We start from the raw sequence: 44,772 nt of genomic DNA, 5'->3' as shown, positions 1-44,772 counted from the left end.
CAGCCCATTTAATTTCGCTTGAATATACGTTTTTGCTCATGCAAAAACACCTCCGATTTGTGTACTTATTAAAAGTGTACCATCTCGAAGGTGTTTTATATTGTCCCATTTAATTATGTTAGTCTAGCCGTTCCAGTGTGTTGGAACGGCCTTTTTCTTTTGTCTCAAACTTTTGTTTTAAAATTACTTTTTATTCAGACTTCTTAACCTTTATTTAACCTTTCATCCCTAAGATAGGGGGACGACGGAAAACTTCTGAGCGGTCTATCCACTTCAGAAGGCGGTGCCGCGCTTATTCGGGCCGGCATATTTTAAAAAAACGCATAAAAGGGGAGTCATTATGGGGAAATTGTCGAAGCTAGGGTTTTTGCTGATGTTGGTTTTAGCCATGTTTTTGGCTGCGTGCGGATCGAATGAACCGGAAAGCAATGCAGCCAATGGAGAGTCGGGCGGCAAGGAAAAGAAAACGCTGCGCATTGTAACGGACGGCGCCTATGCACCGATGGAATATATGGACGGCGGCAAAGTGGTCGGTTTCGGCGTAGATTTTGCAAAAGCGATTGTTGCAGAAGCGGGTTATGAGCCGAATATTGAAGTGATTGGCTGGGATCCGATTTTTGCGGAAATCGAAGGGAAAACGGCAGATATGGCGGTTTCTTCGATTACGATCAATGACGAACGCAAAGAGACCTATGATTTTTCTGTGCCTTATTATCTTTCTACCAATAAAATCTTGGTGCCTAAAGACAGCGATGTAGCAAGCGGCGCCGACTTGAAAGGCAAGAAAATTGCCGTGTTGAACGGTTCGACCGGACAGGAAGTGGCAGAGAAGATCGTCGGCGAAAACAGCCGCGATATCTTGAAGTTCGCGGACAACAACTTGGCGATTCAGGAGTTATTGGCAGGCGGTGCGGATGCTGTCATTGCGGACAACACGATTGTTGAATACTATACGAAGATGAATCCGGAACAAAACTTGAAAGCAGTGGAAGATGACAGCTTTGCGGATGAATTTTACGGCGTGCTGTTCCCAAAAGGCAGCGACTTGAAGCCTGAAATCGACGAAGCCATCAACGCTGTATTTGAAAGCGGAAAGTATGCGGAAATTTATGAGCAATGGTTCGGTGCACAACCGGATATCGAGACGTTAAAAGCCCAACAATAAGCAAATGGATGGAAGAGGAATTGCGTAACTCTAGTGACTAGTGTTACGCAATTTTTGTAAGAAAATTCATGGAGAATGGGAAAGAGAGGACAGTTTATGGATTTTCGTTTTGATTTAATCAGGGATTACTTGCCTTTTTTCCTGGAAGGGACTTTGTATACGATCGGGGTTTCCCTTCTTGGCATTTTGTTCGGCACCATTTTGGGTTTGCTGATCGGCGTCGGGAAAATGCTGAAGAATAAGCTATTAGCATTTCCGTTTATTTTGTTCATTACGTTCTTCCGCGGAACGCCGTTGTTTGTGCAGATTTTGCTGATCCATTTCGGGTTAATTCCGCTCGTAATCGGACAGACGAGTGCCATTGTCGCGGGGGTGGTGGCGCTGACGCTAAATGCATCTGCCTATATTGCGGAGATTTTCCGTGCCGGGATCCAGTCAATCGACCGTGGGCAGATGGAGGCTGCGCGTTCGCTTGGCCAGACGCATCTCCAGGCGATGCGCTATGTGATTTTGCCGCAGGCGGTCAAACGGATGATTCCGCCGCTCGGCAACGAATTTATCGTGCTGCTGAAGGACTCCTCGCTGCTCGCCGTCATCACGGTGCCGGAATTGATGTACTGGGGGCGGGCATTCCAGGGGCAATACTATAAGATTTGGGAGCCGTATTTGACGGCGGCACTCATTTACTTGATTTTGACCTTATCCATGAGCTTTATTTTAGACCGTATAGAAAAGAGGTTGGCGACAGAATGATTCGAGTCGAGAACTTAAAGAAAACATTCGGGGAAAACGAAGTTTTGAAAGACATTAGTGTAGAGATTAGACCGCAGGAAGTGGTCGTTGTCATCGGGCCGTCGGGTTCCGGCAAGTCGACGTTCCTGCGCTGCATCAATTTGCTGGAATCGATCACCGACGGCCATGTCTATATCGAAGGCGTCGACATCACCAATAAAAAGACGAACATCAACAAAATCCGCACCGATGTCGGCATGGTGTTCCAGCAATTCAATTTGTTCCCGCACCGCACAGTGCTGGAGAACATCACGATGTCCCCGGTCAAAGTGAAAGGCATGGACGGCAAAGCGGCGAAGGAAAAAGCGTTGGCGTTGCTGAAGAAAGTCGGCTTGGCGGAAAAAGCCAATGTGTATCCGGATTCCCTGTCAGGCGGCCAAAAACAGCGGGTGGCGATCGCCCGAGCTTTGGCAATGGATCCGAAAATCATGCTGTTTGATGAACCGACGTCTGCGCTCGATCCGGAAACGGTCGGTGAAGTGCTGGAAGTCATGAAGCAGCTGGCACTGGAAGGCATGACGATGATTGTCGTGACGCACGAAATGGGCTTTGCCCGGGAAGTCGGCGACCGTGTGCTGTTTATGGACGGCGGCTATATCGTCGAAGAAAACACGCCGCTGGAATTGTTTACACGTCCGCAGCATCCACGGACGCAATTGTTTTTGAGCAAGGTTTTGTAGGAGGTTGACACGTTTTAAAGAAGCATTTGTAGACCGTGGATCGGCTAAAAGAGAATTGATGATTTAGGGGATGAGACCACATGACGTACGAACAATTAGTGAAAGCCCATTTATCAAATTATAAAGTAAAGAAGCTGGCGGTGACCCGCCCAAAGAAATGGAGGGGAGGCGAGATGGATTATCATTATATCTTGCCGGCTAACCGGCGGGAATTGAATTTTCTCAGCCCGTACAGAACGGAAACAGGCAAATTTATTGAAGCGGAAGGCATCCAGCTCCATCCTTCTTTTCATTATTTGAATTCCTCACAGGCTGTTTGCGTCAACTTTTTTTACCCGTTTATTGCGGAAGGGCAATGGCCCTTGTTGCTTAAGGTTCTAGGGATGGAAGGGGAAGAAGTGGAGTCGTTCCAGTTTGAAAAAATGATGGGCGAAGGGGAACAGACCACTTTTGACTTTTACTTGAAATTGAAATCCGGCAGAGACATATTTTTTGAAGTCAAATATACGGAAAACAGTTTTGGCCATGCCCCAGACGAAGACCAGTACGAGAAGCAGTACCAGAAAGTACATCAGAAAATACTGGCCGGTGAAATCCAGCCGAGCGCGGAAGAGTACACGGCTTTGTTGAAGAATCATCAAATGCTGCAGCAGATTGCTTACGGAAAACCGGACGGGAACCGAATTGTCGTGTTTATCTGTCCGGAGAACAATAAAAGCCTGCAGCTGGAATATCGCCAGGTGATGGACCATGTGGTGGTGCCGGAATTACAGGGAAGCATTCGAATGGTGACGTGGGAAAATTTGCTGAAGGATTTAAAGATCCACTTGAAGTCCAATCTGCAAGTGCCTGGTAAACTGGTTCATCATTACCGGGAATTCGAAGATAAGTATTTTCCAATTTGATGTTCAGTGCAAAGGTGGAGTCAAGAGGTAGCGGGTAAATGGGGGACTGGTCCATTTTAATTCGCCGAAGCGAGAGAGTTTATGTTGTGGCCTAAGCAAAGTGAAATGAAAAAGCGCTGCTTCTTCTATGTAATTGAAGAAAGCGGCTTTTCATGTTTCACCTGCTATCCAAATAGGTAATGTATTAAAGGAAGGATTCCTTTGGCGCATGTCGAAGTAGTCCGTGAAGGGAGAGGATCAATTTGAGTATGCAAAACATCAAAGCGAACGACTTGGTAAGAGATGAGTACGGGAATTATTATGAAGTGGTAGGCGTACATATGGATGGCGAAACATTAAAAGCGTTGGAGGTGTCGAATTTGTATTTTGAAACTTCGTTCCGGACGGCGGCGGACAGCAGCAGTCTCGGCGAGGAATACAAAGACAAGCCGATCGGCGTTTATTTGCAGGACCAGATGAATGCGTATATCAGCGAAGTGCAGGCAAACGAGCGGCCGATTTACGGCATCCGCGATTTGATGGTCAACCGCATCAAAGTGTATGCGGTGGATATTACGCAGCCTCATCCGAAGCGGAATCAGACGGTATAAAGTGAAGAGCCCTATCCAGTGAAATCAGCCGATTTCATGGAAAGGGCTCTTTTTTTGTTATGAAGAACATTCTATCTAAACAAAAATCTGATATGTTTAATTCCATTTTGACGGGGAAAAGTAACATATCCTAAAAATAAAAATGGAAAATATAAACTATTAGGAAGAAGGTTTTACTTTGGGCATGAATCCTATCGTATTGGTCATCATTATTTTCCTGATCAGCATCGTCTATGTGACCTTGTCGACGGTCCGGATGATATTGATGATGAAAGGGTACCGCTATCTCGCTGCGGGCTTGTCAATTATTGAAGTCATCATCAATATTTTAGGTCTTGGGCTCGTACTCGAGAACATTTCGGAAATTCAGAACTTGATTTCGTATGCGGTCGGTTTCGGGGCAGGTGTGATTGTCGGTTCGATGATCGAAGACAAAATTTCACTCGGCTATGTCACCGCGACGGTAGTGTCACCGGAAAACTCCGATCACTTGTCAAAGCAATTGCGTGAAAAAGGCTACGGGGTGACGGACTGGGAGACGAACGGCCACGAAGGACCACGCCGTTCGCTGCAGATTTTGACGCCGAAAAAACGCGAACTGAAACTGTACCAGACGATCAAAGAACTGGAGCCGCAAGCCTTTGTGGTTGCCAACGATTCAAAGACAATCCACGGCGGGTTCTGGATCCGTACCGTAAGAGGCAGAACGATGACGCATCGGTAATTGAAGAAGAGGGGAAAGCTGCCGGAACTCGAGAAGAGTTCCGGCAGTTTTTTTGTTTTTAAAGGGTGTGCAAGACTTGGGTGAAGCGGGCAGAAAATTCTTATCCGTGTTTTTGGCGGGTTCTATCGGTGTTTTTTCAGTTTCTATCGAAGTTATTCGGTTTTCTATCAGGGTTTTTAAAGTTCTTATCGGCGTTTCTTGGATTTCTATCTGCATTCCTCAAAATGGCGCATTCAGGTCAAAGGAATAAATGGAAAGCCCTTCGCTGAAGCGAAGGGCCCTAAACCCAAAGCGCATTTTGCCTGGGCAAAATGCAATCAGTCTAAAATCTTTAAGGCAGTTTCTTGTGAGTTCTATCGAAGTTTTTTTAATTTCTACCGAAGTTTTTCGTATTTCTATCAGTGTTTCCTAGCTTTCTATCGAAGTTATTCAATTTTCTATCGAAGTTTCTTTTTCGAAACTCTATAAGAAGTTCAAAGGATAGAATGGAAAGCTCTTCGCGAGCCCGACCGGCAAAAAGCAATCAGGCCGCAAAAGGCGTTTTTAGCATTTGTTGTAGATATTGGATGCTGGCGGCAATAGCGCTTCTGCATTAAAGGGTTCTCGAGTTAGGAGGAATAGCTTAGCTTTTTAAAGAAAAATGAAAATAAATAATCATTTTTAAATTTAATATTGAAAGTTAATTGTCAAAATGATATAGTTCGATTAATAAAATATTCAAAAAAGAAAAGGAGGCCGGTTCGGTATTCGGCTGCTAGCAGCAAGAGCATCGATCATTACAAAGAGATGGGGAGTTTTCGCATGACGGTTTTAGAACAAATCAGCAAGAAATTAATCGTTTCCTGTCAGGCATTGGAGGACGAACCGCTTCATGACCCGTACATCATGGGCAAAATGGCGCTGGCCGCCAGACAAGGCGGAGCTTCCGGCATCCGGGCCAATACGGTGAAGGATATCCAGGCAATCAAGAAAGAGGTCGATTTGCCGATTATCGGAATCATCAAGCAGGATTATCCAGAATGCAACGTCTACATCACGCCGACAATGAAAGAAGTAGAAGCGCTGCACGAAGAAGGCGTCGACATCATCGCATTTGATGCGACGAAACAGCAACGGCCGGACGGCAAGACGTTCGAGCAATTCTTTTCGGAAGTGAAAGCGAAATATCCGGAGCAGCTGTTCATGGCGGATGTTTCAACCTTGGACGAAGCGATTGCCGCTGAACAGGCGGGCGTCGATATCGTAGCCCCGACCTTAGGAGGCTATACGCCGTATTCCGAAGGAACGGTTCCACTCGAACTGCTTGAACAGATGGTTGAAGTCGTATCGGTGCCGGTAATTGCCGAAGGGAATTTCGATACACCGGAAAAAGCCAAAAAAGCGTTGGAACTCGGGGCTCATGCGGTCGTGGTTGGAAGCGCTATCACCCGCCCGCAATTGATCACGGAGAAATTTGTAAATGCCATCCAGGAAAAAATCAGCAACACCCAATAAGAAAGGGACAGGTGACGACATGAAAGGTTTATACACAGCATTGATGTGCTCATTTGATGAGCAAGGAAACATAAACGAGCAGGGCTTGCGGGAAATCGTCCGCTACAATATTGAAGTTTCAGAAGTTGACGGCTTGTACGTCAACGGCAGCACAGGAGAAAACTTCCTCATTTCGACCGAACAGAAAAAACAGATTTTCCAAATCGTGAAAGACGAAGTCGGCGACAAAGTGAAATTGATGGCGCAAGTCGGTTCACTGAATGTCGACGAAGCAGCGGAGTTGGCGAAATTCGTGACGGACCTTGGCTATGATGCCATTTCAGCGGTGACGCCGTTCTACTACAAATTCGATTTCGAGGAAATCAAAGATTACTACAACACGATTCTTGAAGGCGTTGACACAAAGCTGATCATTTATTCGATTCCGGCGCTTACCGGTGTCAGCATGAACCTCGAGCAGTTCGGCGAGCTGTTTGAAAACGAAAAAATCATCGGCGTGAAATTCACGGCACCGGACTTCTATTTGCTCGAGCGCCTGCGCCATGCTTACCCGGACAAATTGATCTACTCGGGCTTTGACGAAATGCTGTTGTCGGCGAGCGTCTTGAATGTGGACGGCGCCATCGGCAGTACGTTCAATGTCAACGGCAAACGCGCGAAGCAGATCTTCACTTTGGCGCAAAGCGGCCGCATTGACGAAGCACGCGAAATCCAGAAAGTGACGAACGATTTGATTTCAGAAATCCTTGAAAACGGCTTGTACCAGACGATCAAGGAAATGCTTGAAACACAAGGCGTCCATGCGGGATACGTGCGCAAACCAATGAAGCAGTTGTCGGAAGAAAAACTACTAAAAGCGAGAAGCATCGCGGAAAAATATCTGTAATCATCCATAGGGGGGATATGTATGGCGGGGAAATTTGCGTTCATTGATTATGTCATATTATTTGCGTACTTGTTGTTCATTTTGTATATCGGGATTGCCGTTGCCAAAAAGGAAATGAAAGGCAAGGAGTTCTTTAAAGGGGATGGCTCGATTCCATGGTGGGTGACGTCGGTCAGTTTGTTTGCCACACTCCTGAGCCCGATTTCGTTCTTGTCGCTTGCCGGGAATTCCTACGCCGGCACATGGGAATTATGGGTGGCACAACTTGGGCTGTTTATCGCAGTTCCGGCGGCCATCTACTTCTTCCTTCCGGTTTACCGGAAATTGAACTTGGATACGGCTTATGAATATTTGGAAAGACGATTCGATAAACGCATGCGGATTTTGGGAAGCTTGCTGTTTATCGTGTACCAGATCGGCCGTATGTCGATCATCATGTACTTGCCGGCGATTGCGCTGGCTGCGGTGACAGGGATTAATACCGTTGTCATCATCTTGTTCATGGGTGTGATCGCGACGATTTATTCATCGTTCGGCGGCTTGAAATCCGTGCTTTGGACCGACTTTATCCAAGGCGTCGTGTTGATCGGCGGCGGAATCTTCGCTTTGATCGTTCTGTTGTTCTCAATCAACGGCGGCCTCGGCGAAGTGCTGAATGTCGGCATGTCCGATCAGAAATTCTTCAGCGATGTAGCCATTTTTGATGCAAACCTGGTCAATAACAGTTTGTTTATCATTTTCCTTGGGGCTGGTTTCTCTACGTTATTCTCGTATATTTCCAGCCAGGACATGGTGCAGCGCTATTTGAGCACCGACGATTTGAAGGAAATGAATAAAATGACGTATTTGAACGGATTCCTTTCACTTGGAACAGCGACCTTGTTCTTCTTGATCGGTACGGCGTTGTATGTATTTTACCTTCAAAAAGGCGGCGTTTTGCCGACCGGGAAATCCGATTTGATCTTTGCGAACTTTATCGTCAGTGAATTGCCTGCAGGGGTATCCGGATTATTGATTGCCGGATTGTTCGCAGCGGGACAGTCGACGCTTTCGACGGGATTGAATAGTGTAGCGACAAGCTGGACTTTGGATATCCAAAAAGTCTTGAGAAAAGATATGAGCGATGAAAAGAGTACGAAAATGGCGCGGACCGTATCGGCTGTGGTCGGAATTTTCTCTATCGCATTCGCAATCGTTCTTGCTTATTCAGATGTCGGCTCTGCGTATTCCTGGTTTAACGGCTTGATGGGCCTTGCGCTCGGCATCATCGGCGGTACGTTTACATTGGGCATCATGACAAAGAAAGCGAATTCAAAAGGTGCGATGCTCGGATTTGTTGCGACTACAGCTGTCGCGATTTATATTTCGTACTTCACCGACATCACGCTTTGGGCGTATTCCATCATTAACTTGGTGGCATCGATTGTCTTTGGCTATGGATTCAGTTTGCTATTTGCGAAAAAAGACGAAGAGGAAGACGGCAAGGAAGGCCTTACGTTCTTCGATTACAATAAATCAACTCTTTGAAAATAGGAGAATCAGCTGTGCGCATTAACCGAAAAATCAAGACGGATGTATTGGTTGTGGGAAGCGGTTTGGCCGGCATCAAAGCGGCGAAAGAACTGGCGGACCAAAATCACGAAGTATTGATGGTGACGAAAATGAAGCTGGCTTCCGGTTCGAGCTTTTATCCGCTAAAAGCGTCGCTTGGCACACAGGTGACAAAAGACCAAAGCGATAAACAGGTGTTTATGGCGGATATCGAAACTTCGAGCCGGGGGATGCACCGGCAGGACCTTGCCGAAGTGTACGTCGAGGAAATTGCGGAGCGTGTCAAAGAATACAGCGACATTGGCGTCATTTCGAAAAAATTGGAAGGCGAGCGGAAAGCCTGCTTTGCCGAATATCCACGGGACATTTATTTGCTCAGCAACTGGGACGGCATCCGGGAAAACGTCATGAAGATCTTTGCCGGCTATGAAAAGCTGAACGTCATGGAACGGACAGTAGTCATTTCGTTGATTCAGCAGGAAAAACGCATTGTAGGTGCGCTCCTCCTCGACCGGGACAATGAAGTGATTGCGGTCGAATGCAAAGCGGTTGTTTTGGCGACCGGCGGCTTCGGCAGTCTGTACAAGCACAACCTGAACCCGAACGATGTGGACGGTTCGGGCCATGTGTTGGCGCTTGAAGCCGGGGCGAGCCTTGTCAATATGGAGTTCATCCAGTTTATCCCGGGCATTACGACCCCGCGCTACAAAACCTTATTCGGCGAACACACGTTGATGTACTGCCGGGATATTGTAAAAGACAGCGGAGAAAGCTTGCTCGATCCGGCACTTCCAGAAGGGCTGTCCCGAAAAGAATGCCTGGAAATCCGCAGCGGACACGGCCCGTTCACCGATTCGCTCGAGTCGAAATGGGTGGACATCGCGATGATGAAAGAAATCATCAAGACCCGCAGCGAACAAGGCTTTAAGCTGTTGTATGATCCGGAGCTCTACGAAAACGGCGAAGAGTTTTATACGGTATACTTGAATTGGCTGAAAGAAAACGGCGTCCATTTAGTGGAGGACGAAGTCCGGATTGCGCCGTTCGCGCATGCCAGCAACGGCGGCGTCTACATCGATCCGTACGGACGCTCCGGCGTCCCCGGGCTTTATGCCATCGGTGAACTCTCCTGCAATATTGAAGGTGCGAACCGCCTCGGAGGCAATTCGACGGGCGCCTGCATGGTGTTTGGGAAACGGGCAGCCGCTGATTGTTCCCGCTATTTGCAAAGAGTGGAACCGTACGAAATTGGGCTAGAGGAAGCTGAAGTCCAGTTGGAGCAGCTGTTTGACTCGCGAGGCAATTGCACGGATGCGGAAGCAGTCAACGCGGCGGTCGACAAAGTCCGCGAAATCATGTGGTATGCCGGCAACGTTGTCCGTTCGGAACAACAGCTGCTTGCGGCTATGGAAGAAATCAACGCTTTGGAAAACGGGCTCGATCTCGCCAGCTTTTTCAAACAGCAAGCCACACGGAAACTGGCAATCAAGGCAAAGAACTTCTTGAAACTGTCGCAGCTTCTGCTGCAGGCGATGCTTGAGCGGAAAGAAAGCCGCGGTGCGCATTACCGGGAAGACCATCCGCAGGAAAATCCGGAATTCGCAAAACGGCTGTTTATCACAGAAACGAAACCAGGAACTCTGTCTTTTGAATTCCTGAACCAATAAAGAGAAGCAATCAAAAAGAGAAAAGCCCATCGACGCGGTTTTTCTCTTTTTATTCATAACGAAAAGGGGAGCATCACATGCAGCTTGGTGTAATTGATATTGGCGGCACTTTCGTCAAATATGCAGCGGTGGATGAAGAGGGTGCGTTTTTATTTCATGGGTCGGTTCCGACAGAAGCGGCTAAAGGCGGAGAAGCGCTCGTCGCAAAAGTGCAGCGCCTTTGTGATGAGTTGATGGGAAAAGTTCAGCTGGACGGCATCTCCATCAGCTCCGCCGGCCAGATCGACAACGTCAATGGCCGGGTCGTTTTTGCAACCGACACTTTGCCGGGCTATACTGGTACTGAACTTGCTCAACGGATTTCCGCGCATACCGGCCTGCCGGTCCAAGCGGAAAACGACGTCAACTGCACTGCCCTCGGGGAATACTGGAAAGGGGCGGCCAGAGGAACGAAAGACTTTCTGTGTGTGACCATCGGGACCGGCATCGGCGGCGCTTTGTTTTTAAACGGTGAACTTTATACAGGCGCCCGTTTTTCCGCCGGAGAAATCGGGCATATCAATTTGTACCCGAACGGCCAACCATGCACATGCGGACAAAGAGGCTGCTACGAGCAATATGCCTCGAGCTCGGCGCTACAGAGGCTGGTAAACGCACGATTCGGGGAAGGGCAAGACCTAAAGGAATTTTTTGAAAGAGTGAAAAGCGGGGACCAGGACGCCGTCCAGCTTTTTGAACATTGGCTGGATGACCTCACAACCGGCCTACAGACACTCGTTCATCTGTTTAACCCGGAACTTATCGTCATCGGCGGCGGCATCTCCGCTCAAGGCGATTTCCTGCAGCAAGCCATCCTGTCTTCTTTGGAAAAGAAAATCATGCCGAATCACCGGCAATCCCTCCAGATCAAAATGGCCGAACACGACAACAATTCGAATCTGCTCGGTGCCGCTAAGAAGTTTTTGGATGAGTATGAGCTTGAGTAAGTAGTTGAATTGAAATTTTAATTCAAAGCGTATATAAAATATGAAATGTTAAATCTGGAGTTGAACAGCAGAGAAAACCGCAGAAAAGTGGAGCTGTTTAACCGTTTATCTACTTCACAGATTGGGGGCCATAAAATGGATTCGAAAACGATTGCTGGACCGAAACCTTCCCTATTAATGGAACAGCACAAGCATAACTTCACGAAATCCGAACACAAAATTTATGAATACATCCTGTCGAACCCGAACCAGGTCCTCTACCATTCATTGACGGAATTGTCGGAGCTGAGCGGCGTTGCAGAAGCGACTGTTTTGCGCTTTTTCCGCAAACTCGGTTTTAAAGGGTTCCAGGACTTTAAGTTCCTATTCGCCCAGGAAGTACCGGCAGCGGATCACTCCGAAAACGACGAGTCCTTTATTTACCGCATCCGCAACAATATCATCCAGGCGGTCGATGATACATCGGACGTCGTCGACGCTGAAACTTTGGAAAAGTGCATCCAAGCCATCAACGATTCACCGGACGTCGTTATTTTCGGCATTGGTTCATCCGGCATTGCCGGGCTCGACATGCAAAACCGCTTGATGCGCATCGGCAAACACGTCAGCGTAATCACCGACTCGCATTTTCAGATCATGCGGGCATCGTCACTCAATGAAAATTCGGTGGTGGTTGCCATCAGTTTGACGGGAAGCACGAAAGACATCGTCGATGCGGTGAAAATCGCCAAAGAAAAGAAAGCGACCGTCATCGCGCTGACGACTTATGTGAAATCGCCGTTGACGAAATACGCCGACCATATCCTGTTGTCATCAGCAAAAGAAAGCCCTTTGGACAGCGGATCGCTTGTATCGAAAATTGCCCAATTGTATTTGATTGATTTGATTTGCACGGGTCTTACGATGAACAATTTTGAAAGCGCCGATAGCGTAAAGCGGGAAATCACGGAGCATATTGCAAGCAAATTATATTAATCGATCGAGGTGGAAAAATTGCAACTTGTCAAAGTGGATAACTACGAGGAAATGAGCAAAAAAGCGTGTTCCATGCTTGTGGACCATATTCGGGAGAACCAGAATCCGGTCATCGGACTGGCGACCGGATCAACACCGGAAAAATTGTATAGCTGTTTAATAGAGGAATACGAACAAGGCAAGGTGTCTTTTCAGGACGTGACGACGTTCAATCTGGATGAGTACGTCGGGCTGAAAAAAGACGACGTGAACAGCTATCATCAATATATGAAGGAAAAGCTGTTTGACCATGTCGACCTTAGAGCGGACCAGGTTCATCTTCCGGACGGTCATTCTGAGGATTTGGAGCAGGATTGCCTGGCATACGAAAAGCAGATTGAGGAAGCGGGCGGCATCGACATCCAGGTGCTCGGCCTTGGTTTGAATGGCCATATCGGCTTTAACGAACCGGGAACACCGTTCTCAAGCCGGACGCATATAGTGGAGCTTTCGCAGTCGACGCGCCGCGCCAATGCCCGGTTTTTCTCAGGGATTGAAGAAGTGCCGACGCAAGCGATCAGCATGGGGATTGCCTCGATTATGGCGAGCAAAAAAATCCTCTTGCTGGTATCCGGCAAACAAAAAGCGGAAGCACTGCACCGCTTGTTAAATAGTAAGGTAACGGAAGATTTTCCGGCATCGATCCTGCAGACGCATCCGGATGTAACCATCATTGCGGATGAACTGGCGCTTGAGCCTTCCTTGTCTAAATCATAAAAGAACCGTGTACTGGCTCATCGAGGAGCCGGCACACGGTTCTTTCTTAATATGGATTCAATAAATAAGGGTCGCAACTCGGAGCCGTGCCGCTGTTATAGCCGAGGAGAAACGCTTCGGTCCGTTCCTGCGGCGTACCGTGTGTCGGATTCGGATCATTCGGGTCCTGTCCGAGGTCGGTTAAGGTCCGTTTCGCTTCGTTGAGATCACTCGCATCGAGAAGGCCGCGGTCATTGACGGAACGCGCCCAGACACCGGCCAGGCAGTCAGCATTCAACTCAAGGCTCCGGGATGTGGCCAGCGGTTCTTCTTCTTCGTAAACTGGCAGCCAGCCAAGTTCAGTTTGCAGGTTATGGGCATATTCATGCGCCATCACGAAAGCGACGGAAAAGTCGCCGGCCTTGTATGTGACAGGGGCCTCGTAATTGGTCCGGTAGGTGCCGTCCCATAATTGCCGCGCCATTTCCTGGGTCATGACAATCTGGTCGTCGAAGCCGCAGTAAAAGGCTTGTGCTGGGAAATCTGCCGGCTCTTCAATCGCACAATTGGTGGCAACCGGCACGCCGGGAGCGGGGAAGGAATACGTAACGGCAGGGTCGGCATAACCGTCCCCGACCATAATTGGCGACCAGAATGCATCGATGTCTTCTGCCAAATAAAAGAGGTAGTCTTGCATCGAATGATCTGGCGGCAAGTCTTTTACAAAATTGGGATGAGGGGCAGCTGTTGCTGAGTTTTCCAAATGCGCCCACCCGGCTAGGAAGAAAGAGAACGAAAGGACAAATAGAAATTTGGCTATTTTTTTCATGTGTATGCATCTCCTGATGAATAGAATGTCTGGTAAGGTATAAAAATATGTTATCAGAATATTTTGAATTAATCTATAAAAATATTAAATTTGTGTTAAAATAATAGTAATTTGATTTACTGGTTCGTACATAGATGTGCAGCGAAATTCTTCATTCGGAATTCTAAAAGGAAGGAGGCCATTCATTTATTTAATAAGTAAAGGTGCCCTGTCGAAAGATTGAGTGGAAGTAGCCAGGAATTCCGAGAAGCATGGCCATCATCGGCAGTGTTTTTGCCGGTACTCAAGGAGTGGCTTTTGATGAAGACGCAAGCCCGCAGAATCGTCATTCTCTTAATTCCCATTGTTGTTCTATACTGGCACTCACCCGTCTATTCAGTTGTTGCACCGGAAGCAGAAGCTTCTGTCGGAGATGAAAACGGCAGCCTCATATTAAAAATCTACATTACACGTGCAGAGGCTGCGAAACAGTTTGCGGCAGCACTCGAATTGCCGGTTCCTGAAGCAGATCCTCCTTATCAGGACGTGCGTTCATCTCATTGGGCCAAGAATTACATCGCTGCTGTAACGAAATCGGGGCTGTTCCATGGTTACGGGAATGGTTCTTTTAAGCCTGAACAACAGCTTACCCGCGAAGAGATGGCAAAAGTTTTAGTAGTTGCTTATAAACCGGGTGGGAATGACAATGGACATTTCTCAGATGTTTCTTCGTCTTGGGCAAAAGACTATATTTCGGCTCTAGCGAAGAACAGGATGATTGATGGCTATCCGGACAGCACATTCAAACCTGATGAGCCGATTACACAAGCCGATTTTTCCAGATTTTTAATCCGGGCATCGGACATCGATATACGTTGAGAAGACAAAGGAGCCGCTCTCATCTTTTTTTGGGAACGGCTTTTTGGTGCTGTAAGTTACCAAAGCGGATTTTCAAGTGAAGAGCTTCGCAATAACTTGAATTGCGAGAATTTTTAAACTAGTATAAAGAGATACTGGTAAACAAAGGGGAGAGAAAAACAGATGGCTCAATATGAACTGACATGGGATTTGGACTCCATCTTCAAAGGCGGCAGCACTTCGCCGGAATTGCAAACGTACATAGGAAAATTCGAAGCAAATCTTACCGAATTAAAAGAATTGGTGGATGCTTTTGCTCCGCCGGATTCACCGGAAAAAGTGCAGGACTTGTCGCTGTCTTTGGAACTGCTGGATAGCGCCACCAAACAGCTTCGTGAAATCGGGGCGTTTGCAAGCTGCCTGACAGCTCAAGACATCACCGACCATGATGCGAAAATTGTTTCAGGGAAACGGAGTGAACTGGGCGCTGCATTTGCGTCGGTCATGGCAAAGCTTGACCAGAAGTTTTTGCAAGTGGAAGACGCGGTATGGGAAGGCATGCTCGAACAGCCAAGCTTAGAGCCGCTTGCTTTTGTACTGAATGAACGCCGTGCGCAAGCGAAAGAAAAACTGCCGCTTGAACAGGAAATCCTGATCAATGATTTGTCTGTAAACGGCTACGCGGCCTGGAACCAGATGTATGCAAGCCTGGTAGGCAAAATGAGCATTGAACACATAGAAGACGGCAAAGTGAAAAAACTGTCGATGGGACAGGCCGCAAACCGATTAAGTACGCCTGACCGCAAAGCGCGCAAAGAAGTATCCGGCAAAATCAGCGCAGCCTGGCAGGAGGATGCGGATCTCTTCGCTGAAACCTTGAATAACCTCGCCGGCTTCCGCCTACAGACTTATAAGCACCGCGGCTGGGACAATGTCTTGAAAGAACCGCTCGAATTGAACCGCATGAGCGAGAAAACTTTGGACACCATGTGGGAAGCCATCGCCGGGCAAAAAGCGCCCTTCATTCAGTATTTGAGGCGGAAAGCGGAACTTCTGGGCCTTGAGAAATTGGAATGGCACGATGTGAATGCGCCGCTGACGAAGTCAACCCAACAAGTGACGTACGATGAAGCGGCGGCGTTTATCCTGGAGCAGTTCGGCAAGTTCAGCCCAAAAATGGCCGAGTTTTCAAAGATGGCGTTTGAAAAGCGATGGATTGAAGCGGAAGACCGGGCCGGCAAACGTCCTGGCGGTTTCTGCACCAGTTTCCCGGACAGCGAGCAGACCCGCATCTTTATGACGTTCTCGGGATCGGCTACAAATATTTCCACGCTGGCGCACGAATTGGGGCACGCCTATCACCAGCACGTCATGAACGATACGGAAGCGCTCAACCAGCGCTACGCTATGAACGTGGCTGAAACCGCTTCGACATTTGCTGAAATGGTCGTATCGGATGCGGCGGTTAAAAATGCCTCTTCCGATGAAGAAAAAATTGCACTTTTGGAAGATAAGATCAAGCGAAGCATCGCGTTCTTTATGAACATCCATTCCCGTTTCCTGTTCGAAAAGCGTTTTTACGAAGAGCGGAAAAGCGGGGCTGTGTCAGTGGAGCGCTTGAATGAGCTGGCAGTGGAAGCACAAAAAGAAGCATATGCCGAAGAACTTGCCGGCTACAGTCCGACGTTTTGGGCCTCGACGCTGCATTTCCATATCACAGGTGTGCCGTTTTACAACTTCCCGTATACATTCGGCTATCTTTTCAGCCAAGGCATCTACGCAAAGGCGCAGGAGGCCGAAGGCGTTTTTGAGGAATCCTATAATGCGCTGCTGCGGGATACGGGACGCATGACCGTGGAAGGGCTGGCGCAGAAACATTTGGGTGTTGATCTGGAAGACGCGGCTTTCTGGGAAGACGCGATTGCGGTGTGTGTAAAAGACGTGGAGGAGTTTTTGAAACTGACGGAAGTTGCAGTGAAGTAAAAGTTTCGCCGCCTGCAGAATCGGATTGATTCTGTAGGCGGCGTTTACTTATTCGGTGAATTGAAAAGCGGAGAATTGGCTGCCGGATTTGGGGGAACTTCGATAGAAAACTTGAAAACTTCGATAGAAACCGAAAAAACTTCGATAGAAAGTTTAAAAACTTCGATAAAAGTCGGAAAAACATCGATAGAGATAGTTGGAAACACCGATAAAGATTTAGGCCGATGGTTTTTGCCTGAGCAAAAAGCGGGTTGGGTTTTAGGAGGCCTTCGCTTTAGCGAAGGGCTTTTCCAATCGGATTTTGATCTGTTTCAAAGGTTTTTAACAGAAAGGGGCACTACGATGAAAGTATTGGAACTGGAAAATGTTACACGCCGCCGGGACGGCAATACTGTGCTGGACAAGGTGAACTGGCAAGTGGAAAAAGGGGAGCACTGGGTGCTGTACGGACTGAACGGCGCCGGCAAGACCTCGCTTCTCGATTTGATTAACGCCTATATGTTCCCGACGGAAGGGAAAGTGAGTGTCCTTGGATTGGAGTTCGGCAAAACTTATCTGTCCGAGAAGCTGCGCAAACAGATCGGCTTTGTGTCATCGTCGCTGCAGCAAAAAATCAGCCCGCACGACAATGCCTATGAAGTGGTGTTGAGCGGCGCCTATGCATCAATCGGGCTGTATGAAGAGACGACCGAAGCGATTGACCGAAAAGGCGTAGAGATATTAAAAGAGCTCGGCTGCCTGGAGTATGCAAACCGGAAATACGAAACCTTGTCGCACGGGGAGCGCCAGCGGGTGCTGATCGGGCGTGCGTTGATGGCAGACCCTGCGCTATTGGTGCTTGATGAGCCGACCAACGGACTTGATTTTATTGCCCGGGAAATGTTGCTTGAAGCGATTGAAGGCATTGCAAAGAAACCGGATGCGCCGACGATCATTTATGTCACGCATCATATCGAAGAGATTTTGCCGGTGTTCAATAAAACCCTGCTGCTGAAAGACGGAGCCGTATTCGCTTCCGGCAATACGGACGAACTCGTGACGAGTGAAGGGCTTTCGGCATTTTTCGGAATGCCGGTGGAAGTGGGCTGGAACCAGGGGAGGCCGCTGTTGTCAAAATTGAAAAATTAGATGCTGAAAAACCCGGGACCAGACGTCTAGCAGCGTCCGAATCCGGGTTTTATGGGTTTTGAACCATTGGAATTTGCGCCAGTTTAATGTCGCTTTTGACAAGGTTGGCAGCGATGGCATGGCGAATCCGGCTTTCGAGCTTTTCTTTCATCTCCACATCGGTGACACGCACTTCCACTTCAAAGGCGAGCGCCGAGTTGCGGAAATCGACAAAGCGAACTTCGGCCGGTTCGTTGGGGACACCGGCCATTTTCATCATTTCACTTTCAGCCGCCTGCTGGAGCAGCTGCTCCACTTGTTCTGTATCGCTGCCGTAGGCGACACTAACAATCACCCGGGCAAAAAGTTTGGCGCTGGAGCGGTTTTTGACAATCTGTTCGATAAAGTGCTGGTTCGGTACAACGAGTGTTCCTTCTTTTAAGGTTTCGATGATGGTGGACCGGAGCGTGATTCTTGAAATGCGTCCGATTTTATTGTCGATTTCCACCAGTTCGCCGACTTCCATCGGACGTTCAAATAGAATGATGAGCCCCGAGACGAAATTGGCGGCGATGTTCCGCATTCCGAAGCCGATCCCGATGCCCAGGACACTGAAGACGACACCAAGTGCGGTCAAGTCCAAGCCAACGGTTGTAAAACTGACCGCCAGCGCAATGAACATGACAATGTAATAAATGAGGCGGTTAATGGTATAGCTCATGCCGATATCGACATCGAACTGTTCATAAATGAATGGCATGACGTATTTATTGAACGCTTTGACCAGGCGGCTCGCAAAATTGACAATTATGGCAACCACTACAATCAGGAAAACCGATACTTTGACACCTTCTGTTTCATAAAACGGATCAAAGAGCCATTGTTCCTTTGAAAAATAAAACAGAAAGAATAGGATGGCGCCGTAAATGGCGAGCCAGTTTAACAAGTCTTCCAGCACAGGGAAGATCCGGGTTTTGAACCGCTTTGAAGGGATAAAGTTTTCCAGCACAAAGACCAGCAATGACTTTACGGCAAAAATCACTGCAATATACACAAAGAACAGGAACAATTCCCCTAACGAAAGGTTCTGCAAAAACTCGACGCCTTCGAATAATTGGTTGTTCATGCGGTTTCCCCATTTCAAACTGCGGTAGTAATATGATTTTTCCCTTTGGGGATATTTTCAAACAAAGGGAATTCGGTTAAAGATAATAATATTCGCTATCGTGCGAATTTTAGTTCTAATTTCGAAATAAATAATTATAATAAGAGAAGTAAGCGGACAAAAGAAATTATGAATAGAACAGGGGCAGTCATCTATGGAAAAAATCGCATTCGAAATAGAAGAAGCAACGATCAAAGTCATTCAGCAAGCGTTTGAAGAAGAAGTGCTGACATCCGTTGAACTTGTCCAGACTTATTTGGACCGGATCGAGATGTACGATAAGAATGGACCGAAAATCAATTCAGTATTGAGCATTAATCCGGATGCCTTGAAAATAGCTGAAGAGCTCGACAGCATGCGCGGACAGGAAGGGCAAGGGCCGCTGTACGGAATTCCCGTCCTGGTGAAAGACAATATCAACACGACGGACGATATGCCGACAACGGCCGGCGCTATTGCCTTGAAGGATAACTTTGCGATTGAGGACGCCTTTGTCGCTTCGCAATTGCGTCAGGCGGGAGCGATCATCTTGGGCAAAGTCAATTTGAGCGAATGGGCTTACTTTATGTCCATGGAAAATGCGCCGAGCGGCTATAGCGGACTTGGAGGACAGGTGCAAAACCCTTACGGTGTGGGAGTGTTTGAAGCAGGCAGTGTCGGCGGTTCAAGTTCCGGAACAGGCGCAAGCATCGCCTCGAACTTTGCGGTGGTGGGCATCGGTACGGAAACCTCGGGGTCCATCTTAAGTCCGGCAAGTGCCAATTCGATTGTCGGCATCAAGCCGACCGTCGGTTTGGTGAGCCGCACGGGCATCATTCCGATTGCGGAAAGCCAGGATACAGCAGGCCCGATGGCGCGTACAGTGGCAGATGCAGCCATTACGCTCGGCGTTTTGACAGGAGTGGATGAGCGGGACCCGGCGACAGAACAGAGTGTCGGAAAAGGATTGACGGATTACACCGCTCATTTGAAGGTGGACGGCCTGTCGGGAGCCAGAATCGGAATCGATTACAGCTACCTGAACGACAAAGAACCGGAAGAACGCGTCATCATCGAAGAAGCGATGGCGGAAATGGAAGCACAGGGAGCAATCGTCGTGGAAGTGTCGATTCCGCGGCAGGAATTCGAATCGGACGTCATGTGGTACGAGTTCAAACGGGGCGTCAACGCCTATTTGAACACGGTTCCGGAAGACGTGCCGGTGAAGTCGCTTGCGGACGTTATCGAATTCAACAAGCAGGACCCGGACACGCGCATGAAGTTCGGACAGGCGATTCTTGAAAAAGCTGAGTCGTTGAGCGACGACCCGGCAGATCCGGTTTATTTGGAGCACCGGGAAATCGATCTTAGAATGTCCACTACGGAAGGCATCGATCAGGTGATGGCAGAGTATGGCTTGGATGCACTCTTGTTCCAGAACAACCGCGGTGCGGCAAAACCGGCTAGAGCGGGTTATCCGTCGATTACCGTGCCGGCAGGATACACGAGCAAAGGAGTACCGGTTGGAGTAACCTTCAGCGGACTCGCTTGGAGCGAACCGCGTTTGATTGAACTGGCGTATAGTTATGAGCAGGCGACGAAAAAACGTGTGGCGCCGAAATTTGAATAATAGACAGCCCGATGCAGCCCCGCTTAAAATCCAATGATTTAAGCGGGGCTGCATTTTGATGAGGAATTTTGAGGCTTAGGGAGCAGTTTATGCGAAATAGAAGCGGGAACAGTATAGGTGTGAAATTAGAGGAGGTGGCGGATGAATCCAGTCATTGAACCCTTTGATAAAATAATCCGCATGAATAAAAAATGCTTGTTTTTGGCCCGGTAATTCAGAACGGTCTTGAAGAAGCTGAGGGTCTGCTTAGACGATTGTTTTGTTTTGCATCTTGAACTTCATGAACACCGCTTACGGCTAGTTGGAAAAACTAAAAGGAGGCAACAAATCATGAAAGTAACAGAGATTATGACAACGGATGTACAAACATGCACAATGGATGCCACACTGCAAGAAATCGCAGGAATGATGCTGGATTGGGATGTGGGTTCGATTCCGGTTGTTGATAATGGCCGGCTTGCAGGAATCATCACTGACCGTGATCTCGTCATACGCGGTATCGCGGCACAATTTTCGTTGGATACGCCGGTGCGCCAGATTCTGTCATCGGATCTCGTTACGGGCAGACCGGATATGGATTTAGAAGAAGCGAGCGACTTGATGGCTGAACATCAAATCCGCCGCTTGCCGATTGTAGAAGGCGACAAACTCCTTGGCATTGTTTCTCTTGGAGACGTAGCTGTAAAAGACCCATCAGATATGCACGCAGGCGCTGCGATTGAAGATATTTCAAAACCGGCTGAACCAAGCTAAGGATTGAAAACAAACTGTTGAATAATACATGAAAACCACGCTCATTTTTAGTTGAGCGTGGTTTTTGTCTGGCTTCATTTTCCATTCCTTCCGAATATTATGCAGTAAACCGGCAGTTCGGAAAAGACGAACATCCTTTAAAATTGCCGTGTTTTCCGACTCGAGAGACAAGCGGGCTTCCGCAATTTGGACAGGTATTGGCAAAGAGCTGCCTTTTTTTCTGTTGCTGCGTTTCTTTAATGGTCTGTACATGCTGTTTTTTCGCTTTGAAATCCTTGATATTGGCTTTTACCAAATGCTCCGCAAATGCGGCAATGGCCGGCTTTGTCAGAAGAGTTTCCTGATAGGAGCGGATTATGCGTGCAAGGCCGGCAGTATGGATGACGTGCACGTGAGGGGAAGCTACGTCCACTTTCTTCAACGTACTATTGCCGGAAAAACTGATGATGGAGACCATCGGTTGTTTATAGCCCGGGAAATAATGTTCTAGCATCTTGATATGCCCATAGTTTTGGCGGATCGGATTTTGGAACTGCCGTTTGGAATTGTAGATGGTCTGCGTCCATTTGGCGCTGTTTTCCGAACCGAAAATCCAGCCTTTGTAATTCTTTGTCTCAATTACAAAAATGCCGGTCCGTCCGATCACCACATGGTCTATTTGGGTGGTTTTCTTTCCGTCACTTAATGTGATGTTGTGCAGAACCCGAAAATCTTCTTTGTCTAGCTTGCTTAAGGCGAAGCGGACGCCCAGTTCACCAACGAATCCTTTCGCAATGGGAGAATTCAAGACGGCTGCTAAAATAATCATGAAACATAAAATGAAAAATGACATAGGCACCTCGTAGGTATATTGTTTAGTCCTATTATCACATTTTATTACTTATATTGGAAGAGTATTGGGGAATTTTTGAAATTAAATGGAATTATTCACTTTCTATAGTTGTTCTTCTGGCAAGCCAAAATCTTTATCAGTGTTTTTGTCCGGTCTTATCGATGTAATTTTACTTTCTATCGATGTTTCTCCCATTTCTATCGGTGTTTTTCAACTTTCTATCGATGTTAATAGAAGTTCTATCGACATTCGCATAAAATCCTATGTCCTGCCTCCTGAAGGTGCTCACACAGCCCAAAGCCATCAGGCGTTTTTCCATTTTGAAACGTTAAAAAACCCGTTCTTCTAAAGAACGGGCTTTTCACTAGTATGCTTAACGTACATGCATTTCGTTCGGATGCGAGCCTTTGCGGCGGTCTTTGTTCAATCCGTTGATCTGTTCCATTTCATCTTCGGACAGCTCGAAATCGAATACTTGGAAGTTTTCTTCGATGCGCGACGGTGTCACGGATTTTGGAATGACGATTGTGTTGTTTTGCAGGTGCCAGCGCAGAACGACTTGTGCCGGCGATTTGCCATGGGCTTGTGCAATTTGTTTCACGACTTCGTCCTGCAGCACTTCGCCGCCCTGGTCAAGCGGGCTCCAAGCTTCGACGAAAATATCGTGCTTCGCACAGAATTCTTTCAAATCGTTTTGTGCCAGGTACGGATGGCACTCGATCTGGTTCAAGACAGGCACTACTTCACATTCGGAAAGCAGACGCTCCAAATGCTCGATTTCAAAGTTGCAGACGCCGATCGCTTTGACGCGGCCGTCTTTATAAAGCTTTTCAAGGGCTTTGTATGTATCGACATACTCGTCGAAGTTCGGTGTTGGCCAGTGGATCAAGTATAGGTCGACGTAATCGAGGCCTAAACGTTCTAAGCTCTCATCAAAAGCGCGAAGCGCATTATCGTAGCCCTGATCGCTGTTCCAGACTTTCGTCGTGATAAACAATTCCTCGCGCGCTACTCCGGAATCTTTGATGGCTTGTCCGACGCCTTTTTCATTTTTATAAATCATTGCGGTATCGATCGAGCGGTAGCCGGATTCGATGGCTTTCGCTACGGCAGCAGTTGCCTGGTCATCCGGCACTTGCCAAACGCCGAAGCCGAGCTGCGGCATTTTCAATCCATTGTTTAACGTCACAAATTCCATTTTGCATGTCCCCTTTGTCTGATAATTTGCATTGCAATAAAGAATACCCTTCTAGTATAAAGAGTAACCCTTATTCATGCATTTATTCCGACTTCAGAAGTATTAATTTATTTTATAAGCTACAGGGGAAATGGAAAGCTTTATTGAAGTAGTAAAAGAGCGGTTCACGGCTTAGCAAAGCACGGTGTGGGGTAATGAAAGACTAGTTGCGTTACACTAAAGAGAGATTAAGACGAAAGGAAGTTGCGACATGAAATACAATTTTGATGAGATGATCAACCGCCGAGGCACGTATTCCTTAAAGTGGGACGGTGCTGACTTGATCAAGGAATTCGGTTTGACCGAGCGCTACGATGAAGACACAATCCCGCTGTTTACAGCGGACATGGACTTGCCGGTGCCGCAGCCTTTGGTGGATGCCCTACATAAAACAGTCGACCACCGGATTTTCGGCTATACGGTATTCCCGGAAGAATATTACGAAGCGATTGAATCATGGTTCTTGAAACGCCACGATTGGAAAGTGAGCAAGAAAGACATCGTTTTCAGCCCGGGCACGGTTCATGCGCTGAATGTTGCAGTCAAAGCCTTCACAAAGCCTGGCGACGGCATTTTGATCCAACGGCCGGTTTATCCGCCGTTCACCGGTGCGATTGAAGGGAACGAACGGGTCGTCGTCAACAGCGCGCTCGTGGCAGGAGACGACTTGCATTACACAATCGATTTTGAGGACTTTGAAGAAAAGGCGAAAGACGAAAACACGAAAATGTTCATCCTGTGCCATCCGCATAATCCGACGGGTCGCGTTTTTACACCTGAAGAGCTGCGCAAGATGGCGGAAATCTGTGCACGCCATGATGTCCTGATTGTGGCGGATGAAATCCATGGCGATCTGATCCGCAAAGACCAGAAGTTTATCCCGATGGCAAAAGCTGCAGGCAATACCGATAACTTGATTACGTTGACGGCCATCAACAAAACCTTCAATGTAGCGGGCTTGCATTGTACGAACGTCATCATCCAGAACGAAGACTTGCGTGCCACTTTTGCCACCGAAATGGGCATGCAGCTGCCATCTCCGTTTACCGTAGCAGCATTGATTGCTGTCTATAACGAAGGAGAAGACTGGCTTGAGCAGTTGAAAGAATATATCGACGGCACGATGCAATACGTCAAAGACTTTTTCGCAAAAGAAATGCCACAAGTGAAAGTCTATATTCCGGAAGGGACGTACGTCTTGTGGCTCGACTTCAGCGGCTACGGCATCAATGCTGAAGAAATCCACGACCGCATTTACAATAAAGCCAATGTGCTCCTCGAAGACGGCGGCATGTTCGGCGAGGAAGGCTTGCTGTATCAGCGCATCTGCATTCCGTCGCCGCGTCCGCTGATCCAAGAAGCGCTCGAGCGGATTGCGAAAGAATTCAAGGATTTACCGGTAACCAGCACTGTCGAAAACTAATGGAAAAGCGGTTCTCAAACGATCAGTTGAGAACCGCTTTTTTGCGCCTTTAGTAGCAAGGGAAATGAAGGGAATTATGCTAAACTAATTGATAGGAAGGTAATAAATTGAATATTGTAACTTTTTTAAGGGAAATTTAACCGGCATCAACACTTCGTTTACTCAAAGGAGCGGATGGGATTATGCAGACAAGCAAACTGGCTCAAATTGAACAACAAGCGTTAAAACGGTATTTGCAGTTTAATGCAGAAAAACAAAGTGCAGCCGCGGCACAGGATGCGCAGTCCCGCATGATGAGCCGCAGCAGCATCATCAATGTTCATGACAATTTGGCGATGGAGCGGATCATCAATCGCAGCGATTTGTTTCCGATTGCCCATCTTCAGGCAGGGCTCGATGTCAGTAAGGCGGTCTGCCGCATTTCCATCCGCAACCGGAGCGGGCAAATTGAAGGCTACGGCACCGGGTTTATGGTGGCGCCTTCTCTTCTTCTGACGAACAATCATGTGCTTGATACATTTGATGCAGCGCAGTATGCGGTAGCGGAGTTCAATTACGAAGACGATGTAAATTTCATGCCAAAGGAAATCGTTTCCTTCCGGCTGGCGCCGGAGCAATTGTTCATCACCGATGTGGGGCTTGATTTCACTTTGGTGGCAGTTCATGAAGTGGATTCAGAAGGCGTGGAGTTATCGGCTTTCGGGTTTTTGCCGCTGCTGCCGCAGCCGGGGAAAATCCTTGAAGGCGAATATGTGACGATTATCCAGCATCCGCAAGGCGGGCCGAAAGCGATCACCATCCGGGAAAACGAAGTCAAATTCATCTCCTCCGATTTTGTCCATTACGTCAGCGACACCGAACCCGGCTCTTCCGGCTCGCCGGTCTTCAACGACCAGTGGGTGGTCGTTTCACTGCACCATGCGGGCATTCCGCACCCTGAAAACGAAGGGGAGTGGATTGCCAATGAAGGCATCCGCATCAGTTCGATATTAAGGTTCCTAAGGCTTCACCAAAATGAAGTAGAAGATGGCTTCGGGCGTAAATTGCTCGATGGCCTTTTGGCTCTTCCGGATGCTTCAGTGCCGGCCATGGAAGTGGGTACACTCGAAGCGCAGTGGTACAGCGGAGCGGCTGGCTATGATCCGGCGTTTCTCGGCCAGGATTTAGAAGTGCCGCTTCCGCTTTTGAATGAAAGCCAGCAGGCGGACGTTACGGAAACGGAAGACGGTAAAAAAATCCTCGATTACATGCATTTTTCGATTGTCATGAGCCGGTCGAGAAAACTCGCGTACTACAGCGCCGTCAATATTGACGGGACACAGCTTATTGAAGTAAGACGTGAAAACGACAAATGGTATTTCGATCCGAGGATTCCCGAAGAATTCCAAGTCGGACCGGAAGTCTATAAGAATAACGACATTGACCGCGGACATCTCACAAGGCGCCAGGATCCGAACTGGGGAATCGATGCGGTGCGGGCAAATGAGCACACGTTCCACTTTACAAATTGTGCGCCGCAGCACAAGAACTTCAACCAGAAAACCTGGCTCAATCTGGAGAATTATTTACTGGATAACGCAGAGGACTTTGGCTTGAAAGTAACGGTCTTTACCGGGCCGGTATTTCGGGACAGTGATGTAGTGTACCGCGGTTGCCAGATTCCTTCACAGTTTTGGAAAGTCGCCGTTATGCGAAAAGAAGACAGTACGCTGTCTGCGACTGCTTACCTGCAGTCGCAGGAAAACTTGCTCGGGGATTTGGAATTTGTCTATGGAGACTTCCAGACTTACCAGGTGCCAGTTGCCCAGATTGAAGAACTGACCGGGCTTAGTTTTGGGGAGTTGCGCAACTTCGATCCGCTGGCAGAAGCAGCGGTAAGAGTCGTCATTGCGAGCCGGGAAGATCTCCGGTTGTAATATCTAGTGAGAACACCGATAGAACGTTGGAAAACATCGATAGACATGGGAGAAACTTCGATAGAAACTCTGAAAACTTCGATAGAAATTTAATTTACCTCGATAAAGACAACTCGGAATGGGGGTAAAGATTTTGGGTTGGTTGCTTTTTGCATTAGCAAAAAGCGCTTTGGCTTTAAGGAGCCCTTCGCCTTGGCGAAGGGCTTTTCAAATTGTGTTTTGAACTTAAGAAGCTGGCTATTCAGGTAACATTGATAGGAAGTCGGAAAACATCGATAGAAACTATGAAAACAGCTATTGAAATCAAAAAAACATAGATAAAAATCGCTGGAAACGGTGATAGAAATTAACTATATGAAAATGACAGGGACTTAGCGATTTTTATTGCTGCAATTTCCTATAGGTGGCCTGGAAGAAATCCATTAAAAAAGCGTATTAAATTATTTCTTGATTGAAAGAGTTCTGAAAGTTCTATAATCTTAAGTTAAGATGATGCCTAAAGGAGTGGGATGCTATGCCTTTTAAATCGAAATCGGGAAAACTGTTTGGCAACCGCCCAAGCAAAAGCGAACTGGACACACGCAGCGATATCAATTCAACCGATGGTACATACAATGTGAAATGCTTCGGCGCCAAAGGGGACGGGGCATCGGATGATTGGGAAGCGCTGCAGGAAGCGGTTGATGTGATTTACCGGCAGCCGGGAGGGGGAGCGCTTTTTTTCCCGCCGGGCTTGTACCGGATCAGCCGGCCATTGGAAGTGCCGGACACAGACAATGCGGTTTCCTGGATTGGCCATAGCTCCAAATCGACCGTGATTGCCCCTTCTGAACCGATGGATTATTTGGTCCGGATGCGGGGAGAAGGCGGAAAGATTGAAGGCATCAAGTTCCGGGGGACGGACCCGCTAAATGGCTACACCCAAAACGCCAAAGTCTGCATGCTCGCGACCAATATCCGCGACAAGGCATTTTCAAATGCCGCATTTGTCTGGGGAGCGGTGCACGGCCTGCAGATTACCGGCGAAGGCAATAACAATTTATGCGTGTTTGACCGGCTTTGCGTTTTCTCGCAGAATGGCACGATTGTAAAAGGGACAGACGGCAGCGGTTCAGCGGATACTGTAACATTCCGCGATTTCAATCCGGAAGCGAACGATGTGCATGTCGGGGCGTATTTGAAAATAGGCAGCGGTGAAGGGTCGGTTTACCATATTGACGCAGTCACTTCAGACCGCATTACCGTATCGCCCGACTTGAAACAGCCGCTTGATGAGAACAGCGAATACGCCATCCATATCGGCTGCGGCTTGCAGACAGACCGCGGCAGCGACAACAATGTCTACGGCATTTACGACTGCCATTTTGTCGGGAATGCAGGAGCAGGGCTCATGGTACGCGGTCTATACGGCCACCATATTCAAGGAGGCAATTTCGATTCAAACGGCATCACTGGCATCCATATCGGTTCCGGAATGATCAATACGACGCCTGCTTATTCGAATACGATCAATCACTCCTATTTTGAAGCCAACGGCTATGCCAATGTAATTCTGGACTATCCATCCGGCCTTACCGTTCTGGATCCGCTGCTGGCAGAACCGGTCGACGGAACAGCGGGCGACGTCGCTTCAATCACGTCGCTGCGCGGCTATTATTTCGATTTTGACTCGGCGAGCATCTCGTACAACGGGCGGCAGTATGGCTACGTGGCAGAAACAGACTGCGGTGCTCCTTACGAGATGGAAGGAACTTCGCAGCTGGCCATTGACCGTCCGGCAGGTGCAAGAAGTCCGGCGGTTATCCAACTGCCGCCAGTACCCCGCCACCAATTCGGAGAAAAGCTTGAGATTTTTGTGGAAGACAGCGGCGGCCAGCCGGTGCATCTGGTGTGTAGTTATGCCCGGGTCAACAAGCAGCCCGGCGAGCGCGGAATCTTCGTGCCGGCTGGCATCGGATTTGTCATTACGGCGTTTTACAGCCCGAGGAATTCTTCCTGGATGGTATCGCATACCTTGCCTGTCCAACTATAAAGACTTGAAAAACTGGTGCCACTTTAAGAAAAGTGAGCACCAGTTTTTTTGTATGGCAAAAAATTAGACCCCTTGCATCACGTTTTTTCCCGCGAAAAGAGGTAATATAAAGAGTATGTTTTATTAATATTTTATTGATTAAAATAAAAAGAATATAAAACAGCAGCCGAAACTGGATTTCGAAGTGTAAAATCCAGGCGGCGAAAAAAGGAGAGAACCAGCAATGAAAAATCAATCTTGGTTGAGAAAAGCGGGCCTGGCCAGTGCGGCAGCGGCTTTGGCGTTGACTGTAACGCCACTCGGAGAAGGGCTTCCTTTTAATCACACAATTCAAGCGGAAGCATCCACCCATACATATCATACAATTGAAAACTTGAATCTTCGCTCGGGTGCTTCAGTGGATACCGCCGTGGTAATGATCATTCCAAAAGGGGCGCAAGTCGAACTGGTTTCAAAAAGCGGCTCCTGGGTGAAAGTGCGCTATGGTGCCGAAACAGGTTATGTGAATCCGAAGTTCTTGGCAAAATTGGAAGTACAAAAACCGGCAGCACAAAAATATCGAACTGTGGATAAATTGAACCTTCGTGAAGGAGCCGGCGTAAAATACGGCATCATTACGGAAATCCCGGAAGGCGAGACAGTCAAACTGATTTCCGGAAAAACCAATTGGGTGAAAGTTTCCTACGGCAATCAAACAGGTTATGTGAATTCTGCTTACCTGGAAGTCATCAAAGCACCAACAGAGAAAGCGGAAAAATATCCGGCGCCTTCTATTGAGACGCCGGGAACTTATATCGATGGCATATTGATCGTCAATAAGGAGTATGCATTGCCATCCGACTATAATCCAGGTGTGGTTCCGGAAGCGGAACAAGCCGTTTCGGATATGTTGGAAGAGGCAAAAGAACAAGGCCTGTCAATTAAAACCGTCAGTGGATTCCGTTCGTATTCCTACCAGGCCGGCCTGTATGATAATTACGTGAATCGCTACGGCAAAGTACAAGCAGATACGGTCAGTGCAAAAGCTGGGCACTCGGAGCACCAGGCGGGACTGGCATTTGATTTTGGCAGTACGTCCACTACCGGGTTGAGCAAGTCGTTTGCGGATACGGCAGAAGGCCAGTGGCTTGCAGACAATGCCCATAAATACGGCTTTATCCTGCGCTATCCGGAAGGCAAGGAACACATTACCGGCTACCAATACGAGCCGTGGCATTTCCGCTATTTAGGTGCTGAGAATGCTGAGAAAGTGAAAGACAGCGGCAAAGCTTTAGAAGAGTATTTGGAAATCGCAGAGGAATAAAAGGTAAATAGATCAGTAAGCAGGAACCGCATCCGTCCATGGGATGCGGTTTTAATCTGTGTAAATATTTCTGATTATTTAGTAAATAATATAGATATTAGTAAGTTTTTATTGTTAGAATGGAGGCAAGTAGGAAATGGGAAACTGAAAGGAGTGTCGATATGAAAAAGCTGATGAGTCCCCTTGTTCTTGTGATGTCGCTGCTGCTGGTTCTGCCTGTTGCCGGTGCTGCTCCGGATATGCCGGAGAACCACCAATTTTATGAAGAAATCGATTACTTGATGGAGAAAGGCGTAATCCGGGGGTACCCGGACGGTACGGTCCGGCCGGATGCGGTTGTGACGCGGGCTGAGGCGGCTGTCATGATCGGACGGCTGAAAGGGCTCGATGGTGCGCAAAAAGTGACGCCGTTCCGTGATGTGCCTGCGAGCCATTTTGCTAGCGGTTTTATCGCAGAAGCGGCAAAAGCGGGGTATATCCGTGGGGATGGGAATGGCCTCTACCGCCCGAATTCGCCGATTAACCGCGGCGAGATGGCTGTGGTGGTCGAGCGGGTATTCAGTCTAGGCCTCACCTTTAATCATTCGTTCAAGGATGTTCCGCAAAATGCCTATTATGCAGAAGCCATCAGCAAACTGCTGGCGGCCAATATCACGATCGGCTATTCCGACAACACGTTCCGCCCGCGGCAGGAAGTGACGCGCGGCCAGTTTGCCGCATTCCTGGCACGCGGCCTGGAACCGAAATTCAAAAATGACGCACGCATTGCGCGGTCCTACCAAAAAGATAAAACGAAAACGTATACCTACCGGATGTCGGATGGAACAACAGCAGTCCACCGTTTCGTTGATGTGCCGGACCGCGGCGGCTTGGCCTACGGTTTCATATGGACGGTCCGAGTGGACGGGGATGTCTACGAATACCTGGAGCTTGAGAATTACCAGATGTTCGCTTTCGGCTACCCGTATTCCGAATATGACCTGGCGCTCGTTTATCCGGTCCACGTCGGCAAAACCTTTGATACCGGGCTTGGCGATGAAACTATCACGAACACGATCACGGGGGTCAATAAAACCGTCAGAACGCAATACAGAACTTTTACGAATGCAACGGAAGTAACGACGGAAAGCGGCTTGAAGTATTATATGGTGGAAGGTTTTTCAACAGTAAAATCAATTAATGCACAAGGAAGAGTCGAGAGTGAGCTGGTGAACGTTAAGTGATTGATATTACGGCTGCCGGCAAGGCATTCTAAACTAAGGGGATGGAGGACATGAAAAAGGCATTGATTCCCGTCGCCATTGTGTTATCCCTGTTTTTACCTTTATCAACAGCAAATGCCGCCACGGACTTGCCCGGCAGCCATCCGTTTTATGAGGAAATCAATTACTTGATGGAGAAAGGCATTATTAAAAGTTATCCCGATGGGACGGTGCAGCCCGACGCCTTCGTAACGCGCGCGGAAGCGGCTGTCATGTTCGTCCGTTTAAAGGGCTTAGATGGTACAAAAAAGGCTGCTGCATTTCCGGATGTTCCGGCAGACCACTTTGCCAGCGGCTCCATCGCAGAAGCAGCAAAAGCGAGCTATATCCTTGGGTTTCCGGACGGTACATTCCGGCCGGATGAACCGGTAAACCGCGGCGATCTGGCGATTATGATCGGGCGGGTTTTCGGATTGAATTTTATTTTCCATTTCGGCTATAACGATGTCGCGGACGAAGCTTATTACCACGATGCCGTTTGCCGATTAGCGGCTGCAAGCATTTCCTACGGTTATCCGGATAATACGTTCCGCCCGAATCTCCAAACCACACGCGGAGAATTTTCGGCAATGCTTGCCCGTGCACTGGAGCCGAAATTTAAAAATGATGTCAAAATCGGACGTTCCTACCAGCGGGACAAAACCAAAACCTATACGTACCGGGATGGAGAAGGGCAACTGGCAGTGGACCGGTTTGTCAGTGTTCCTGCCGTTATCGGTCCAGGAACGGAATTTGTCTGGGAAACCCGTATTGGCGAAGACGCCTATCCGGAACTGGAGTACGAAAACTATGAGCTTTTTGCCAACGGTTTTCCTTATTCAGAGCAAAGTTTTTATTTAGCTTATCCGGTTCAAGTGGGCAAAAAATTTATAACGAGCGACCACTCTCCCGTACCATACTTTTACACCATCACAGGAGTTGGCGAAACTGTCGAGACCGAGTACAAGACCTTCACCAACGTGGTCGAAGTCACAACGCAGAGTGGCGGAAAATACTATATGGTGGAAGGATTCGCGATGGTCAAGTGGATTGAAGCGGATGGAACAGTTTCGAATGAATTGATTGATGTTGAATAATGAAAGGATTCAGCCCGGTTCCAGAATTTTTCTGGAAATTGGGCTGTTTCGTATTTTATTCCCAGGAGGTGCCGTATGCTTGGAAAGAATAATTTGGTGCTGGTGCTTGAAGATTATGAGCTGTCGTTTAATGTGCGGCTGATCGACCGCGATGGATTGGTTTACAGCAGCAACCGCTTTATGGAGAAACCGCATATCTCGAAAATCCGCATGCTGGTGGGCACGCTGACGCAGACCTTCGGCAATTTCAATCGTGTCACTTACAGCAGGAATTTCAATTTGGTGTGGGACCATGAAGCCCGGCCGGACTCTTTTGGTAAATTCATGGCCGAATTGTTTGCTTCGCACGAGACGGTAGATCCCCGGTATCATATGTGGGAACAATTCAGTGAATTTCTGGAGCAGCAGGAAAAAGAGTCGCATAGAAGCCGGCTGGAAGATCTGCCTTTTTAAAAGAGAAAAACTTAAGAACTGAGCAGGACTTTCGAAGAGTTTATTGAATATGTATCAATAGCACAACAGCGGGTCTTTAGTCGGTGAATGACAGCAGGGGAGTGGGCATTTAGATGGCATTCGGAAACAAAAAAGAGAAGCAGGCACTTGCGACAGCAAATAGATTGAGGAAAATGGCCGACGAAGTGACGTTCAGTGAGCGGCCGGATAAAACGTTCAACGTCAAAGCATTTGGAGCCAAAGGCGATGACGACGCGGACGACTGGCGGGCATTGCAGCAAGCCATCGCTTTTGCCTATAACGCCAAAGGCGGCGGTACGCTGTTTTTCCCGCCAGGCCAGTACCGCATTTCCAAGCCGCTTGAAGTGCCGGTGACCGACGAAGAAAAAGCGGTGTCGTGGGTCGGCTACAGCGATAAAACGACCATCATCGTTCCTTCAGCCCCTATGGATTATATGGTCCGCATGCGCGGAGGCGATGGACACATCAAAGGCATGACTTTCAAAGGGAGCGATCCGTTTAACGGTTCGGTCCAACATGCGAAAGTTTGCATGCTGGCGAGCAATATCCGCAACAAAACCTTCTCGAACGTGTCATTCAGCTGGGCGAAAGTCCATGGGCTGCAGATTACGGAAGAAGGCAATAACAATCTGTGTGTGTTTGACCAAGCCTGCAAATTCGAACAAAACGGCACGGTGGTCACAGGGAGCGACGGCAGTGGAGCCGGGGACAAAATCAGTTTTTCCCGTTTCAACCCTGAGTCAAGCGATGTCCATGTCGGCGCATATATCAAAATCGGCAGCGGACCGGGTTCGGTTTACCATATCAATTCAGTGAGCAGGAACAGCGTCACTGTATCACCTGCTTTGAAAAATGCTTTTCGTTCCGGCACCGAATACAAAATCCATATCGGCTCGGGCCTGCAGACGGACCGGGGCAGCGACAACAATGTCTACGGCATCTACGACTGCCATTTTGTCGGCAATGCCGGAGCGGGGCTTGTTGTAAGAGGGCTATATGGCCATAACGTGCAAGGCGGTAATTTCGATGCGAATGGCATCGCCGGCATCCATATCGGTTCAGGCATGATCAATACGACTCCAGCATATTCGAGTACGATCAATCATGCTTATTTTGAAGCGAATGGCTACGCCAATGTCATTTTGGATTATCCGTCAGGCCTCAGCATCATTGAACCCTTGCTTGCAGAACCAGTGGACGGCACAGCAGGGGGCGTCGCTTCGATTGCTTCCCTGAGGGACCAGCCCTTCGACTATGAAACGACGAGCGTGCTCCATAACGGGCGCTTTTATAATTTCATCAATGAAACAACCCGCAATTTTGCATCCAATACAGCAGAAACCGCCCGTATTACGGTCAATCAAGCAGGAAACCTGCTCGGCTCGCCTATCATCAATTTGCCGGCTCCGCCGAAGCATCGCTTTAAAGAAGAACTGGAGATTTATGTGGAAAACAGCAACGGCCAGCCGGTACAGGTCATTTGCGACTTCGCAAAAGTGAACAACAAACCTGGAAGAGTCGGCGTTGAAGCACCGGCAGGAGTCGGATATAAAATTACGGCTTACTACAGCCGAAGCCTGGAAAGCTGGATGGTGTCGCATACGATGCCGCTGATATAAAGCGTAAAGGACGAGGTAACCTTAAGCAGCGGCTCATTCTGAGCCGCTGCTTTTCTTGTGTAGAAATTGTGCCTGTGCCTGGCACCTGCACAATTAAGTTTGCGGGAGCTAAGAAATTTAAAGGGTTCAGATGGACTTTAGCGAATATAGTTTAGCAAATCCATTTATTGGGTTTCAGTTATGGGAAAGGGGTGGATAGATGGATAGTTAGAGAATAGGCCAATATATCAGTTTATACAATCAACTGCTACGCTGTAAAACAACTCTTTTACTCCATCTAGATTTTCTACAGCATCATTTTTCCCGGCAGTTTGCCGAAGTTTATCCCCCACCTTAGATAACTGTCTGGATTCTTGTTCACGGTTCAAATGAATAAAATTCAGCTGAATAAGATTTTTTTGTTCAATTAGAAACAACAGAAAGTTGATCTAATTGCATAGAAGAATGGAGGGGAAGCTTTGGACAAGTTCGTGAAGCAGGTGCTGGTGTCTTTGGTTCTATTCATATTGGTTTTTTCATCGATTCAGCAAGTGTCAGCAGCTGGATTCAAGGATGTAAGCAACTTTAAAGAAGAAATCAGGTATTTGACAGGGTTGAAAATCATCAACGGCTATCCGGACGGTACGTACCGTCCGGAAGCCCCTATCTTGCGGGTTCAGGCAGTTATGATGATTATGCGCGATTTAGGAATAGAAAAGGAAAACATAAAAAATCCCGGGTTTACGGATATCAAGCCCGGGGACATGGGATACGCGGAAGTCGCTTTTGCTACAGAACTGGGGATCATTTCAGGGAAAGGCAATAAAAAATTCGATCCAAACGGCAAGATGACGCGTGCTGAAATGTCGAAAGTGCTGGTGAATGCTTACGAACTTGGCGGCATGTATCCGGCAGGATTTCCCGATGTATCACCGAAGTCCTGGAGTGAACCTTATATTTCTGCACTAGCTGCCAATAATGTAACAAACGGGTACCCGGACGGTACATTTCGTCCTAATGTAACCATTAACCGCGGCCAGTTTGCCGCATTTTTGGCCCGCGTTCTCAATCCAGGTTTTAAACCTTATTCACCGGCAGTAGCAGATACATTTCTCGAAGACTCATTAAATCTGCAGGTGCTGGATGTGGTAAAAGACCATAAAAAACCGATTCTTTATATGATAGACGGCTTGTCGAATCGTTTAGTGTCTTACAATTATGAAACGTATGAGATGGATTTTGCAGAACTTCCATACCGCGCAGAAAGGCTCGCTTATGCAAATGGCAAAGTGTATGTGACCCAGCATAAAATGGCGCATACTTATTGGACCGATTGGGTACCGGAAACAGGCGCTTATGCGGTTTACGATGCTCGTTCTTTAAAGCTTTCAAACATCTGGCATCTTGAACTGGATCCATTTGATATTGAAGCGACCGACCAGGGACAGGTGTTCATTTCCGGCGGTTCCAACCAGCATACCTTGGTTGTCGGTTATGATTCAAAAAATGGTGCCATTTCATCTGCACAGTCCATTTACATGCTGGGGCTGCTCGCCCTTACCCCTGACCAGAAAAAACTGCTTACTATTTCAACACAGATTTCGCCGCGCGATATAGCCTCTTATGATATTGTAGACGGCAAGCTTCAGCCGCCGGTGGACTCGCCGTATCATGGCGATTTCGATATGTCCCCTGATCTTAGCATCAGCCCGGACGGCAAATATCTTTTGAATGGCTATGGACACATTTACAGCACCAATACACTCGGCTATCTCGGTTCGCTGGACCGGAGCTTCATCAGTTCCGCAGTGGACATGGAGGCGGGAGAGTTGTACACTTCCCGAAATTTGAAGCTGATTTATGCTTATGACTTTCCATCTTTGCAGAGCAGTTACCAGATCACCACATACGGCGATGTCCAATCCCTGTTTTACGATGAGGACTCGGATGTCCTATTAGCTCTGACTAAAGTGAAATTCGGCAAGTCGTCGTACTCGTATTTAGGAATAGAGAAAATTTATTTCAATGTAGAGTAAATGAAAGCCATTCCAGAGCGTCCAAGCGGGCGTTCTTTTTTGTGACTGAAACTGTTTGCGTAGCCGGCACCTAAGCAATTCAAGGATAGTTTATTTTTATTTACTCTTTTTTAGAGAATCCGTCGAAGTAAAACACAACTTCTGCTTAGTTACATTTTAAGATTTAGGGAAAGGTGCTATAATCAGCGTTAAGAAATAAATGGCGATGCGGGGAATGGAAATTGAAGAATTTGTCTACACGTAAAATAATGTCTTGGACAGCCGTACTCCTTTGGATGGGGCTGATTTTCTCATTGTCACACCAGCCGGCTTCGGAATCAGGTGAAATGAGCTCAGGCATAACCGAAATCGTCATGGAAACAGTGGAACAAGTACTGCCTGTTGCAGAAGCCGACTTTGATCAGTTCGAACACATCGTCCGAAAAAATGCTCATTTTTTCATTTATCTCATTTTAGGGGTCTTGGTCATCCATGCCCTCAGAGAAAGCGGTGTCCAAAGCTTTAGAAGAATCTGCTTAGCAGTTGGCATATGCGTCTTGTACGCGATGTCTGATGAGTTTCATCAATTATTCATTGCGGGGCGCAGCGGCGAAGTCCGCGATGTGATGATTGACAGTTCGGGTGCATTTGTAGGAATCATCTTCTACTGGCTCACTGGAAAAATGTTGAGAAGAAACAAGCAAAAAGTATTTCACCGCCAACAGGTCCAAGGATAAGAAAAAACTCTTCCGATTTAGGAAGAGTTTTTTTGTTTCAATCTTTTCAGAAACAAGCCAATTTTCATCTAATTTTCTTTTTGCATGAATATAGTATGCGTATATGTTTAAAAATTATGTAATTTAGTTATTTATATAGGAGGGTAGACATAAAGAGAGAGGGATGGATTTCAACATTTTCGCTCTGCTTGTCATCTATTGGAGAAAACTCATCTGTTTTTTTGAATAAGCAAATAGAGAGGAGGGCTGGCTATGACCCGAAAGCTGCTTTTTGTATTGATCTGGTCTTTAACCATACTTGTCGCAACGTGCACGAATGATGCAGCCGCTTTTCTATTCCAACAGGAAATCAATTTCAGTTTTGATTTGACGCCGGAGTTCTCGGAGTTTCTGCGCTTTGACGACATTGATTTTAGCGACAGTTTTTATGCCATTCAAAAAATCGGCCACTTCCTGTCTTTTGCGCTGCTTTATGTACTGGTCTTGAATTGGCTAAAGAAAAAAGAAACGGCTTTAATGGCAACGGCGGCATTTGCCCTTTTTACTGAAATCCTGCAATTGTTTTTCGAACGGGACGGCCGAATGTTTGATGCGGGAATCGATGTCTTGGGAATTCTTTTGGCGTACAGCATTTGCCGAATGGCCGCTGCAGGAAAGGCATCCGTGAAGAATTCCTATTAGCAATTCAAAATAGAGGAGGCAATTTTTATGGAAAATGTCATCATCAGTTATTTTGAAGTGGAAAGCGAAGCTTATTAGGCTTTATCGGAATTGAAGAAAAGAAGCGAAATCGCCGACCAATTTGTGCTGTCTCAGACAGCGTTATTGAAAAAGTCGAATGGCCAGATTCTGTTTCAGGACGGATTCGATACCGGAAAACGGACACGGGACGATACGTGGAAAGGCAGTTTGATTGGTGCATTGGTCGGCCTTTTGGGAGGACCGCTAAGCATGCTGCTGGGGGCAGGGATTGGTTCTGTGGCAGGGCTGGCTAAAGACGCCGAGGAAGCGGAAGAAGAAGCAAGCATGATCACAGCGATCACCTCGCGGATGAAAGAACAGGATGTGGCGCTGGTAGTTGTTGCTCAAGAGCAAAACGAAGAATTTTATGACCGCCTTTTGGAGAAATTTGATGTGGTTACGGTGCGCTACTATGCAAGTGACATTCTCGAAGAAGTGGACCATGCCCGGGAAGTGGAGCGGAAACTTCAGGAGCAGGCCAAGCAGGATATGCGGAAAGCGCGTTCGGAACACCGGCAGGACCGAGTAAAGGAATACCGCAGCAAATTCAAAGAAGAATTTGAAGCCTTAAAGAAGCGTTTTTCATCTACCGATTAATGATTTAGCTTGGATTTAGCAAACTTTTTCTTGGCTCTCACGCTGTCTTATCTGCCAGCAGTAGAGAGCCAATTTTTTAGTAAAAGAGAAATTTGATAATGGGAATTGAAAATTACAAATATTTAGAAATTTACTTATTGAAAACAGATGAAAAGCGGTGTAAGGTAATAGGTATAACTGATTAATAAATCTAAATATTTTAAAATCTATTAAGTCTGTCGTCCTGGCATTCATACAGAAACTTACGGTAATGGGTACAGGCAATAATATTGCGGGAATGAGGGATAAGAGACATGGATATATTTTTTGAAAAGAATTATGGCAAGCTCTACGAGGAAATTGAGAATGGCGTGTCTGAAGTGTTTACATTTAATCATCCGCTTGGAACTGTTAGGCATCTTTTCATTAAGCGGGAAGTTCCGATCCGGATTGGCGGCGAGACATACTATGACATCGTCACTCCATATGGCTACGGCGGACCCGTTATTATATGCGGAGAAAACGCTGATAAAGCAGAGCTGGTACAGGAATTCAAAACAGCTTTCCAAAAGTATTGTTTGGACGAAAAAATCATTTCTGAGTTTGTCCGGTTCCATCCAGTACTTGGCAATGCCCACGACTTCACGGATTGTTACGAAGTCATTTTTACGCGCAAAACAGTCGGCACGAACCTTCGGGATTATGTGGACCCAATTCAATCGGAGTTTTCCAAATCCACTCGAAAAAATATCCGTCATGCGATGCGAAACGGGGTTGATTACCGGGTGACCGTGAATCCAAAAAGCTTGGACCTGTTTAAGGAAATTTACCATATCAATATGAAACGCATTGGAGCCGATACGTATTATTATTTTGATGAAGCTTATTTCTCCCAATGTTTGCAGTATTTCGGCGATAAAATCGTACTTGTTGAGGCTTTGTATGAGGGGCAGGTAATTGGGGCGGAGCTGCATTTCTTCTATAATAATATGATTCATACCCATTTATCCGGCACCTTGTCTGAATTCCATCATCTTTCTCCGGTCTACGTGATGACATATGGAATTGCGGTGTGGGGGAAAGAGCAGGGCGCCGACTTGATCCATGCAGGCGGAGGCACCAGCAACAGACCGGACGATAGCCTCTATTTGTTTAAGAAAAAATTTGGACAAAACACGGATTTTGAGTTTTATGTCGGCCGCAAAGTTTGGAATCCGGCCGTTTATGATAAAGTTTGTGAAGCTGCCGGCACGGTTTTTGAAACTGAATTTTTCCCGGCATACCGCTCCAAAGAAACCGAAACCTACAATGAAATACAGAATGTGCAGGGATGAAAAGAACCTTCCGCTATTGATAGCGGAAGGTTCTTTTGTGCACTTTAGCCTCTGTACATTGGGAAATGTGAAGGGTTTTCAATTCCCTCGTTTCTTGCTTTGATATCGGAGAGCAGTTGATAGGCTTCAGGGTTTCTGATTTTTTTGCCGGTCAAAATGTTTAGTGGTTCTGTTTTGGTAAAACCGCATTTGAAACGATAAAGCGCTTCTGTGGATGCACCGCCAAGATGCAATTCTTTCTTGCCATGCTCAACGCCCCAACGACATCCCTCGTTTATCAATAAGCTGTTTCCAGCTAAGTGGAAATACGCCGGATCGTTTGCGGCTAAATGATAGTGGAGGTAGTCGCCGTGATGGACAAACAGAGCCGCGGAAATTGCCACGTCTTCGTGTTTTACGTAAACGATAAACTGTTTGCCCTCCAGAAGTTCAAAAGACTTTCTCAAAAGTTCTTCTGAAAACATGTAATAGGCGGGCACGTTGTTTCGTTTCGCCATTACTTGGTACAGCCGGTGAAATTCAGCAACGCTTTCTCCTGTGAAATCATATTCGATGTGCACATTGTTTTTTAAGGCACGCCGGACTTGCTGGCGAGTATGCGATTTGAATTCTTCCATAAAAAAATCCTGGACCTTCAAGTCGATATACATCGTAATGCCGCGGTTATCAATGCTGTAAATATCTTTGAAGTCTTCTATATTATTCAGCCATGCATTGAAACGGATATATTCAGCAATGATATTGTTCTGTATGCAATAAGCTTGAAACTCCCGGTCAAACAAAGCGATAAGCTCGGCTTTCTTGCCGGACTGGCATTTAAGGATGATCGGTCCACTCTGCCCGAAAGGCGTAACAGTGTCGTAGTAAAGCGTTTCACCAGCCAAAATTGGAATGGGCCTTAGGACAAAAGGATAAAAAATATGTCCCAGTGCATTTTTTACTTCAAATACTCTGCTCTCGCCATGATCTTGGCTTTCGTATGCTTTGCCCCATTCCGGCATAAAAAAGATATCCGGCACTTGTACTTTCGACTTGACTGCCATGTGTTCTTCCTCCTTAAACTGAATCAATATTGCTAGACTAATTCTATTAGTAGATTGTTAAAAAAAGGTTAAAAAAACAAGAGGTATAAAAATATTAGATTCTAAAAATTTTCGTTTTACTGATATACGATTAGGAATATTAATCCAATTTAATAAAATTATAAGGTAAATAAGTTTAAAAATTCAGATAATATATTGACATTCAAGAATACAGCTGGTAAATTAGTAATACATTCATTTGCTGAATGGTTTTGATATTTTATTTTCCATCAATTATTAGGTATTTAGAATTATGTCCTTGATTATAAAATTTATCAAAGGATGATGATCGCCAGTCCTATGCTGCTGAAAAATGTAAACGGTTAGAGCAACTCTACAAGGAGGTTGTCTACATGGATAAGTTAAAGAAAAAGAAGGTTTTATTTCTTGGGGGAAGCAACCAGATGGTTGAGACAGTGAAAACGGCGCAGGAAATGGGTATTTACTCGATTGTTGCCGATTCAGTGGCAGGGGCTCCTGCTAAAATGCATGCTGAGGCTTCCTATGAGATTGATCCTGCAGATATAAAAGAATTGGTGAGTATATATAAAACACAGCAACTGGACGGTATATACGCCATGCTGGGTGACGTGACCACATGGAATGCTTTGGCATTGTGCAAAAGATTGGATGTTCCATTTTACTTGCCGAAAGCGCAGATGGAAGGTTCAGTTGTGAAAGCTAAATTTAAAGATTTTTGCAGAACTTTCGATGTCACGATTGTTGATGAGATGCTGCTGACTAAAAATTGCGGAAAAATGGATGTATCAATAATGGAATTCCCACTTCTTGTCGGCCAGCATGCTGCCAAACAACAAGCCTATGCAATCATCTAGTTGGGCTCTGCAGTTCTTGCTAAAAATTTTAAGTAAAAAAAAAGAAACTCCTGGCGAAGCTGTATGTATTCGCCGGGAATTTTTTATTTTTCCTGAATTTTGCTATGAAAAAGGCTTTCGGAGGAGAGAAATTATGTATAATCAGAAGTTAAAATCAGACGCTAACATTCTTTTTTTAAGAAAGTGAAGGTTTAATGTAAAAATTATGTAAATTTCTCTTTGGTAAATGATATAATAAAAGCTGCTATTTAAGTCTTAATAAGATTAAAAAAGATAAAATACAATTCATTTGTATAATAGGAAATGAGAGATTCTTGGTGCCAGAAAAAAAACTGAAGAATAGAGAAAGTAGAAAAATTACTGTCAGGCTTTTAACTTTGTTTTTCATGGCAGGGTTGCCGCTGCTTACCTTGTTTATTGGAGAAATAATTGTCAGGGAAGCATTGACGATGCCGTTCAAAGACTGGACGGTTGAATTTACACAGCGCTTTGCTTTGAATATCATTATCCTTCTTGCGCTATTCAACGTTTTATACATCCTTCCGCGCAGGTTTTTCATGTTTGGCGGAATGATTTTAAGTGCTGTTCTTATTATTTTCGCGTATGCGAATGCTGTAAAAATCGACCTTCGGAATTCGCCGATTTCAATGGGGGATTTTTCTTTATTGAAAGAGCTCGGCGGATTGGATAATCCGGTCGATTTGAATATGCCGTTGTTTATCGGTTTAGGCGTAGCATTTACGGTAATTGTGGTGGCGATTTTCTGGCTGGTGCCGAAATTAAAGGAAAACTGGGCAGTTAAAGCAGGTGTATTTATCTTGTCTGGAGCGTTCCTTGTGATGCTTTGGACAGATTATCCCGTTTCGCCGATGGAGAAAGTCCATTTCCAAAACACGTGGTGGCAACAGGAAGTCGGCACTATGAGAAACGGGTTGTTTGGGAATTTTGTGATGCTTGCCAAGCAAACAAAGCTTGATCCTCCGGATAATTATTCAAAAGGGACCATCCAGGACATTGGGAAAGAATATGTTCCTGCACCTGCAATAGAAGGGGAAAAGCCGAATGTCATCATACTTATGAGTGAAGCATTTGTTGATCCGTATCATTTCGGGGAACAGCATTTTACGGAGGATCCGATCCCGAATTTCCGGAAACTTTTTGGGGAATCGATGCACGGAACGATGTATTCGCCGGAATTTGGCGGCGGCACGGCAAATGTTGAGTTTGAGGCGTTGACCGGCCTTAGCCGCCAATTTATGCCGGATAATTATGTTGCGTATCAATTGTATGTGAAAAAGCCGATTCCTTCAGTAGCCTATGCCTTTAAAAAAGCCGGCTATGAAACGACAGCCATTCATTCATATCTCAGCTGGTACTACCAGCGGAATTCTGTTTATCGTTTATTAGGCTTCGATCAATTTGTATCAGGAGAATTTATGGACTTGGAACATGAACTTGGCTCAGGTTGGGGATTCCCGAAAGACAAGGAAATTACGAATTCTACGCTTGAGGCACTGGATAAAACTGAAGGAAGAGATTTTATTCACGCAGTGGCGGTAGAAGCCCATCAGCCGTATAAGCCTCTTGCAGATTCGAAGTTTTTAAAAACCGGAACTTTGCCGGATTCGACACGCCAGTATTTGAATCAATTTACCGAGAAAATGCATAGTGTTGACCGGGAGCTTGGCCGACTGGTGGAGGAATTGAAAAAACGCGATGAACCGACGATTCTGGTGTTCTTTGGCGATCATTATCCGACATTCGGCAACAATGACCAAGTGTTTGGCGCACAAGGAACGCAGGTAGCAAATAACATGCTTGGAAATTTTGATGATTTTATCAACACACACAATGTTCCGTATTTCATCTGGAATTCAGAAGAAACGTCAACAAAAGAGCTGGACATTTCTCCAAATCAATTCGGCGCTATCGCGCTTGAAATGGCAGGCGTCGAAGGGAATGCAGTGACGGCGATCCTGGACAAAATGAGATTCCAGGGAGATGCAGTCATTCCTTATAACCAGTGGCAGCAGCAAATGGGAACTCACACTGAAGAAATGCAGGATTTGCATGCACTGCAGTTCGATCTTCTTCATGGCAAGCGCTATGCTGAAGAGGAAATTCCAGGGCTGATTGAAAACCCTATGAAGGATTATCACCTCGGGCTGTATTCAGCGATGGAAGTTGAAGCCATTGATGCCACGCCAGGAGGCTACAGCATCACTGTAAGCGGAGCCCCTAAATATTCGAAGCTGATGAACTTTGATGACAAGGAGATTCCGGCTGTCTGGACAGATCTGCCAAACGGAAAAGCTATATTTGCAGTCAGCAAAAATGATGTGGAACCGGGAAAAAAATACCGGTTATCGGTTTATGATTCGCTCGACAATATTTTAAGAGCGACCGAGTACTTTGAATTTCAATAAATTAAAAAGGAAGGGGACTGTCCCAAAAGGTCATGAAAAATGGCTTTTAGGGGCAGTCCCTTTTTGTATCCGCGGTTCTCTAAAAGCGTACAAAAAATTGTCCGTTCCTGTATAGCGGGAGTTGCCATACAACCGCTGCAGAAAGGAGGATTATTATGGGCCATCCGTTTTTAGAGGGAGAAATGAATGGAAATTATTTATGTATCTGGCATAAAACAATTTAGTCTCATTCTGGAAAAGTTGTTTCCTTTGTCCTAGTGGTCATGAGATAATTAAGGAAGATTTATTAATTCAGGAGGTTTACACAAGTGAAAATTGTTCGTGTGTTGATGGTATTGGCAATTGTAGCATTGCTGATTGCATTTGGGTTTTCAAAAAAGAATTGGGATGAAAAGATCGGGCAGCATGTTGAACAGCCGGCAGAAGTGACTGTGAACAA

Annotated in this window: 41 protein-coding genes (1 of these 41 running past the window's edge); 35 read left to right on the top strand and 6 right to left on the bottom strand. The window is 46.8% G+C overall.

All coding sequences use genetic code 11. From position 1 onward, the window contains the following. Positions 1-340 precede the first annotated feature (340 nt). The 13 genes from HU147_RS05455 (at position 341) to nagB (ending at position 13,171) form a co-directional block, all read left to right on the top strand. Positions 341-1,165: a transporter substrate-binding domain-containing protein gene (locus HU147_RS05455; protein ID WP_224075282.1), complete on the top strand. Its 825-nt coding sequence runs from the start codon at positions 341-343 to the stop codon at positions 1,163-1,165. Positions 1,166-1,261: 96 nt separating this feature from the next. Next, positions 1,262-1,918, top strand: coding sequence for an amino acid ABC transporter permease (locus HU147_RS05450; RefSeq protein WP_224075281.1), 657 nt, complete (start codon positions 1,262-1,264; stop codon positions 1,916-1,918). After that, positions 1,915-2,637, top strand: a complete 723-nt coding sequence (locus HU147_RS05445) for an amino acid ABC transporter ATP-binding protein (protein WP_224075280.1) — start codon at positions 1,915-1,917, stop codon at positions 2,635-2,637. The genes HU147_RS05450 and HU147_RS05445 overlap by 4 nt, the downstream gene beginning before the upstream one ends. A gap of 80 nt (positions 2,638-2,717) precedes the next feature. Continuing rightward, positions 2,718-3,542, top strand: a complete 825-nt coding sequence (locus tag HU147_RS05440; protein WP_224075279.1) for a PGN_0703 family putative restriction endonuclease — start codon at positions 2,718-2,720, stop codon at positions 3,540-3,542. A gap of 242 nt (positions 3,543-3,784) precedes the next feature. Beyond that, positions 3,785-4,132 carry a hypothetical protein gene (locus HU147_RS05435; RefSeq protein ID WP_224075278.1) on the top strand — a complete coding sequence of 116 codons (348 nt, stop codon included), beginning with the start codon at positions 3,785-3,787 and terminating at the stop codon, positions 4,130-4,132. 184 nt (positions 4,133-4,316) lie between these two features. Next, the gene (locus HU147_RS05430; protein WP_224075277.1) at positions 4,317-4,856 is read left to right on the top strand and encodes a DUF2179 domain-containing protein; all 540 of its coding nucleotides are present in this window, start codon (positions 4,317-4,319) and stop codon (positions 4,854-4,856) included. An 801-nt stretch (positions 4,857-5,657) separates the two neighbouring features. Continuing rightward, the gene (locus HU147_RS05425) at positions 5,658-6,350 is read left to right on the top strand and encodes an N-acetylmannosamine-6-phosphate 2-epimerase (protein WP_224075276.1); all 693 of its coding nucleotides are present in this window, start codon (positions 5,658-5,660) and stop codon (positions 6,348-6,350) included. 19 nt (positions 6,351-6,369) lie between these two features. After that, positions 6,370-7,236, top strand: a complete 867-nt coding sequence (locus HU147_RS05420; protein ID WP_224075275.1) for an N-acetylneuraminate lyase — start codon at positions 6,370-6,372, stop codon at positions 7,234-7,236. Positions 7,237-7,257: 21 nt separating this feature from the next. Next, positions 7,258-8,763, top strand: a complete 1,506-nt coding sequence (locus tag HU147_RS05415; protein ID WP_224075274.1) for a sodium:solute symporter — start codon at positions 7,258-7,260, stop codon at positions 8,761-8,763. A 17-nt stretch (positions 8,764-8,780) separates the two neighbouring features. After that, entirely contained in the window at positions 8,781-10,454 is a 1,674-nt protein-coding gene (locus HU147_RS05410) for an FAD-binding protein (protein ID WP_224075273.1), read from the top strand. A gap of 77 nt (positions 10,455-10,531) precedes the next feature. After that, complete coding sequence (locus HU147_RS05405; protein ID WP_224075272.1) at positions 10,532-11,440, top strand: ROK family protein; 909 nt, start codon at positions 10,532-10,534, stop codon at positions 11,438-11,440. 45 nt (positions 11,441-11,485) lie between these two features. Then, a complete protein-coding gene (locus HU147_RS05400; protein WP_317985489.1) occupies positions 11,486-12,415 on the top strand; it encodes a MurR/RpiR family transcriptional regulator in 930 nt (309 codons plus the stop codon). An 18-nt stretch (positions 12,416-12,433) separates the two neighbouring features. Continuing rightward, positions 12,434-13,171, top strand: coding sequence for a glucosamine-6-phosphate deaminase (gene nagB / locus HU147_RS05395; protein WP_224075304.1), 738 nt, complete (start codon positions 12,434-12,436; stop codon positions 13,169-13,171). Between the two features lie 46 nt (positions 13,172-13,217). Here the strand turns inward: nagB and HU147_RS05390 are convergent, their stop codons facing one another. Next, the gene (locus tag HU147_RS05390; RefSeq protein WP_224075271.1) at positions 13,218-13,979 is read right to left on the bottom strand and encodes a neutral zinc metallopeptidase; all 762 of its coding nucleotides are present in this window, start codon (positions 13,977-13,979) and stop codon (positions 13,218-13,220) included. A 300-nt stretch (positions 13,980-14,279) separates the two neighbouring features. On the opposite strand from HU147_RS05390, the gene HU147_RS05385 reads away from it, so the two are divergent. The 3 genes from HU147_RS05385 to HU147_RS05375 all read left to right on the top strand — a co-directional run bounded on the left by HU147_RS05385 (position 14,280) and on the right by HU147_RS05375 (position 17,927). After that, complete coding sequence (locus HU147_RS05385) at positions 14,280-14,837, top strand: S-layer homology domain-containing protein (RefSeq protein WP_224075270.1); 558 nt, start codon at positions 14,280-14,282, stop codon at positions 14,835-14,837. A 162-nt stretch (positions 14,838-14,999) separates the two neighbouring features. Beyond that, positions 15,000-16,799, top strand: coding sequence for a M3 family oligoendopeptidase (locus HU147_RS05380; RefSeq protein WP_224075269.1), 1,800 nt, complete (start codon positions 15,000-15,002; stop codon positions 16,797-16,799). Positions 16,800-17,141: 342 nt separating this feature from the next. Beyond that, positions 17,142-17,927 (top strand): ABC transporter ATP-binding protein, encoded by a 786-nt coding sequence (locus HU147_RS05375; RefSeq protein ID WP_224075268.1) that lies wholly within the window; start codon positions 17,142-17,144, stop codon positions 17,925-17,927. A 49-nt stretch (positions 17,928-17,976) separates the two neighbouring features. On the opposite strand, the gene HU147_RS05370 is transcribed toward HU147_RS05375, so the two are convergent. Beyond that, positions 17,977-19,032, bottom strand: coding sequence for a mechanosensitive ion channel family protein (locus tag HU147_RS05370; RefSeq protein ID WP_224075267.1), 1,056 nt, complete (start codon positions 19,030-19,032; stop codon positions 17,977-17,979). Between the two features lie 193 nt (positions 19,033-19,225). Here HU147_RS05370 and HU147_RS05365 point away from each other — a divergent pair, with 193 nt between their 5' ends. After that, a complete protein-coding gene (locus HU147_RS05365) occupies positions 19,226-20,680 on the top strand; it encodes an amidase family protein (protein ID WP_224075266.1) in 1,455 nt (484 codons plus the stop codon). A gap of 330 nt (positions 20,681-21,010) precedes the next feature. Beyond that, positions 21,011-21,433 carry a CBS domain-containing protein gene (locus HU147_RS05360; protein ID WP_224075265.1) on the top strand — a complete coding sequence of 141 codons (423 nt, stop codon included), beginning with the start codon at positions 21,011-21,013 and terminating at the stop codon, positions 21,431-21,433. A 97-nt stretch (positions 21,434-21,530) separates the two neighbouring features. Here HU147_RS05360 and HU147_RS05355 read toward each other — a convergent pair whose 3' ends face one another. Then, a complete protein-coding gene (locus tag HU147_RS05355; RefSeq protein ID WP_224075264.1) occupies positions 21,531-22,265 on the bottom strand; it encodes a nuclease-related domain-containing protein in 735 nt (244 codons plus the stop codon). An 85-nt stretch (positions 22,266-22,350) separates the two neighbouring features. Between HU147_RS05355 and HU147_RS05350 the strand changes: the two genes are divergently transcribed. Further along, complete coding sequence (locus HU147_RS05350; RefSeq protein ID WP_224075263.1) at positions 22,351-22,614, top strand: hypothetical protein; 264 nt, start codon at positions 22,351-22,353, stop codon at positions 22,612-22,614. A 24-nt stretch (positions 22,615-22,638) separates the two neighbouring features. On the opposite strand, the gene HU147_RS05345 is transcribed toward HU147_RS05350, so the two are convergent. Next, a complete protein-coding gene (locus tag HU147_RS05345; protein WP_224075262.1) occupies positions 22,639-23,463 on the bottom strand; it encodes an aldo/keto reductase in 825 nt (274 codons plus the stop codon). A 250-nt stretch (positions 23,464-23,713) separates the two neighbouring features. On the opposite strand from HU147_RS05345, the gene HU147_RS05340 reads away from it, so the two are divergent. The 8 genes from HU147_RS05340 (at position 23,714) to HU147_RS05305 (ending at position 34,607) form a co-directional block, all read left to right on the top strand. Continuing rightward, the gene (locus HU147_RS05340) at positions 23,714-24,925 is read left to right on the top strand and encodes a MalY/PatB family protein (protein ID WP_224075261.1); all 1,212 of its coding nucleotides are present in this window, start codon (positions 23,714-23,716) and stop codon (positions 24,923-24,925) included. A 182-nt stretch (positions 24,926-25,107) separates the two neighbouring features. Next, positions 25,108-26,841 carry a DNA/RNA non-specific endonuclease gene (locus HU147_RS05335; RefSeq protein ID WP_224075260.1) on the top strand — a complete coding sequence of 578 codons (1,734 nt, stop codon included), beginning with the start codon at positions 25,108-25,110 and terminating at the stop codon, positions 26,839-26,841. A gap of 514 nt (positions 26,842-27,355) precedes the next feature. Then, positions 27,356-28,873: a glycoside hydrolase family 55 protein gene (locus HU147_RS05330; RefSeq protein ID WP_224075259.1), complete on the top strand. Its 1,518-nt coding sequence runs from the start codon at positions 27,356-27,358 to the stop codon at positions 28,871-28,873. A gap of 223 nt (positions 28,874-29,096) precedes the next feature. Beyond that, a complete protein-coding gene (locus tag HU147_RS05325) occupies positions 29,097-30,176 on the top strand; it encodes a D-alanyl-D-alanine carboxypeptidase family protein (RefSeq protein ID WP_224075258.1) in 1,080 nt (359 codons plus the stop codon). 161 nt (positions 30,177-30,337) lie between these two features. Further along, on the top strand, positions 30,338-31,399 hold the full coding sequence (locus HU147_RS05320) for an S-layer homology domain-containing protein (protein WP_224075257.1): 1,062 nt from the start codon (positions 30,338-30,340) through the stop codon (positions 31,397-31,399). Between the two features lie 50 nt (positions 31,400-31,449). Next, the gene (locus tag HU147_RS05315) at positions 31,450-32,514 is read left to right on the top strand and encodes an S-layer homology domain-containing protein (protein WP_224075256.1); all 1,065 of its coding nucleotides are present in this window, start codon (positions 31,450-31,452) and stop codon (positions 32,512-32,514) included. A 75-nt stretch (positions 32,515-32,589) separates the two neighbouring features. Then, positions 32,590-32,967, top strand: a complete 378-nt coding sequence (locus tag HU147_RS05310; protein ID WP_224075255.1) for a hypothetical protein — start codon at positions 32,590-32,592, stop codon at positions 32,965-32,967. A gap of 113 nt (positions 32,968-33,080) precedes the next feature. Continuing rightward, a complete protein-coding gene (locus HU147_RS05305) occupies positions 33,081-34,607 on the top strand; it encodes a glycoside hydrolase family 55 protein (protein WP_224075254.1) in 1,527 nt (508 codons plus the stop codon). A 227-nt stretch (positions 34,608-34,834) separates the two neighbouring features. Here HU147_RS05305 and HU147_RS05300 read toward each other — a convergent pair whose 3' ends face one another. Further along, entirely contained in the window at positions 34,835-34,975 is a 141-nt protein-coding gene (locus HU147_RS05300; RefSeq protein ID WP_224075253.1) for a hypothetical protein, read from the bottom strand. Between the two features lie 90 nt (positions 34,976-35,065). Between HU147_RS05300 and HU147_RS05295 the strand changes: the two genes are divergently transcribed. From HU147_RS05295 to HU147_RS05275, 5 genes are all read left to right on the top strand, one after another. Continuing rightward, positions 35,066-36,622: an S-layer homology domain-containing protein gene (locus HU147_RS05295; RefSeq protein WP_224075252.1), complete on the top strand. Its 1,557-nt coding sequence runs from the start codon at positions 35,066-35,068 to the stop codon at positions 36,620-36,622. A gap of 248 nt (positions 36,623-36,870) precedes the next feature. Beyond that, positions 36,871-37,338: a VanZ family protein gene (locus HU147_RS05290; protein WP_224075251.1), complete on the top strand. Its 468-nt coding sequence runs from the start codon at positions 36,871-36,873 to the stop codon at positions 37,336-37,338. Positions 37,339-37,590: 252 nt separating this feature from the next. Beyond that, on the top strand, positions 37,591-38,019 hold the full coding sequence (locus HU147_RS05285; protein WP_224075250.1) for a VanZ family protein: 429 nt from the start codon (positions 37,591-37,593) through the stop codon (positions 38,017-38,019). Between the two features lie 90 nt (positions 38,020-38,109). Further along, positions 38,110-38,676: a DUF1269 domain-containing protein gene (locus HU147_RS05280; RefSeq protein WP_224075249.1), complete on the top strand. Its 567-nt coding sequence runs from the start codon at positions 38,110-38,112 to the stop codon at positions 38,674-38,676. A 293-nt stretch (positions 38,677-38,969) separates the two neighbouring features. Beyond that, a complete protein-coding gene (locus tag HU147_RS05275) occupies positions 38,970-39,989 on the top strand; it encodes a GNAT family N-acetyltransferase (protein ID WP_224075248.1) in 1,020 nt (339 codons plus the stop codon). A gap of 44 nt (positions 39,990-40,033) precedes the next feature. On the opposite strand, the gene HU147_RS05270 is transcribed toward HU147_RS05275, so the two are convergent. Then, on the bottom strand, positions 40,034-41,032 hold the full coding sequence (locus tag HU147_RS05270) for a GNAT family N-acetyltransferase (protein ID WP_224075247.1): 999 nt from the start codon (positions 41,030-41,032) through the stop codon (positions 40,034-40,036). Positions 41,033-41,424: 392 nt separating this feature from the next. Here HU147_RS05270 and HU147_RS05265 point away from each other — a divergent pair, with 392 nt between their 5' ends. The 3 genes from HU147_RS05265 to HU147_RS05255 form a co-directional block, all read left to right on the top strand. Then, positions 41,425-41,907: a hypothetical protein gene (locus HU147_RS05265; RefSeq protein ID WP_224075246.1), complete on the top strand. Its 483-nt coding sequence runs from the start codon at positions 41,425-41,427 to the stop codon at positions 41,905-41,907. 386 nt (positions 41,908-42,293) lie between these two features. Next, positions 42,294-44,333, top strand: a complete 2,040-nt coding sequence (locus HU147_RS05260; RefSeq protein ID WP_224075245.1) for an LTA synthase family protein — start codon at positions 42,294-42,296, stop codon at positions 44,331-44,333. 308 nt (positions 44,334-44,641) lie between these two features. Next, positions 44,642-44,772: the 5' end (the start) of an SGNH/GDSL hydrolase family protein gene (locus HU147_RS05255; protein ID WP_224075244.1), read on the top strand. The gene runs 811 nt beyond the window's last position; only the first 131 of its 942 coding nucleotides appear in the window; its start codon is at positions 44,642-44,644; the stop codon falls past the right edge of the window.

It is taken from the genome of Planococcus chinensis (assembly GCF_020071995.1).
Classification (GTDB): Bacteria; Bacillota; Bacilli; order Bacillales_A; family Planococcaceae; genus Planococcus; species Planococcus chinensis_A.
Note: the sequence above shows the minus strand (reverse complement) of the source record. Positions and strands in the feature narration are given on the sequence as shown.

What these genes read in the sequence shown, in the direction of transcription:
- HU147_RS05455 (WP_224075282.1), top strand. Translation starts at nt 341, where the DNA reads ATGGGGAAATTGTCGAAGCTAGGGTTTTTGCTGATGTTGGTTTTAGCC.
- HU147_RS05450 (WP_224075281.1), top strand. Translation starts at nt 1,262, where the DNA reads ATGGATTTTCGTTTTGATTTAATCAGGGATTACTTGCCTTTTTTCCTG.
- HU147_RS05445 (WP_224075280.1), top strand. Translation starts at nt 1,915, where the DNA reads ATGATTCGAGTCGAGAACTTAAAGAAAACATTCGGGGAAAACGAAGTT.
- HU147_RS05440 (WP_224075279.1), top strand. Translation starts at nt 2,718, where the DNA reads ATGACGTACGAACAATTAGTGAAAGCCCATTTATCAAATTATAAAGTA.
- HU147_RS05430 (WP_224075277.1), top strand. Translation starts at nt 4,317, where the DNA reads ATGAATCCTATCGTATTGGTCATCATTATTTTCCTGATCAGCATCGTC.
- HU147_RS05425 (WP_224075276.1), top strand. Translation starts at nt 5,658, where the DNA reads ATGACGGTTTTAGAACAAATCAGCAAGAAATTAATCGTTTCCTGTCAG.
- HU147_RS05420 (WP_224075275.1), top strand. Translation starts at nt 6,370, where the DNA reads ATGAAAGGTTTATACACAGCATTGATGTGCTCATTTGATGAGCAAGGA.
- HU147_RS05415 (WP_224075274.1), top strand. Translation starts at nt 7,258, where the DNA reads ATGGCGGGGAAATTTGCGTTCATTGATTATGTCATATTATTTGCGTAC.
- HU147_RS05405 (WP_224075272.1), top strand. Translation starts at nt 10,532, where the DNA reads ATGCAGCTTGGTGTAATTGATATTGGCGGCACTTTCGTCAAATATGCA.
- HU147_RS05400 (WP_317985489.1), top strand. Translation starts at nt 11,486, where the DNA reads ATGTTAAATCTGGAGTTGAACAGCAGAGAAAACCGCAGAAAAGTGGAG.
- HU147_RS05390 (WP_224075271.1), bottom strand. Translation starts at nt 13,979, where the DNA reads ATGAAAAAAATAGCCAAATTTCTATTTGTCCTTTCGTTCTCTTTCTTC.
- HU147_RS05385 (WP_224075270.1), top strand. Translation starts at nt 14,280, where the DNA reads ATGAAGACGCAAGCCCGCAGAATCGTCATTCTCTTAATTCCCATTGTT.
- HU147_RS05380 (WP_224075269.1), top strand. Translation starts at nt 15,000, where the DNA reads ATGGCTCAATATGAACTGACATGGGATTTGGACTCCATCTTCAAAGGC.
- HU147_RS05375 (WP_224075268.1), top strand. Translation starts at nt 17,142, where the DNA reads ATGAAAGTATTGGAACTGGAAAATGTTACACGCCGCCGGGACGGCAAT.
- HU147_RS05370 (WP_224075267.1), bottom strand. Translation starts at nt 19,032, where the DNA reads ATGAACAACCAATTATTCGAAGGCGTCGAGTTTTTGCAGAACCTTTCG.
- HU147_RS05365 (WP_224075266.1), top strand. Translation starts at nt 19,226, where the DNA reads ATGGAAAAAATCGCATTCGAAATAGAAGAAGCAACGATCAAAGTCATT.
- HU147_RS05360 (WP_224075265.1), top strand. Translation starts at nt 21,011, where the DNA reads ATGAAAGTAACAGAGATTATGACAACGGATGTACAAACATGCACAATG.
- HU147_RS05355 (WP_224075264.1), bottom strand. Translation starts at nt 22,265, where the DNA reads ATGTCATTTTTCATTTTATGTTTCATGATTATTTTAGCAGCCGTCTTG.
- HU147_RS05350 (WP_224075263.1), top strand. Translation starts at nt 22,351, where the DNA reads ATGGAATTATTCACTTTCTATAGTTGTTCTTCTGGCAAGCCAAAATCT.
- HU147_RS05345 (WP_224075262.1), bottom strand. Translation starts at nt 23,463, where the DNA reads ATGGAATTTGTGACGTTAAACAATGGATTGAAAATGCCGCAGCTCGGC.
- HU147_RS05340 (WP_224075261.1), top strand. Translation starts at nt 23,714, where the DNA reads ATGAAATACAATTTTGATGAGATGATCAACCGCCGAGGCACGTATTCC.
- HU147_RS05335 (WP_224075260.1), top strand. Translation starts at nt 25,108, where the DNA reads ATGCAGACAAGCAAACTGGCTCAAATTGAACAACAAGCGTTAAAACGG.
- HU147_RS05330 (WP_224075259.1), top strand. Translation starts at nt 27,356, where the DNA reads ATGCCTTTTAAATCGAAATCGGGAAAACTGTTTGGCAACCGCCCAAGC.
- HU147_RS05325 (WP_224075258.1), top strand. Translation starts at nt 29,097, where the DNA reads ATGAAAAATCAATCTTGGTTGAGAAAAGCGGGCCTGGCCAGTGCGGCA.
- HU147_RS05320 (WP_224075257.1), top strand. Translation starts at nt 30,338, where the DNA reads ATGAAAAAGCTGATGAGTCCCCTTGTTCTTGTGATGTCGCTGCTGCTG.
- HU147_RS05315 (WP_224075256.1), top strand. Translation starts at nt 31,450, where the DNA reads ATGAAAAAGGCATTGATTCCCGTCGCCATTGTGTTATCCCTGTTTTTA.
- HU147_RS05310 (WP_224075255.1), top strand. Translation starts at nt 32,590, where the DNA reads ATGCTTGGAAAGAATAATTTGGTGCTGGTGCTTGAAGATTATGAGCTG.
- HU147_RS05305 (WP_224075254.1), top strand. Translation starts at nt 33,081, where the DNA reads ATGGCATTCGGAAACAAAAAAGAGAAGCAGGCACTTGCGACAGCAAAT.
- HU147_RS05290 (WP_224075251.1), top strand. Translation starts at nt 36,871, where the DNA reads ATGTCTTGGACAGCCGTACTCCTTTGGATGGGGCTGATTTTCTCATTG.
- HU147_RS05285 (WP_224075250.1), top strand. Translation starts at nt 37,591, where the DNA reads ATGACCCGAAAGCTGCTTTTTGTATTGATCTGGTCTTTAACCATACTT.
- HU147_RS05275 (WP_224075248.1), top strand. Translation starts at nt 38,970, where the DNA reads ATGGATATATTTTTTGAAAAGAATTATGGCAAGCTCTACGAGGAAATT.
- HU147_RS05270 (WP_224075247.1), bottom strand. Translation starts at nt 41,032, where the DNA reads ATGGCAGTCAAGTCGAAAGTACAAGTGCCGGATATCTTTTTTATGCCG.
- HU147_RS05265 (WP_224075246.1), top strand. Translation starts at nt 41,425, where the DNA reads ATGGATAAGTTAAAGAAAAAGAAGGTTTTATTTCTTGGGGGAAGCAAC.
- HU147_RS05260 (WP_224075245.1), top strand. Translation starts at nt 42,294, where the DNA reads ATGGCAGGGTTGCCGCTGCTTACCTTGTTTATTGGAGAAATAATTGTC.